This is a genomic window from Herbiconiux liukaitaii (assembly GCF_041927495.1).
In the GTDB taxonomy this organism is placed as follows: Bacteria; Actinomycetota; Actinomycetes; order Actinomycetales; family Microbacteriaceae; genus Herbiconiux; species Herbiconiux liukaitaii.
This window is the reverse complement of sequence record NZ_JBHFHG010000008.1, coordinates 1-57,671: the sequence shown is the minus strand read 5'-3', so window position 1 is coordinate 57,671 and position 57,671 is coordinate 1. Positions and strand designations below refer to the sequence as shown.

The following is a 57,671-nucleotide window of genomic DNA, read 5'->3' as shown; positions in this document are numbered from 1 at the left end:
GACACCTCGTCGTCTGGTGCGTAGTCGGGCGGTGTGCTCGAGCGGTTGTTGACGAAGCCGAGGCCGTTGACGCTCGGGTTGAACTCGTTCCAGCCGCGCTCGAGGCTCACGACGGTCGACCACCGGTGGGACGGGTCGGAGGCGCCCGTGCCGAGTGTGTACGAGTCGCCGTAGAAGGCCACCACGGGGGCGTCGGGATCGACCGCCGAGGTGCGCACGCCGTCGGCGGTGCTGCTCCGACCCGAGATCATCGAGACCATCATGAGGAACACGGTGACGACCGCCACGAACACGACGACGACGATCACAAGGGTACGAACACGGCTCTCCACATCCGAGTGTTCGGAGCCGCCCCGGGATCGGATTGGAATTACCTCCCCGCGATTACCTCCGCGATCTGGACCGCGTTGAGCGCTGCACCCTTCCGCAGGTTGTCGTTGCTGATGAAGAGCACGAGGCCGCGCTTTCCCTCGGCTGACTGGTCCTGGCGGATGCGGCCCACGTAGCTGGGGTCGTTGCCCGCCGCCTGCAGCGGGGTCGGCACGTCGGCGATCGCTACGCCGGGGGCGTCCTTCAGCAGCTCGTACGCGCGCTCTGGCGTGATGTCGTTGGCGAACTCGGCGTTGATCGAGAGCGAGTGGCCCGTGAACACAGGCACGCGCACGCACGTGCCCGCCACGCGGAGGCCGGGCAGCTCGAGGATCTTGCGGCTCTCGTTGCGGAGCTTCTTCTCCTCGTCGGTCTCGAGCTCGCCGTCGTCGACGATCGAGCCGGCGAGCGGGATGACGTCGAACGCGATGGGGGCCACGTACTTGTTCGGGGCCGGGAACTCCACGGACGAGCCGTCGTGCACGAGGTTCAGCAGCGCATCCCGGTCGGCGGTGGCGGCGATCGCCTGGTCGGCGAGCTCCTCGGCGCCTGCGAGGCCCGATCCGGAGACGGCCTGGTAGGTGCTCACGATGAGGCGCTCGAGGCCGGCCTCGGCGTGCAGCACCTTGAGCACGGGCATGGCCGCCATGGTGGTGCAGTTGGGGTTCGCGATGATCCCCTTCTTCGCCTCGGCGATGGCGTGCGGATTGACCTCGGAGACCACGAGCGGCACATCCGGATCCATGCGCCAGGCGCTCGAGTTGTCGATGACCGTGACGCCCGCGGCGGCGAAGCGCGGCGCCTGGGCGCGCGAACCGGTCGCACCGGCCGAGAAGAGGGCGATGTCGAGGCCCGTGGGGTCGGCGGTCTCGGTGTCCTCCACCACGATGTCCTGGCCCTTGAAGGGCAGCACGGTTCCTGCCGAGCGGGCCGTGGCGAAGAAGCGGATGCTCGCGATGGGGAACTCGCGCTCCTCCAGCAGCTTGCGCATGACCTTGCCGACCTGGCCGGTGGCGCCGACGACGCCGACGTGGAGTGCCTTGCTCACGGTGATTCCTCTGTCTCGGGTGGTGCTGTCTGGTGCTGGTGTCTGGTGCTGTCTGTGTGGTGCTGCTGCCTGGGTGCCGGCGTCAGCGGCCGGTGCCGGCGTGCACGACGGCTTCGTCGTCTCCGTCGAGACCGAACGCGGTGTGCACCACGCGCAGGGCGTCGTTGATGGTGTCGGCGCGGGTGACGACCGAGATGCGGATCTCGGAGGTCGAGATCATCTCGATGTTGATGCCCGCCTCGTAGAGCGCGGTGAAGAGCTTCGCCGAGACGCCGGCGTTCGTGCGCATGCCGGCACCCACGAGGGCGAGCTTGCCGATCTGGTCGTCGTACTGCAGCGCCTTGAAGCCGGAATCCTCCTGCTCGGCGCGCAGAGCGGTGAGCACGAGCTGGCCCTCGCTCTTGGGCAGCGTGAACGAGATGTCGGTGAGACCCGTGCTGGCGGCCGAGACGTTCTGCACGATCATGTCGATGTTGGCGCCGGTCTTGGCCACGATCGTGAAGATCTGCGCGGCCTTGCCCGGGATGTCGGGCACGCCGACGACGGTGATCTTGGCTTCGCTCAGGTCGGTGGCGACTCCGGCGATCAGGGGCTCTTCCACAGCGGTCTCGCTTTCGGTGGGGTTGTAGACGATCGTGCCCTCGTTGTTGTTGAACGACGAGCGCACGTGCAGGGTGACGCCGTGACGCCGCGCGTACTCCACGGCACGGATGTAGAGCACCTTCGCTCCGTTGGCCGCGAGCTCGAGCATCTCCTCGCTCGTGATGCGGTCGATCTTCTGCGCCTTGGGCACGAGCCGCGGGTCGGCCGAGAAGATGCCGTCGACGTCGGTGTAGATCTCGCAGATGTCGGCGTTCAGGGCGGCGGCGAGCGCGACGGCCGTGGTGTCGGAGCCGCCGCGGCCGAGGGTCGTGATGTCCTTCGTGTCGCGGTTGAAGCCCTGGAAGCCCGCCACGATCACGATCGCGCCCTCGTCGAGCGCTTCGCGCAGGCGCACCGGCGTGACGTCGACGATGCGGGCGGCGCCGTGGCGCGCATCCGTGATCATGCCGGCCTGGCTGCCGGTGAAGCTGCGGGCGTCGTGGCCGAGGCTCTCGATGGCCATGGCGAGCAGCGCCATCGAGATGCGCTCGCCCGCGGAGAGCAGCATGTCCATCTCGCGCGGTGCGGGGAGGGGGGCCACCTCGTGGGCGAGGTCGAGCAGCTCGTCGGTGGTGTCGCCCATGGCGCTCACCGCCACGACGACCTCGTTGCCCGCCTTGCGGGTCTCCACGATGCGCTTGGCGACGCGCTTGATGCTCTCGGCGTCGGCGACGGATGATCCGCCGAACTTCTGCACGATCAAGCTCACGGGAACTCCTGGGGGGTGCGGGTGGTGGGTGCCGGGTGTCGAAGCCCGACTTCCCACTATATCGCCGGGCGGTATGCCGGTCGCGGTATGCGGGGCTCGGGGCGCGGGGTGCCGCCTGGGTTCACTTGGCCTGGTCGTAGCGGTCGACGATCGCGACCGTCACGGGGAAGTCGACGGGGGCGTCGCCGAAGATGAGGCGGCCGGCCTCTGCGGCGGCCTCTCGGAGCTCGTGTGCAACCTGTTCGGCCAGGTGGGCGGGGGTGTGCACCATGAGCTCGTCGTGGAGGAAGAAGGAGAGGTGGGGGCGCTGGTCGATGGTGGGGGTTCGGGCGGCTGCGCCATCCGCTGCGCCAAGTGCTGCGTCATGTGCTGCACCATCCGCTGCGTCGAGCGACCAGAGGCGGCGGCGGATGGAGCCGATCCAGCACAGCGCCCACTCGGCGGCCGTGCCCTGCACCACGAAGTTGCGGGTGAAGCGGCCCCAGCTGCGCGAGCTCGACCGGGCGCGGGCGCGGAGCTGCTCGTCGGCGCCGTCGGCGGCGGCCGCCTCGTCGCGCAGGTCGAGCCAGTCGTCGCCCGGCAGCGGGCTCGTGCGACCGAGGCGGGTCGAGACCGTGGCGCCCGCCTCGCCGGCGCGGGCCGCATCCTCCACGAACGCGATCGCCGCGGGGTAGGCACGGGCGAGGCGCGGCAGCATGCGGCCGCTCTCGCCCGTGGTGGCGCCGTACATCGCGCCGAGCATGGCGACCTTCGCGTGTGCGCGGGTGTCGACGGCCCCCGAGGCCACGATGCCGTCGTAGAGGTCGCGGCCGCGGCCCGCCGCCGCCATGGCGCGGTCGCCCGCGAGGGCTGCGAGGATGCGGGGCTCGAGCTGGGCGGCGTCTGCCACCACGAGCACGCGGCCCGCATCCGCCACCACGGCGCTCCGCACGAGCTTGGGCAGCTGCAGGGCGCCTCCGCCCTCGGAGGCCCAGCGGCCCGTGACCACGCCGCCCGGCAGGTAGGTGGGGTGGAAGCGGCCGTCGCGCACCCACGTGTCGAGCCAGTTCCAGCCGTTGGCCGTGAGCAGCCTCGCGCGCTTCTTGTAGTCGAGGAGGGGTTCGATGACGGGGTGGCGGATGTTCTGCAGCTCCCAGGAGCGGGTGCTGCTCACCGCGATGCCCGCTCGGCGGAGCGACTTGAGCAGCTCGGCCGGGGAGTCGGGGTTGGCGGTGGGGTCGTCGAGGGCTGCGCGGATGAGCTCGAGCAGCTCGGCGAGGCGGGCGGGGCGCTCGTCGGGGCGGGCGGGGCGGGGGCCGAGGAGGTCTGTGAGCACGGCGTCGTGGCGGGCGGCGCTCCAGGGGAGGCCGACGTGCCGCATCTCGGCGGCGGCGAGGGCACCGGCCGATTCGGCGGCCAGCAGCAGGGCGATGCGGCCGGCCGCGGGGTCGGCGGCGGCGGCCTCCGCCACGGCGGTGCGCTGCGCCCGCAGCTCGTGCACCTCTGGTGTCGCGCCGGGGTCGCCTGGATCGCCGGGCCCCCCGGGGTCCCCGGATCCGCTCGCCCCGCCGCGCGCCGCGGCCGGGTCGGGATGGCGGCGGGCGGGGCCGCGGCGGTCTGCGGTGGGGAGGATGTCGTCGAAGAGTGTGGTGTGCGTGGGCGCTGTGCGGAGGGGATCGACGGGGCGGCCGGCGTCGGACCGTCCCTCCTGGGCGGCGCCCGATCCGAGGTTGACGGCCGGGCGCAGGGAATCCCACGGCGAGGCGGGGGCCTTGGCGTAGGCGGTACCAGCGGTCAGCGAGGAGGTGCGCAGGATCGCGTGCGACAGCCGCAGGTCGACGCACCTCTCCACGCGCACACCGGCGTCGAGCAGCTGCGGATACCACCGCGCGGTGTCATCCCACACCCACCGAGGCCGCCCAGCCTCGAGCCGCGCGGCCACAGCCCCGAGCTCCCCGGGCCCCACGACCACCCCGCCGTCACGCGCGGCGCGCGTGGGGTCGAGGGGGATCGGATCGGCTGCGTCGTCGAGACGGGTGAGTCGGATGCCGCCACCCGGCGCATCCGAGACCACGACGAACCCGCTCATCGGGAGCACCCCCGCATCCCGTGATGAATTGCTACCGATCTGAGCGACAGCGACCTCGCATCGCCCGTCGGTGTGCCGCAGATCTGTAGTGACTCATCAGCACCCCGAGCGAGCCGGGGTGGCTGCATCCCGATAACTACAGAAATGCGCGAGACCGAGGCGCTATACGAGGTCGGTGCCGCGGATTTCCGTACTTGTCGGGGCGAGGCGGGCCGCACGTCAGTTCTCGACGAGGCGGCGCCCCTCGAACGCGCGGCCGAGGGTGACCTCGTCGGCGTACTCGAGGTCGCCGCCGACGGGGAGGCCGGAGGCGAGGCGGGTGACGCGGATCTCGAGGGTCGTGAGCAGGCGGGAGAGGTAGGTGGCGGTTGCTTCGCCCTCGAGGTTGGGGTCGGTGGCGATGATGACCTCGGTCACGGTCGCGTCGGCGAGGCGCTGCATGAGCTCGCGGATGCGGAGGTTGTCGGGGCCGATGCCGTCGATCGGGCTGATCGCGCCGCCGAGCACGTGGTACAGGCCGCGGAACTCGCGGGTGCGTTCGATCGCCACCACGTCCTTCGCCTCCTCCACCACGCAGATGAGGTTCTGGGAGCGGCGCGGATCGCGGCAGATGCCGCACGTCTCCTGTTCGGAGACGTTGCCGCAGACCTGGCAGAAGTGCACCTTCTCGCGCACATCGGTGAGGATCTCGGCCAGCCGGCTCACGTCGAACGACTCGGTCTGCACGATGTGGAAGGCGATGCGCTGGGCCGACTTCGGCCCGATGCCGGGCAGGCGGCCGAGCTCGTCGATGAGCTCTTGGACGATTCCTTCGTACATGGGCGATGCCTCTCAGCGGATGGAGCGGTGGCAGGTGGAGACGGGAGGAAGGAGGTGCAGGTGCGACCACCGATCGGAGACGAGCACGCCGCCTTGATCGGACCCGATCAGTTCTCGCGACCGGGGAGCGGCTGCTCCTCGATGAAGTTGGCCTGGAGGATCTCGCGCACCACGGCCTCGCCGTACCGCGCGCGCCCTCCGGTGGATGACGCTGGCACTGCGGAGCCCTTGCTGTCGGAACCCGCGCGTGAACCGGGCCGGCTGCCTGGAGCGGCATCGGAGCCGGCCCGTGTGCCTGAGCCCGCGCCGGAACCGGGCCGAGTGCCGGGGCCGGATCGCGAATCTGCCGAGGCGCTGTCCTGCCCCTCCGCGGAGCCCTCGAAGCGGAGTGCGCCGGGCCGGGCCGCCGGGTCGTTGCCGGAGCGGGTGGCGGGCGCGGGCGTTCCCGCCGGGGCCTGGTCTGCCGGTGCGCCCTGCGCGGGGCGGCCGGTCGGGCTGGAGGTGGATGCCCCACCGGGCACCTGGCGAGCCGGTGCACTGAGGCTCTCGGCGCGGTCGGCGGGCAGGTCGGGCTCGTCGCTCGGCATGGGCTCGTCGAAGGGAGGAGGCTCTTCGTCGGTCGACGTGGGGATGGAGACGACATCCCACGACGTGGTGGCCGCAGGAGAGGAACGGTCCGCGGCAGACCGGCCCGAGGTGGCGGACGCCGACCCTCGCCCACCCGAACCACCCGCAGCGGCTCCGGCGGGCGAGGTGGCCGATCGGGCCGAGGTGGTGGGCGCCGCCGGGGTGGTGCGCGCCGCCTCGGACCCGGCGGGCCTCAACTCGGTGGCGGTAGGCGCAGGCTCGAGGGCGGTGGGCGCAGGCTCGGTGGTGGGCGCAGGCTCGGTGGCGGGGCGGCCCGAGACACCGGGAGTGGCCCAGCCGACCGGCTCGTCGTCGCGCTTCGGGGTGGCGGAGGGGGCGGCTCCGTCGGACTGACCCGAGGTGGGGGATGTGACGGGCGGAGCCGCGGCCGGGGTGGCCGTCGAGGCGGGAGCAGGGTGCTCTTCGGCCGGGCGGAGGGTTGTGTCGACTCGGGCGATGTACTTCACGCGGAGGCCGAGGACATCGAGGATCGCCTGGCGGAGGTACTCGCTCACGCCCTGGCCGGGGGCCGAGCGCTCCTTGAAGCTCGCCACGTCGTTCTCGCTCGGGAAGGCGAGGGTGAGCACATCGCCGTCGAGCGCCCGCACCTGGGCGGTGAAGACCACGAGCCACGCCGTCATCTTCGCCTTCTGAACGGCCTCGAGGATCTCGGGCCACGCATCCTTCAGCTGCTGCAGCGACACCTCGCCCGCCGAGGCCGCCACATCGGGCGCGACGGACGTCGGCACCGCCACGACGTCGGGCGTCGCGGCCCCGCTCGCCTCAAGACCCGAGGCCGCCACCGCTGCGGCCGGTGCCGACCCCGAATAAGCCGTGCCCGAGGGCGCCGACTCCCCCGCGCCGCCATCCGCGGCGGACGTGGCAGCAGCCGACCGGCCGCCGGCGGATCGGGTATCGGCGGGCTGAGTCGTGGCGGTCGAGTTGGGAGCACCAGGCGCAGCGGAGGGGGACCCCGAGCCCACCCCGGTGGCGCCGCCGGCCGAACCGCCACCACTCGCAGGGACGGTCGCGGATGCGACCTGGGTCGCCTCGGACGAGGCCGGAGCGGACGCAGCCGCGGGAGTAGAACCGCTCGCGGGAGCAGAACCACTCGCGGGAGCAGAACCACTCGCGGGAGCAGAACCACTCGCGGGAGCAGAACCACTCGCGGGAGCAGTCCCATTCGCGGGAGTGGACCCGGACGCGGGGGTGGACCCGGTCGCGGGGGTGGATGCAGGTGCCGGGGCGGGGGCCGACGCGGGCGTCCGGGCCGGTGCCGGAGCGGGGGCAGGCGCCGGGGCCGCCGCCGGGGCGGGAGCGGGGGCGGAGGGGCGGCCGTCGTCGACTCCGATGCGGCGTTCGAGGCGCTCGACGCGCGCTAGGGCGCCGCGCTGCGTGTCGTCGGCGGCGGGCACGAGCGCGCGCGCCACCATGAGCTCCAGGTGCAGCCGCGGCGACGTGGCGCCCGTCATCTCGGAGAGCGCCGAGTTCACGATGTCGGCCACCCGCGACAGCTCCGCATGACCGAAGAGCGCGGCCTGGCGGCGCATGACCTCGATCTCATCGGCAGGCACCCCGCGGAGCACCGATGACGCCTGCTCCCGCGTGGCCGCCACCACGATGATGTCGCGCAAGCGCTCGAGCAGATCCTCCACGAAGCGCCGCGGATCCTGCCCCGTCTGGATGACGCGGTCGACCGCATCGAACGCCGCCGCCCCGTCGTGCGCGCCGAGCGCGTCGATGGCCTCGGAGAGCAGGGCGCCGTGCGTGTACCCGAGCAGTGCGACGGCCCGCTCGTACTCCACCCGGTTGCTCTCAGAACCGGCGATGAGCTGGTCGAGCAGCGAGAGCGTGTCTCGCGCCGATCCGCCACCGGCCCGCACCACGAGCGGCAGCACACCGGGCGCGACCTCGACGCCCTCGGAGTCGCACAGCGACTGCACGTACTCGAGCAGCTGCGCGGGCGGGATGAGCCGGAACGGGTAGTGGTGGGTGCGCGACCGGATGGTGCCGATCACCTTGTCGGGCTCCGTGGTGGCGAAGATGAACTTGATGTGCTCCGGCGGCTCCTCCACGATCTTGAGCAGCGCGTTGAAGCCCTGCGGCGTGACCATGTGCGCCTCGTCGAGGATGAAGATCTTGAACCGGTCGCGCGCCGGCGCGAACACGGCGCGCTCACGCAAGTCGCGCGCGTCATCGACACCGTTGTGGCTCGCCGCGTCGATCTCGACCACGTCGAGCGAACCCGGGCCGTCGCGCCCCAGCTCGACGCAGCTCGGGCAGACACCGCATGGCGTGTCTGTAGGGCCCTCCGCGCAGTTGAGGCAGCGGGCCAGGATGCGGGCAGACGTGGTCTTGCCGCACCCTCGCGGCCCACTGAAGAGATAGGCGTGGTTGACCCGGTTGGTGCGCAGCGCCGTCATGAGCGGATCGGTCACCTGGGACTGGCCGATCATCTCGGCGAAGGTCTCTGGCCGGTAGCGGCGATACAGGGCGGTAACCACCCGCTAAGACTACCCGCGGCCACCGACAGTGCTGGTTGGCCGGGGCCGTCGCTTCGCGATGGTCCCGGCTCCGCGCCGGTCCCCGCCCGGCGCGGGTGGGCGCGGGGGCCGTCGCTGCGCGGCGGCGCACGCGCCCGCGCTCAGCTGAGGCGCTTGGTGAGCCGCACCGTGACGGTGTCGCCCACCTCCTTGCCGAGCTTCTTGCGCAGCTTGGCGCTCACGGAGAGCATGTGCCCGCCCGTCCCCGTGGGCATGAACGCGGAGGCGATGGGCTCGGAATCGATCGTGCCCACCACCTTCACCGAGCGCCCCGTGCCGAAGAACTCCGCCGACCCCGGCATCTCGACGCACGACCACACATCCCCCTTCACGTCGACGCCGATCGGCGCGCTGAAGGAATGGTCGAGGGGCTGCGGGAAGTCGCTCATGCCGCGAGCCTAGACCACTGATGTGGACGGCGTACACATCAGTGGTCGAAGACCCGACTCACAGCTCCCGCGCGTAGCAGACCGAGTTCGCCGACCCCACGTACGGCCCGAACGCCGGGATCGACGAGTACCCCTCCCGCTCGTAGAACCGCATGGCATCGGGCTGCTCGATCCCGGTCTCGAGCACGAGCCGATCGAGACCCATGCCCCTCGCCTCCTGCTCGAGCGCCCTCAGCAGCGCAGTGGCGACACCCGATCCGCGGAACGGCCGCGCCACGAACATCCGCTTCACCTCGGCGCCGCCGCCCACGAGGGGTCGCAGGCCGCCGCAGCCGATCGCTGCCCCACCGGCGTCGCGCGCCACGAGGAAGACGGGCACACTCTCGGCCGTCGGCTTCTCGCCCGGCTCGTGGTCGTCGCTGCCGTAGCGCGCGTCGAGCTCGTCGCGCTGGGCCTGACGGAGCGCCGCGGCGTCGACGGAGTCGAACGGCTCGCGGGCGATGGAGATCGGGGTGGAACCGGGCATGTGTCCTCGTTTCGTGCAGCGATTCACCGTAACGCTTGTTACGGTATGAGGGCAAGCCCACCGGATGGAGAACCCATGGCCCGCCGCCGCGACCTCGACGACCAGCAGCAGAGGCTCTCCGAGGCCACCTGGTCGGTGCTCACCGAGAGGGGTCTGCCGGGGCTCACCATCCGGGCGGTGGCCGAGCGGGCGGGGTGCACCACCGGGCTCGTGATGCACGCGTTCCCCACCAAGCAGGCCCTCCTGCTGCACGCCCGCGACCTCCTGCACGCGCGCACGGCGGCCACGGCGGATGCGGCCGAGCAAGCGGGCGCCAGGGCCGACAGCGCAGCCGGCAGCGCAGCGGGCAGCGCCGCCGGCGGAGGGCCGGAAGGCGCCCTGCTCGCGGTGCTGTGGAACTCGCTGGCCCTGGATGCGCAGGGTGTGGACGCGGCGCGAGTGTGGATCAGCTTCCTCGCGGCCTCGCTCGCCGACGCGACGCTCGCCGAGCGCCACCGCACCCAGAACCGCCGCTTCGTGGAGCGGATCACCCGGCTCGTGCGCGGGTGCCGCCCGGAGTGGCCGGAGGAGAGGGCGCGCGCGGAGGCGCTGGGACTGGTCTCGCTCTCGGAGGGCCTGGGCGCGCTGGCGGCGGCCGACGCGGAGACCTACACGGTGGAGGTGCAGCGCCGCAGCATGGCGGAGGCCGTGGCCCGCGCCGTAGGCACGCGTGACTGACGCAGGCGCCGAGTAACTATAGAAATGCGAAGGAGCGACCCCGTATACGGCGTCGCTCCCCCTCAGATCTGCACTTACCGGGCCGAGACCGCCGCGAGCGACTGCCGCGCGATCTCGAGCTCCTCGTTCGTGGGCACCACGAGCACCTTCACGCGCGACGACGCCGACGAGATGACCCGCGCATCCGAACCGGCCGCCTCATTCAGCGCCGGATCGACCGAGATGCCGAGCTCGTCGAGCCCCGATAGCGACCCGGCGCGCACGAGCGGGTTGTTCTCCCCCACCCCGGCCGTGAACACGATCGCGTCGAGGTGCCCGAGCTGCGCGTAGTACGACCCCACATAGCCCCGGATGCGGTGCAGATACACCTCGAGCGCCAGCTGCGCCGAAGCATCCCCCGCGGCCGCCGCCTTCTGCACGTCGCGCATGTCGCCCTTGCCCGAGAGCCCGAGCAGCCCCGACCTGCGGTTGAGCAGCTCGTCGAGCTCGGCGAAGCCCATGCCGGTCTTGCGGTGGAGGTGGAACAGCACGGCCGGATCGAGGTCACCGGATCGCGTGCCCATCACGAGCCCCTCGAGCGGCGTCATGCCCATGGACGTCTCGACCGAGCGGCCGCCGTCGATGGCGCACACCGAAGCGCCGTTGCCGAGGTGCAGCACGATGAGCTTGAGCTCCTCGACATCGCGCTCGAGGAACGAAGCCGCCGCCCCCGCCACGAACTTGTGCGAGGTGCCGTGGAACCCGTACCGCCGGATGCGCTGGCGCTCGGCCAGCGTGGCGTCGATGGCGTAGGTGTACGCCGCCGGCGCGAGCGTCTGGTGGAACGCCGTGTCGAACACCGCGACCTGCGCCACCGACGGGAAGGCCTTCTGCGCCGCGTCGATGCCCGCGAGATTCGCAGGGTTGTGCAGCGGCGCGAGCTCGCTCAGGTCCTCGATGTTGATCTTCACGAGGTCGGTGACGACCGTGGCCTCGTGGAACCGCTTTCCACCGTGGACCACGCGGTGCCCCACGGCGGCGAGCGGATGCTCGTCGAGCGACGGACCGTGCTCGTCGAATGCCCCGAGCATCGCGGCGAAGCCCGCGGTGTGGTCGGCGATCGGATCGTCGGACTCCCACGTGCCGCCCGGCGTCGTGTGCTTGGTGTGCCCGACCTCCTCGCCGATGCGCTCGACGAGCCCGGAGGCCAGCACCTCCTCGGTCTCCATCTCGATGAGCTGGTACTTGAACGACGACGATCCGCTGTTGACGACCAGGATCGCGCTCACGAGGTCGCCGCCTGGATGGCCGTGATGGCGATGGTGTTGACGATGTCGGGCACGAGCGCTCCTCGGGACAGGTCGTTGATGGGCTTGTTGAGACCCTGCAGCACGGGCCCGATGGCCACGGCCCCCGCCGACCGCTGCACGGCCTTGTAGGTGTTGTTGCCCGTGTTGAGGTCGGGGAAGATGAACACCGTCGCGCGCCCCGCCACCTTCGACCCGGGCATCTTGGCGGCGCCCACCACGGCATCCGTGGCCGCGTCGTACTGGATGGGGCCCTCCACGAGCAGCGACGGCCGCGCGGCGCGCACGAGCTCGGTGGCGGCACGCACCTTCTCGACGTCGGCACCCGATCCGGACGATCCCGTGGAGTACGACAGCATCGCCACCCGCGGGTCGATGCCGAACTGCGAGGCCGTCTCGGACGACGACACCGCGATGTCGGCCAGCTGCTCACTCGTGGGGTCGGGCACCACGGCGCAGTCCCCGTAGACGAGCACGCGGTCGGCGAGCGCCATGAGGAACACGCTCGACACCACAGAGACGTCCGGCCGCGTCTTGATGATCTCGAAGGCAGGCCGGATGGTGTGCGCCGTCGTGTGCGCCGCCCCCGAGACCATGCCGTCGGCGAGGCCGAGCTGCACCATCATCGTGCCGAAGTACGAGACGTCGGTGACGGTGTCGAAGGCCATGTCGAAGGTCGTGCCCTTGTGGGCGCGCAACCGCTGGTACTCCTCCGCGAAACGCTGCCGCAGCTCGGGATCGAACGTCGAGACGACCGCGGCCCCCTCGAGGTCGAGCCCGAGCTCGGCCGCACGGGCGCGCACCTGCTCCTCCTCGCCGAGGATGGTGAGGCGGGCGACCCCGCGCTTGAGCACGGTGTTGGCGGCACGCAGGATGCGATCGTCGCCTCCCTCGGGCAGCACGATGTGCCGGTCGGCGAGGCGCGCCCGCTCGAGCAGCCCGTACTCGAACATGAGGGGTGTCACCACGTCGGCCTTGCTCACGTCGAGCAGCCGCAGCAGCTGCGGACCGTCGACGTACTGCTCGAAGAGCGCGAGCGCGCTGTCGAACTTGACCTGCGAGTCGGCGGCGAGCCGCCCCCGGGTGGAGGTGATGCGCACCGCCGTCTCGTAGGTGCCGAGCTCGGTCGAGATGATGGGGATCTTCGGATCGAGGCCCTCGATGAGCCGCATCACGGGCGCAGGCACCTCGAATCCGCCGTTCAGGATGATGGCCGCGAGCGAGGGGAACGTGCCGGAGGCGTTGGCCATGAGCACGGCGAGCAGCAGCTCGGCCCTGTCGCCGGGCACCACCACCACGGCACCCTCGGTGAGGCGCGGCAGCACATTGCGCATCGACATGGCGGCCACGACGACGCCGAGCGCCTCGCGGGCGAGCAGCCGCTCGTCGCCGAGCACGAGGGTGCCGTCGATCGACTCCACGATGCTCGAGACGCTCGGCGCCACGAGCACCCTGTCCTCCGGGATCGCCCAGACGGGGATGCGGCGGGGCTGCACGGGGATCGACGCGGTGATGGGAGCGGGCTCACCGGAAGCGCCGGCAGCGCCGGCAGCAGCGCCCGCGGGCGCCGCGGCGGCCGCCTGCACGAGCTCCTCCACGGCGTCGCGCGCGGCGAGCGAGATGGCATCCCGGATCTTCTCGAGGTGCTCGGGATCCGACCGGTTCGACACGATGCCCACGAGCGTGGCGTGCGCGTTCCGCAGCTCCACGAGGGCGAGCTCGGTGATCTGCCGCATGTCGTCGGCCGTGCGGGCCTCGGAGCGGCCGAGCAGCTCCTCGGAGCCCTGCCCCTTGCGACCGCCGAGCACGAGCAGCACGGGCGCCCCGAGGTTGGCGGCGATGCGGGCGTTGAAGCTCAGCTCGCTGGGGCTGCCCACGTCGGTGTAGTCCGAGCCGAGGATCACGACCGCGTCGTGGTCGCGCTCGACCGCCTTGTAGCGCTCCACGATGCGCGAGAGCGCCGCCTCGGGGTCGGCGTGCACGTCGTCGTAGGTGGCGCCGATGGCGCTCTCGTAGCCGAGATCGCTGCTGTCGTGCTCGAGCAGCATCTCGAGCACGTAGTCGCGATCGGCCACGGAGCGCGCGATGGGCCGGAACACGGCCACTCGCTGCACCGAGCGGCGCAGCATCTCGAGCACACCGAGGGCGATCGTGGATTTGCCGGAATGACCCTCGGCGGAGGTGATGTAGATGCTCTTCACGCCGGGGCCGGAAGCGGGGACGTTCTCAACTGATGGCACAGGATCCTCTCCGACCCCGATTCTAGAGCCGTCGGATGCGACCCGCCCTGAGAGCGGGCCGAGCGGCTCGAGCAGCCCGAGCCCGACTCAGGCTCCGCAGTACTCGCTCGCCACGCCCACCGAGTCGGACACCGAGATGATCTGGATCACGCCCGTTCCCAGGTCCTCGAAGTTGATCGTGCGCCCGTCCGCCGCGAGCTGGTAGTAGGTCGATCCGCCCATGCCCTGCTCGGCCGTCAGCTCCTGGTAGGCGGACTGCAGGTCGGCCACGGTGTCGCCGATCCCGATGCCCGCCTCGGTGAGCGGCTGGGCCTCCGTCGGGTCGCCCTCGCCGGTGGTGAGCATGCGCACCACGGCGATGGGCGCGGCGGGATCGCTCTCGTCGATGCCGCTCACGGCGGTGAAGCCGAGCGCGCCGAACACGTAGGTGTCGACGCCGGCGCGGCAGGTCTCGGGCTCGATCTGCAGCGACTCCTGCACCTCGGCGAGGGTCGACCCCACCACGAGCGGCCCGATGCCGGCGTAGTCGATGACCCAGGTGCTCGGGTCGTCGGCGGAGTAGGCGGCCGGGTCCGGCTCCGGATCGGGCTCGCTCGTGGGCGACGCCGATGGGCTCGGAGTGGGCGCCTCTGCCGTGACGGTGACCGTCGCGGTGGGCTCGGGCGTCGAGCCCGCGCATCCGGACGCCGTGAGCAGTGCGGCGAGTGCCAGTGCGGCGAGCGCAGCGCGGTCGAGTGTCTTCATCGAGTCCCCCTCGTGTCGCGGCGCCACGGATGCGAGACCCCTCCGCGCCCTCGTCGACCGACCCCCGGTTAACGAATGAGGACTCCCCGCGCACCCGCCAGAGCCCGGTTACCCTTGCTGCGTTTCCGCCCTGGGGGAGTTGGCCTGGATGGCGCCACACGGGGAGCCGAGGAACAGTGTAGCAAGCCGGGCGGCGTGCTGAACGCTCGCGGTGACATCCTGGCGGCCCGCTCGTGCGGGGCGTTGACTGGAGGCATGAAGGTAGCCATCGCCGGCGGGCACGGAAAAATCGCACTCCTGACCACCACTCTCCTACGCGACTCCGGGCACGAGGTGTGGGGCATCACCCGCAACGCCGCCCACGGGGCCGACATCGCCGAGGCGGGAGGGCAGGCGCTCGTGCTCGACCTCGAGCAGTCCGACCCCGAGCAGCTGGCCGCCGAGCTCTCGAGCCGCGAGATCGACGCGGTGGTCTTCGCCGCCGGCGCCGGCCCCGACTCGACCGCGGAGCGCAAGCTCACCGTCGACCGCGACGGAGCCGTGCTGCTCGCCGACGCCGCGTTCCGCGCCGGGGTCACCCGCTACGTCATGGTCTCCGCCATGTCGGCCGACGACTTCGACCCCGAGAGCGAGGAGATCTTCCAGGTCTACCTGCGCGCCAAGAGCGAAGCGGATGCCGCGCTCCGCGAGACGAGCCTCGACTGGACGATCGTGCGCCCAGGTGCCCTCACCGACGACGACGCGATCGGAACCGTCACCCTCGCCCGCTCGACGGGCCGCGGCGAGATCCCCCGCGCCGACGTGGCCGCGATCCTCGCAGAGCTGCTCGTCTCGGGCGGCGCCGTGCACGAGCAGTTCGAGGCCATCTCGGGCAGCACGCCCATCGCCGAGGCACTCGGCCAGCTGTAGCCGCAGCTCACCCCACCCGCAGCTCACCCCACCCGCAGCTCACGCAGACAAGCGAGAAGGCCCCCGATCCGCGGATCGAGGGCCTTCTTCGTGAGCGGAAGTGACAGGATTCGAACCTGCGAGCGCTTGCACGCTACACGCTTTCCAAGCGTGCTCCTTAGGCCGCTCGGACACACTTCCGAGGGAGAGCTTACACGACGCCTAGCGCTCGCCGGCCTCGATCGCGGCCACCGCGGCGGGGTCGGCGCCCTCGAGGAACTCGGTCAGGCGCACGACCTCGTCGGTCTCGCCGATGCCCTCCGCGGCACGACGCAGCGTGTAGAGCGCGAGCAGCACACCCCGGTTGCCGCTGCACGACCACGGCACGGGGCCGTGCCCCTTCCAGCCGGCCTTGCGCAGCGCGTCGAGCCCGCGGTGGTAGCCCACCCGCGCGTAGGCGTAGGACTGCACGGGCTCGCGCCGCGACCACGCGCGGTCGGCCAGGGTCGCCCAGGCGAGCGAGGAGGTCGGGTGCGCGGTGACGGTCTGCTCGAGCACCTCGTCGACATCGAAGCCGATCGCGCGGTCGAGCGCCTCGCGCACCTCGGGCTCGTCGGGCAGCTGGGTCTCGGGCACACCGAGGAGGTTCTGGTTGCTCATCCCTCGATCGTAGTTCGTGCACCGGATTCCGGCCGCCCCGCGGGCAGAACGGGGAAGCCCACGACGTCGGGCATGTCCTCGCCGTGCTCGCGCGTGTAGGCGCGGTGGGCGGCGCGCTCGTCGTCCATCCGCTGCGAGAGGCCCGCGTAGGCGGTGGTGAGCCGGGGCACGCGGCGGATGACGTCCATGACCAGCCGGAACCGGTCGAGGTCGTTGAGCATGAGCATGTCGAAGGGCGTGGTGGTGGTGCCCTTCTCCTGGAAGCCCCGCACGTGGATGTTCGCGTGGTTGGCCCGCCGGTAGGTGAGGCGATGCACGAGCGACGGGTAGCCGTGGAAGGCGAAGACCACGGGCTTGTCCACCGTGAAGAGCGCGTCGAACGAGGCGGCGTCGAGGCCGTGCGGATGCTCGGTGCTCTCCTGCAGGCGCATCAGGTCGACGACGTTCACGAAGCGCACCGCGAGATCCGGGATCTCCGCGCGCAGGATCTGCACCGCGGCGATGGCCTCGACCGTGGGCACGTCGCCCGCCGACGCCACGACGACCTCGGGCTCCTCGCCCTCGCGCTCGGTGCCCGCCCACTCCCACACGCTCGCGCCGCGGGCACCGTGGGTGCGCGCCTCCTCGAGGCTCAGCAGAGCGCCGGTGGGATGCTTGCCCGCCACGATCACGTTCACCAGGTCCCGCGTGGCGAAGCAGTGCTCAGCGGTGACCAGCAGCGAGTTCGCGTCCGGCGGCAGGTACACCCGCACGATGCTCGCCTGCTTGTTGACGACGTGGTCGAGGAAGCCGGGATCCTGGTGCGAGAAGCCGTTGTGGTCCTGCCGCCAGACGTGCGACGAGAGCAGGTAGGTGAACGACGAGATGGGCCGACGCCACTCCACGTGCGCCGCGGACTCGAGCCACTTGGCGTGCTGGTTGAACATCGAGTCGACCACGTGGATGAACGCCTCGTAGGAGGTGAACAGACCGTGCCGCCCGGTGAGCAGGTAGCCCTCGAGCAGACCGTGCAGCAGGTTCTCGCTCAGCACCTCGATGACCCTGCCCTCGTGACCGAGATGCAGATCGGTGGGGAGCACCTCGCCCTGCCACTGCTTGCCGGTGACCTCGTAGACGTCGCCGAGGCGGTTCGACTCGACCTCGTCGGGCCCGAACAGGCGGAAGTCGAGCGGGTTGGCCGCCATCACGTCGCGCAGCCACCGGCCGAGCACCCGCGTGGGCTCGACCTCCTCGGCTCCGCGGCGCTCGCCGATCCGCACCGCGCGGGGGTCGAGGGGCGGCAGGTCGAGGTCCTGGCGCAGCAGTCCGCCGTTGGCGTGCGGGTTGTCGCTCATGCGCAGCGTGCCCTCGGGGTGCACTGCGTCGAGCAGATCGACCGGGCGGCCGTCGGCGTCGAAGAGCTCCTCGGGGCGGTAGCTCCGCAGCCACTCCTCGAGCAGCGCGAGGTGCTCCGGGTTGTCGCGCACACCCGAGAGCGGCACCTGGTGCGAGCGCCAGGTGTTCTCGACAGGCAGGCCGTCGACCTCCTTGGGGCCCGTCCAGCCCTTGGGGGTCTTGAGGATGATCATGGGCCAGGCCGGGCGGGCGTCGTCGGAACCCTCCGCGCGGGCGGCGGACTGGATGGCGGTGATGTCGTCGAAGCATGCCGCGAGCGCCTCGGCGAACCGCTCGTGCACGGCCGCCGCATCCTCGCCGTCGAAGCCGCCGCTCACGATCCGCGGGGCGTAGCCGTAGCCCGTGAAGAGCGCGATCAGCTCGCTCTCGGGGATGCGCGCGAGCAGCGTGGGGTTCGCGATCTTGTAGCCGTTGAGGTTGATGATCGGCAGCACGGCGCCGTCGGTGGCCGGGTTGAGGAACTTGTTGAGGTGCCAGCTGGCGGCGAGCGTGGCCGTCTCGGCCTCGCCGTCTCCCACCACGCACGCCGTCACGAGCTCGGGGTTGTCGAGCACGGCGCCGTAGGCGTGCACGAGCGAGTAGCCGAGCTCACCGCCCTCGTTGATGGAGCCGGGGGTCTCCGGCGCCGCGTGCGACGGGATGCCGCCCGGGAACGAGAACTGGCGGAACAGCCGCTGCATGCCCTCGCCGTCGCGCGTGATGCGGGGGAAGAGCTCGGAGTAGGTGCCGTCGAGCCAGGCGCTCGCCACCACTCCTGGGCCGCCGTGGCCGGGGCCGGCGATGTAGACCACGTCGGCGGAGCGCTCGACGATCAGCTTGTTGAGGTGCGCCCAGATGAAGTTGAGGGCGGGGGTGGTGCCCCAGTGGCCGAGCAGCCGCGGTTTGATGTCGTCGCGGGTGAGGGGCCGCTCGAGCAGCGGATCGTCGAGCAGGTAGATCTGCCCCACGGAGAGGTAGTTGGCGGCACGCCACCACAGGTCGACGGAGGAGAGGGGGACAGTGCGGGGTTCTGTCATGGGGCCAGCCTAGGAAGCGTGGGGCACCGTGAGAAGGGACTTTGGACCTCGGTTCGAGGGGAGTAGAGGGGTAGCTGAGCGCTGGCTGGGCATGGGTGCCGCGATGTCCCCCACTCGACCGCCCCCGGCGGGCCGGATGCCGCCCGTATCCTCGACACGTGGATGCGGGGAACAGCCGGGCGGGCGTCGTGATGCGGCCGCGCGTGCAGATCATCCGGCAGGTGCGCCTGGCCGCCGCCGCCCTCATCCTGCCCGTGTTCACGGCCATGCTGTGGTTCGCCATCCCCCGCGGCACGTGGCTGAGGGTCGTCGTCGCGTTCGCGTTCGTGACCGCGCTCTACCTCGTGGGCGCCGCGCTGCTGCGCAGGGTCAGCATCCGTCTGACCGACGACGGTGTCGTCGAGCGCGGGTTCTTCCGACGCGAGACGCGTGTTCCGGCCAAGCGGATCGCGGCCGCCGTGGTGCTCGACGTCTACCGCGGGGTGACCGCCGAGACCGACCGCCAGCTGTTCCTCGTCGACTCGGCGGGCGAGCTCCTGGTGCGCCTGCGCGGCGAGTACTGGACCAACGAGGCCATCGAGACCGTCGCCTCCACGTTCGGCGTGCCCGTGCGCCGGTCGCCCGACCCCGTCACCACCGCTCAGCTCCGGCGGGACGTGCCCGAGCTGCTGTTCTGGTTCGAGCGCTGGCCGTGGGCGGGGCGCCTCACGATCGTGGGGATCATCGCGCTGCTCGCGCTCATCCTCATCGCGCTCCTGTCGCCGGAGATCCTCGTGCTGGGAGCTCCGTCGTCGGAGCAGTCGGCCGCTCGGGGCTGAGCGCGAACACGACCCCGTCGGGGCCGGTGCGCACGCGCTCGAAGCCCACCCGGGGGTAGAACGACAGCGCACCGGGGTTGCCGGGGTCGACCACCACGTGCACTCCCGTGTGAGCCGGGAGGGTGTCGACGAAGTGCTGCACGAGGCGCCTGCCGAGGCCTCCGCCGCGCCCCTGCTCGAGGATGTCGATGTGCAGGTGGGCCGGGAACGCGTCGCATTCCGGGATGAGCATATGTCGCGCGTGGTCGGATCGCTCCGTGTGATCGAGGGCGCTTCCCGCTGGCCCGATCCACTCGCCGGCCTCGAAGCGCGCGGCGAAGCGACGGGTGTCGGCCGTGCCGAGCACGTAGCCCACAACCGCGCCGTCGCGCTCGGCGACCACGGCGTGCGTGGGCTCGAGATTGAGGTACGGCGTGGCCCAGCGGTCGGTCAGCTCGCGCGGATCGTCATGCTGCCCTGTCGCATCCCGCCCGGCGTCGCCTGTCTGCACGCAGATGCGCTGCACCGCCTCGAGGTCGTCGGGGCGGTACGGCCGGATGAGGTCGGTCACGACACGGCGAGCTCGACGGGCGCCCGCAGCGCCCAGTCGGTGAGCAGCTCCTCGCGCACGGTCACGCCGGAGCCCGGGCCCGTCGGCACCGCGAGGCGGCCGTCGACGAGCACGAACGACTCGGTGAGATCCTCGGCGAAGTAGCGATCCGACGCCGAGGTGTCGCCGGGCAGCGTGAAGCCGGGCAGCGCGGCGAGCGCCACGTTCGCCGCGCGCCCCACCCCGGTCTCGAGCATGCCGCCGCACCACACGGGCACGTCGCGCTCGAGGCAGGCGTCGTGGATGCGGATCGCCTCGAGGTAGCCGCCCACCCGGCCCGGCTTGACGTTCACGATCGAGGTCGCATCGCGCTCGATCGCGTCGATGGCGACCTCCACGCCCGTGATCGACTCGTCGAGGCACACCGGGGTGTCGATGGCGCGGGCCAGCAGCACGTGCGCCCGGATGTCCTCCTCCACGAACGGTTGCTCGATGAGCAGCAGACGGAACGCATCGAGCTCGCGCAGGTGGTCGATGTCGGCGGTCGTGTACGCCGTGTTGGCATCGACCTGCAGGAGCGCTTCCGGGCCGAGCAGCTCGCACACGGCGGCGACGGGCTCGAGATCCCAGCCGGGCTTGATCTTGAGCTTGATGCGCCGGTACCCGGCCTGCACGTACTCGGAGACCTCGGCGAGCAGCTCGTCGATCGAGGGGGCGATCCCCACCGACACGCCGCAGTCCACCTCCGGTCGCACGGCGCCGAAGTACTCGCCGAAGCTCATGCCCGCCGCACGCGTCTCGGCGTCGAGCACCGCGGTCTCGAGGGCGGCCTTCGCCATCCGATGCCCCACCACGAAGCGCAGCAGGCCCGCCACGTCGTCGGCCCTCATGGTGCGGGCCGCGAGCAGGGCGGGGGCGAGGTAGGAGCGGATGACGGCCTCGGCGCCGTCGATGTACTCGTTCGAGTAGAACGGATCGGCCATCGCCACGCACTCGCCCCAGCCGTCGCCCTCCGCCGTGCGCACGCGCACCAGCAGCACCTCACGAGCGGTCTGGCGACCGAAGCTCGTCTCGAAGGGGCGCACGAGCGGCATGCCGATGCGGTGCAGCTCGATGGCTTCGACGGTGACAGGGAGCGCGCTCATGGGTCGACGTTACCGGCTGGCGGGCAGCTTCTTCCAGATCGGGGTGTGCGGAGCCTGGCGTTCCCGGTGCAGCCGGGCCGCGAACGGGGCCCACATCAGCACGGCCACGCCGGCGCCGAGCAGCAGCCCGCCGACGGTGTCGCTCAGCCAGTGCGCACCGAGGTAGGTGCGGCTCGCCATCATGAGCACGGTGTAGGCGGATCCGACGACCCAGACCCACACCCGCGCGAACACGATGCCGAGCGCCACCGCGAGGGTGGCGGCGTTCGCGGCGTGGCCGGAGGGGAAGGATCCGAAGTCGGAGACCACGAGCATGTCCTCGGGCCTCGGCCGCCCCACGACCGACTTGAGGATCTGCACGAGTGCGGCGCTCAGAATGGTGGCGAGCACGTAGAAGAGCGCCGACCACGGCCGGCGGAACACGAGCAGCAGGGCGATCACGAGGAGCGGGACCACGAAGACCGCTATGGCGCCGCCGCCGAGGTAGTTCATGAGGAGCGAGGGCGCCTCCCAGAACGCGTTGCGGTTCTCGAGCACCTCGTCCATCCACTCGGAGTCGATCTCGAAGGGCAGGGCGGTCTGGCCTCTGAGCACGAGCACGAGTGTGAGCAGGCCCACCACGAGCAGGGCCACCGCTGCGGAGACGACCGGCCAGCGGCGGGCGACCTTGTAGGGGGTGGGGGTCGGCGTTGACGGCATCTGGAGATGGTACCCCGCGTGATCAGCTCAGCGTCGGGGTGGTGGGGCCTGCTGCGCTCGAGGCGATGTCGATGACGGCCACCGAGAGGTTGAAGACCATGTGGGTGAGGATGGAGGGGCCGAGGCGCCGGGTGAGCACGGCGAGGCTGCCGAGCACGAGACCGACCACGAAGAGCGTCACGAGTCGGGAGACGGCGGCGGCGGTCTCGGGTGCACCGTCGAGGTGGAACAGCACGAACAGCAGCGACGACCCCACCACGGCCACGGCTGCGGCGAATCCCGAGCGCCCGCCCACCGCGTTCTCGATCGAGCGCAGCACGAGGCCGCGGAAGTAGAGCTCCTCCACCACGGGCGTCACGATCGAGGCCGCGACGATGGCGGTGAGCACGAACCAGAACGGATCGGGTCCGACGCCGCCGTCGTAGGGGGTGCTCGGAGTGCCGCTCGCGAGGCGGGCGAGCTCGGCGATGCCCACGGCGGCGGCGCGCAGCACGAGGCCGGCGAGCAGGCCGATGGCGAGGTCGATGAGGGAGAAGCGCAGCCCGAAGTCGGCCGCCAGACTGCGCCGGCCGCGCCAGAAGCACGCCACGAGCACCACGACCACGAGCGGCAGCCATCCCGCGACCACCTGCTCGAGCGCCCACCGCACCTGCGGCTGATCGGCGAGCTGCGGCAGCCGCACGAGCGCCTGCACGAGCGCCGACAGCAGCACGAACAGCAGCACCCCCGCCACCACGTCCACGAGCCCCCACCGCGCCGAGCGCCCGGCCGAGCCGTCCGCACCGCGCCCAGCAGCGTCGTCCGTCCCGCGCCGCGCACCGCGCCCCGCAGCCTCGTCCGCCGTCTCCCCCGCCCCCACGCTCACCCTCCCACGCTATCGCCTCCGCCCTCCCGCCCTCCCCACCTGCGGGGCGGGCGCTCAGGAGGGGGCGAGGAGGGGGGCGGCGTCGGCGAGGGAGGCGCCGCTCGGGAGGGAGCCCGTGATGCGGCCCTCGGCCATCGTGAGCACGCGGTCGCAGTTCTGCAGCAGGAGCTCGGTGTCGGAGGCGACGAGCACCGCGCCCTTGCCGCCCGCGAGGGCGGGGGCGAGAGCGGTGAGGATGGCGTCACGCTCGGCGGCGGAGGCTCCGTCGAAGGGCTCGATGAGGAAGAGCACCTGACGGTCGGAGGCGGGGAAGGCTTCGAGGAGTCCGAGCACGCGCGCGCCCTGGTCTCCCTCGCGGCTGAGGGAGCGCACCCGGCCGAGGAGCTTGGCGCCGGCGCTGCGGTCGCCCTCGTCGGGGGCGTCGGTGGCTTCGCTCAGCAGACCGAGGGAGGCGAGGCCGCGCACCCGGGTCTGCGAGACCGGCACCGTGAGTCCGCCGAGCAGGTGCATGCGGTAGCGCTGCTGCGAGGTGCCGGCGAAGAAGAGCCCTGCGGCGATGGCGTGCTCGATGGTGTCGGTCTGCACCACGGCGCCGCGCACGCTGACCTCACCGGTGGCGTCGACGCCGGCGGATCGGCCGTAGACGCTCAGCAGCAGGTCCTCCGCGCCCGACCGCCGCAGCCCGGCGATCCCGAGCAGCTCCCCCTCCCCGAGCTCGAACGAGGCGTCGTCCACCACGAGCCGCTCGCTCCGCAGCACATCCCGAGCACTCCACCCCCGCACCGCGAGCAGCACCCCTCCACGCCTCCCACCCGCGGCCCCGAGCGTCCCGGCGGGCGCGGATGCGGGAACCGGCGGAGAGGGTGGGGTGGGGGCGGCCGGGACGGCGGGCGCGGATGCGGGAACCGGCAGGGAGGCGGGGGCGGGCGGGGTGAGGAAAGCTGGGTCGGCCGCAGTGGGTGGGGAGGGATTGCCCGGGGCGGCGAACAGCTCGTGGAGGAGGGTGGCGTGGGTGGGGGCGGTGCCTGCTGCCCACTCCGTGCGGGGGTGGCGGGCCACGAGGCGGTGGCGGTTCAGCACGACGACCTCGTCGGCGTAGTCGAGGGCCTGCCGCGGCTTCTGCGTGAGGATCACGAACGCGGTGCCTCGGTCGCGAAGGGTGGCGAGGAGCGCGAAGAACGTCTCGCTGTCGGCGTCGTCGAGCACGGCGCTCGGCTCGTCGATCACGAGGAGGGAGGCACCTCCGACCAGTGCCCTGGCGAGTTCGACGCGCAGGCGGTCGAGCTCCCCGAGCTGATCCCCCTTCGTGGAGAGCGGCAGCGCCACGCCCAGGTCGCCGAGCACGCGTGTGGCCTCGGTGCGCATCCGCGTGCTGTCGACGCCGATCGGGATGGGACCGAGGCGGCGCATCGGCACGGATCCGAGGAACACGTTCTCGATGAGGTCGAACCCCCCGGCCACCCCCGAGCGGGCGGAGAGCACGGCCACGCGCGCCGGATCGTTCTTGTGCTGCCGGCCGACGCGGTCGGTCACGGTGGCGAGCACGGTGCCGAGCCCGGAGCCGTTGCCGCCGCACACCGCGACGATCGTGGCGGGCGCCACCCGGATGGCCGGCCCGGGTTCGAGCGCGATCTCGAAGTCCGGTCGTCCCGCGCTCTCGCTCACGCCCCCACGCTACCCGAGCGTCAGTGGCCGCCCGGGGCTGCGGTGCGGCGGGGGAGGGCGAAGACGAGGAGGAAGGCGACCACCGCGAACGCCACGCTCACGCCCATCGCCGCGGCCGAGCTGTTCACGAAGCCCGTGGCCACCGCATCCGCCGACGACCCGGCCACCACGAGCGTTCCGAAAAACACGCTGCCGATGACCGCGATGCCCACGGCGCTGCCGATGCGCTGCATCGCGCTGATGACACCGGAGGCCGCCCCGGCGTCTGCCCGGTCGACCGTCGCCACGATGAACTGCGCGTTCGGCGCGATGAAGAGACCGTTGCCGACACCGGCGATGAACAGCGGCGCGAGCAGCAGCCAGTTGGTGAGGTCGGCCGGGTTGGTGAAGAGCAGCACGAGCCACACCCACGCGAGACCGAGCGCCACCGCGGCGGTGCCGATGACGAGCACGGTGCGTCCGAGGCGCTGGGAGAGCCGGTTGCTCTGGCTCGACCCGAGGATGGAACCGATGGCGAACGGGATCGACACCGCCCCCGCCTCGAGGGCGGTGTGGCCGAGACCGCTCTGCCACAGCAGCGAGATGGTGAAGAAGATGCTCGTGAACGCCGCGAAGTAGACGAGGGCGAGCACCACTCCTCCCGTGAACGCCGGGTGCCTGAACAGCTTGGGCGGCACGAGCGGCAGGTTGCCCCGCTTGGTGTACGCGACCTCCCAGGCGCCGAACGCCACGAGCAGGAGCACGCCGGCGGCGAGGGTGAGGTAGGTCCAGAGCGGCCAGCCCTCGTCTTCGCCCTGGATGAGCGGCACCAGCAGCGCGATGAGCCCCCCGGACACGAGCACGAGCCCGACCCAGTCGATCCCGCCCTTCACCGAGCCGCCGGCCTCCCCGCCCCCGCGACCCGCAGGCGCACCGAGCGTGGTGGGAGTACCGGGAGCGGCGGATGCGCCGGAAGGGGCTGATCCGCGGGCGCCGGCAGTGGGGGCGGCGGCGCCCGCTGCTACCTCGGCGGTTTCGCGGCGGCCCGGGAGGAGGATGGCGGCCGCCACGAGGGTGGCGAGGCCGATGGGGAGGTTGACGCCGAAGACGAGCCGCCACCCCTCCTCGGCCCCGAACGCCTGGATGATGAGACCGCCGATGATGGGCCCGAGCGCCGTGGAGACACCGATGACAGCCCCCATGATGGCGAACGCCTTGCCCCGCATCTGCGCCGGGAACAGCAGCTGGATGTACGCGGTGACGGCCGGCACGAAGATGCCGCCCGCGAGCCCCTGCACCACCCGCGACGCCACGAGCTGGAAGTCGTTCTGCGACAACCCGCAGGCCACGCTCGCGAGAGTGAACAGCCCCACGCCGGTGAAGAACACCCACTTGTGCCCGATGCGGTCGCCCACCCGCCCCGCCGGGATGAGCGCGAGCCCGAAGGCGAGGGCGTAGCCCGAGATGATCCAGCTGAGGGTGGCCTCGCTGGCGTCGATGCTCGTGCGGATGGAGGGGAGCGCCACGTTGACGATCGTGGTGTCGAGCAGGGCGATGCACATGCCGGCGAGCAGGACGACGAGCGACTGCCAGGCACGCTTGGAAGCGGTCATCCCCTCACTCTGGCACCCTTCGGTCACCTCGGTGCGGCGCGATCGGGATCTGGGGAGAACCCGACCCGATCCACAGGATCAGGGGGTGAAGGCGCGTGCCAGTGCGGCACCGGCGGCCACGAGATGGGGTCGCGGATCGGCCATGGCGGCCTCGGCGGATCCCGCGAGCTCCGTGAGCGACACGGCCTCGTCGAACGACTCCGTCGGACCGCTGATCGACCCCGCCACGAGAGCGACCCGCGGCCCGGCTTGCGCCGTCGCACCCACCGCCGCGCGAGCGAGGTCGCGCACGGCGCCGGGCACCTTGCCCGACTCGGACTGGTCGTCGAAGCGCCCCTCCCCCGTGACCACCACATCGGCCCCCACGAGCCGCTGCGGCAGCTGAAGCAGCTCCGCCACGGCGGCGGCCCCCGGCGTGAGCCGCGCGCCCCACGCGAGCAGCCCGAATCCGGTGCCGCCCGCAGCCCCCGCGCCCGGCGTCTCGGGGTCGATGCCCGCCGCCCCCGAGAGCACTCGCGCGAAGACCGCGAGATTGGCCTCGGCCTGAGCTTCGAGCGCCTCGCCGATCCCCTTCTGGAGCCCGAAGACCCCCACAGCCCCGCGCCGCCCGAGCAGCGGGTTGTCGACGTCGCTCAGCACCGTGACGCCTTCGGGTGGCAGATCCCGCAGCCCGGCGAGATCGGCGCGACGGATCGACGCGAGCCCCCCGTTCCCCGGTGCCACGTGGCGCCCGTCGTCTCCCGTGAAGCTCGCGCCGAGCACCTCGAGGGCCCCGGCGCCGCCATCCGTGGAGGAGCTGCCGCCGATGGCGAGCACGACCGCATCGACACCTGCGTCGAGGGCGGCACGGATGGCCTGGCCGAACCCGATGGTGTGCGCCTCGAGCGGCCGCAGCCGGTCGAGCAGGGTGATCCCGCTCGTGCACGCGAGCTCCACGACAGCGGTCCCTCCGAGCCGCCCGCCGGCGCCGACATCCGCGCCCGCCTCCGCACCGCCGCCCACGGTGACGGACTCGACGCCGGCACCAGCAGCGGCGACAGGCGGGAGCCACAGCCACGTCGCCGAGATCACGCGATCGTCGGGCCCCGTGACGGTGACCGGCATGCGCTGCGCATCGGGGCGGGCGATCTCGAAAGCGTCGAGTGCGCCCTCACCGCCATCCGCCATCGGTATGCGCTCGACCACATCGTGCGGCCGTTCCGACAACCACCCCTCGGCCAGCCACTCCGCGGCCTCGACCGCGGTGGCGGTGCCCTTGAACGAATCCGGCGCGATCACGACACGAGAAGACACCCGCTCATCCCCTCACGCCGCCCCTCCCCCTGTCAACCGGGCCCAGGCATCCGAGGCCACGCACCCCACGGCGTCGACCCGAGATGCCAGAGTGGAGTCATGAGCGATGCGACGACGCCCTCCGTTCCCCCCAGGGGCAGCACCCCCGCCGAACAGCCCGCGCCCGGCACCCCCGCCGATCCCACCGCCACCGGCACCGCCACCACCCTCGACGCGGGCACGCCCCCGCACGACGCCGCCGTCGCGCGCCGCCCCCGCGCCCACCTCACGTTCGAGCTGCCCCCCAACGCCGCCGCCCGCCTCGCGGGCTCCCCCGTCGACGTCACCACGAGCACCGCCGACCGCGACGCCCTGCTCGCCGCCGTGCCAGGCGCCGCCGCCATCGCGAGCCTCGTGACCCACCGCATCGACGCCGAGGTCATGGACGCCGCGGGCCCCTCCCTGCGTCTCGTCGCCAACCTCGGCGTCGGCTACGACAACATCGACGTGCCCGCCGCCACGGCCCGCGGCATCGTGGTGACCAACACCCCCGGCGTGCTCGACGAGGCCACCGCCGACCTCGCCTTCGCCCTGCTGCTCGCCACGGCCCGCCGCGTGGTGGAGGCAGACCGCTTCGTGCGCACCGGGGCCGAGTGGCGCTGGCAGCCCGACTTCTTCGTGGGTCTCGACGTGAGCGCGGGTGCCACGCTCGGGATCGTGGGTCTCGGTCGCATCGGCATGGCGGTGGCCCGTCGCGCCGCCGCGTTCGGCATGCGGATCGTCGCCACCGGCTCCCGCGCCGAGAGCGAGGAGGCCGACGCCCTCGGCATCCGCCCCGTCGAGCTCGACGAGCTGCTCGCCGAGAGCGACGTCGTCTCGCTGCACTGCCCGCTCACCCCCGACACGCGGCACCTCATCGGCGCCGAGAAGTTCGCCGCCATGAAGACCTCGGCCATCCTCATCAACACCGCCCGCGGACCGATCGTCGACGAGCTCGCCCTCATCGAGGCCCTCCGCCACGGGGAGATCGGCGCGGCCGGCCTCGACGTCTTCGAGTGGGAGCCCGCCATCAGCCGCGGCCTGCTCGAGCTGCCGAACGTGGTGGCGGTGCCCCACATCGGCAGCGCTGGCGTGGCCACACGCGAACGGATGGGCGAGCTCGTGGTGCAGAACATCGTGGCGGTGCTCACCGGCAACCCGCCGATCTCGCCGGTCTGACTCCGAGCCCCCAGCGAGAACGCACGCACGAGCACTCAGTACCGGATCGCGTCAATCACCTTCACACGCACCGCCACGAGCGCCGGCAGCAGCCCCGCGAGCGCCCCCACGGCAGTCGCCGCCACGAGCCCGAGCACAGCGGCCTCCACGGGGAACGGCGGGAAGTCGGTGATCATCCCCTGCCCCACCAGATCCCGCACCATCGGGCTCTGCACCACGAGCACCGCCACCACGACCCCCGCCACACCGGCGGCGACCGTCGCCACGACGCTCTCCATCATGACCGCGAAGAACACCCGACCCGCCGTGGCCCCGAAGCTGCGCCTGATGCCGATCTCCCGCACCCTCTGCTTCACGGTCACGAGCGCGATGTTCACGAGCCCGAGAGCACCGAGCAGCAGCACGAGCACCGCGATCCCACCCACCACGAGCTTCGTGACGAGGAACGGATCGTCGCCGAACTGCGCGTAGTCCTGCCGGTAGACATCGACCTGCACCCCCTCGCCGAGGGCGGCGGCGAAGTCGCGCTGCAGCAGCGGCATGAGCGTCTCGGCGATGTCGGGCGGCACCCACATCTCGTACTGCGTCTGCCCGCCGAACGGGTTGAACCCGGCGTCCGCACCGCCCGCCGCCGATCCGCCGTTCGTGGGATCGGCCGCCTGCACGGCCGCGAACTGGTCGACGAGCATGAACATCGACGGCTCGGTCTCGTAGCTCGCCACCGGGGTCACCCCCGTGATGACCGCGATCGTGCTGGGCTGCGCCCCCTGGCCGCCGAGCTCGACCGTGGGATGCGTCTCGAGCGCCGGCGATCCGAGGCGCTCCCAGAAGATCTCGTTCACGATCACCCGCGGTGCGAGCTGCGTCTCGTCGGCGTCGGTGAACCAGGCGCCCTCGCTCACGCGCACGCGGTGCATCTCCCCGTAGGGCTGGTCGACCGCCTGCACACCCACGGGCACGATGCCATCGACGAACCCCACGTTCTGGGTGCCCGAGAGCAGTCGGCTGCCGTAGGTCACGTCGTAGCGCTCGAGGGTGTCGGCCCAGGTGGCGTCCATGAGCTCGCCGTCGATCTCGCCCGAGCCGGATCCCGAGGCCGCGCCCGCGCCCGTGCCGTCGCTGTACGCCGTCAGGTACAGGGTGGCGGGCCGCCCGCTCGAGCGCTCGCTGAGCTCCTCGTTGGCCTGCTGCACGATGCCGCCGAGCGCCACGACCGTGGTGAGCGAGCACACCGCCACCGCCACACCGATGAGCGAGAGCAGCACCCGGGTGCGATGGATGCGCAGCTCCTGCCACGCCTCGAGCACGGCCCCCACGAAGCCCGTGAGCACGCGCCTCATGCCGCAGCCCCCGCATCCGCATCCGCATCCGCCGGAGCCCCCACGCCCGCATCCGACCGCGTCAGCACACCCCGGTCGAGCCGGTAGTGGTCCCTGGCCCGCGTGGCGATGGCCGGATCGTGCGTGATGATCACGAGTGCCGCCCCCGTCTCCGTCGCCACCTCGTCGATGAGCTCCATGACGGTCTGCCCGGTGTCGAGGTCGAGGGCGCCGGTGGGCTCGTCGGCGAGGATGAGGCTCGGCCCGCGCACGAGCGAGCGCGCGATGGCCACACGCTGCTGCTCGCCGCCGGAGAGCCTGTCCGGCAGGCTCGTGAGACGATGGCCGAGCCCCACCTGCTCGAGCATCGAGGCGGCGATGGCCTTGCGCTTCCAGAACTGCTGGCCGGTGGCGTAGAGCAGCGGCATGGTCACGTTCTCGAGCGCGGTGCGCCCGGGCAGCAGGTTGAACTGCTGGAAGATGAAGCCGATCCGCGCCCCGCGCACCCGGTCGCGCTCGGCGCTCGAGTACGACTTGACGGGTCGGTCGTCGAAGGTCAGCACTCCGCTCGTGGGCTGGTCGAGCAGGCCCATGAGGTTGAGCAGGGTCGACTTCCCGGATCCGGATCGCCCCACGATCGACACCCGGTCGCCCGGTTCGACCGCGAGATCCACCCCGTTCAGGATGGTGAGCGCCGGCTGATCGGGCGGGAGCACCGTGCGGGTGACCTCGCGGAGTTCGAGCAGCGTCATCAGCCCGCGCAGCTCATGCTGCCGTCGGGCAGGCTCACGCAGCCCTCCATGCCGGGCTCGCCGCCCCCTGGCACGGCGAGCGCGCCGGGAGCGAACTCGAGGATCTCCTCGCCCTCGGCGAGACCCCCGGTGATCTCCACCACGGTGCCGTCGCTCAGGCCGAGCCCGACCGCGCGCTCCTCGGTGCCGCCGTCGGCGGTCGGCACCCAGACGGTGCCGGTCTGGGCGGCGCCGCGCACGGCGGTCATCGGCACCACGAGCACGTTGTCGACCTGGCCTCCCGCGATGGTCATCTCGGCGGTGAGCCCCGAGAACACCACCTGTCCGTCCGGCACGGGGCAGGTCACGGTGGTCCCGGATCCGGCCCCGCCGCCTGCGCCTCCGCCCGAGCCGCCTCCCCCGGTCACCCCTCCCGAGCCGCCGGCGTCGTCACCGGTGCTGCCCGGTAGCGGGGTGGTGATCCTGAGCCCCGTGCACGTGAACGGTGCCGGGCCTCCGCTGATGGCGATCGATGCCTCGGTGGGCTGGTTGACGAGCCGGTACTGCTGGGCGGGCTCGAGCGTGCCGGTCACCGAGAACGTGGGCGGGGCCACCTGGCCCGTGGTCTCGCCGATCGTGACGGACTGGCCCGGGATCACACCGAGCGAGCTCAGCGTGCCGGAGGTGGGGGCGGTCACCTCCACGTAGCGGAAGATCGCGGGCAGCGGCTTGCCCTCGGCGTCGATGGTCTCGGCGGGGTCGCGCTCGATCTCGACCTTCACGTCGTAGATCACGTCGCCCGCGTTCACGGCCGAACCCTGGGCGTAGAAGACCTCGTCGACCGCACCGGCGGCGGTGGCCTTCACGGGTACCGCGGCGTCGGCCGCGATGGTGGCCTGCACGATCACGTCGTTGGTGATGCTGCCGAGGCCCACGGTCGTGCGGGGCTCCACGATCTCACCCGTCGGCACGGCCGGATCCGCCTCCTCCGTGGTGTCGGGGAAGAAGGCCAGCTTGCCCAGCGCAACGGCGATCACGAGGATCAGGACGATTCTGAGGATCGGGAAGACCCACTTTCTAACGACGCCCACAGCACTCCTCATTCGCCGGACAGAACCACCAGCCTAGGGGGCCCCACCCCCCACCACCCATCCCCCACTTGAACACTCCGCGACGGCTCACGACAGACGCCCCGCCCACCTGGAGAGGCGGACGGGGCGTCGTGGTGCGGGGAGGAGGGGCTAGAAGTCCCAGTCCTCGTCTTCGGTGTTCACGGCCTTGCCGATGACGTAGGAGGAGCCCGACCCCGAGAAGAAGTCGTGGTTCTCGTCGGCGTTCGGCGAGAGCGCCGAGAGGATGGCCGGGTTCACGTCGGTGACCTGCTTCGGGAACATCGGCTCGTAGCCGAGGTTCATGAGCGCCTTGTTGGCGTTGTAGTGCAGGAACTTCTTGACGTCTTCGGTGAGACCGACCTCGTCGTAGAGATCCTGCGTGTACTGGGTCTCGTTCTCGTAGAGGTCGTAGAGCAGCGAGAAGGTGTAGTCCTTCAGCTCGTCGCGCTTGGCCTGGTCGACGAGCTCGAGCCCACGCTGGAACTTGTACCCGATGTAGTAGCCGTGCACGGCCTCGTCCTTGATGATCAAGCGGATGAGGTCGGCCGTGTTGGTGAGCTTGGCGTGCGACGACCAGTACATCGGCAGGTAGAAGCCCGAGTAGAAGAGGAACGACTCGAGCAGCGTCGAGGCGACCTTCCTCTTGAGCGGGTCGTCGCCGTGGTAGTAGTCGAGGACGATCGACGCCTTCTTCTGCAGGTTCGGGTTCTCGGTCGACCAGCGGAACGCCTCGTCGATGTCCTTCGTGTTCGACAGGGTCGAGAAGATCGACGAGTACGACTTGGCGTGCACCGACTCCATGAACGCGATGTTCGTGTAGACGGCCTCCTCGTGCGGCGTGATCGCATCGGGGATGAGCGACACCGCGCCCACCGTGCCCTGGATGGTGTCGAGCAGGGTGAGACCCGTGAACACGCGCATGGTGAGCTGCTGCTCGGCCGGCGTGAGCGTGGCCCACGACTGCACGTCGTTCGACAGCGGCACCTTCTCGGGCAGCCAGAAGTTGTTGACCAGGCGGTTCCACACCTCGACGTCCTTCTCGTCCTGGATGCGGTTCCAGTTGATCGCCTGCACCTTGTTCAGCAGCTTGAGCGGCTCGGAGGGAGGAGGGGTCATGAGAGTGTCTTTCGGATTGTAGGGTGGGCGATCACAGCATGCACGAGACGCAGCCATCGACCTCCGTGCCCTCCAGCGCGAGCTGGCGGAGACGGATGTAGTAGATGGTCTTGATCCCCTTGCGCCAGGCGTAGATCTGCGCCCGGTTGATGTCGCGAGTGGTGGCGGTGTCCTTGAAGAACAGCGTGAGCGAGAGGCCCTGGTCGACGTGCTGCGTGGCCGCGGCGTAGGTGTCGATGATCTTCTCGGCGCCGATCTCGTAGGCGTCGGCGTAGTACTCCAGGTTGTCGTTCGTGAGGAACGGAGCCGGGTAGTAGACGCGGCCGATCTTGCCTTCCTTGCGGATCTCGATCTTCGAGGCCACGGGGTGGATCGACGAGGTCGAGTTGTTGATGTACGAGATCGAGCCGGTGGGCGGCACGGCCTGCAGGTTCTGGTTGTAGATGCCGTGGGCCTGGATGGAGGCCTTGAGCTCGAGCCAGTCGCTCTGCGTGGGGATGGCGATCTCCGACGAGGCGAACAGCTCGGCGACGCGCGCCGTGGCCGGCACCCACGGAGCATCCGTGTACTTGTCGAAGAACTCGCCCGAGGCGTAGGTCGAGTCCTCGAAGCCGTCGAACTTCTCGTTGCGCTCGATGGCGATGGAGTTCGAGGCGCGCAGCGCGTGGAACAGCACGGTGTAGAAGTAGATGTTCGTGAAGTCGACACCCTCCTCCGAGCCGTAGTGCACGCGCTCACGGGCGAGGTAGCCGTGCAGGTTCATCTGGCCGAGGCCGATGGCGTGCGACTTGTCGTTGCCGTCCTCGATCGAGCGCACCGAGGTGATGTGCGACTGGTTCGACACCGAGGTGAGGCCGCGGATGGCCGTCTCGACGGTGAGGCCGAAGTCGGGCGAGTCCATCGACAGGGCGATGTTCATCGACCCGAGGTTGCACGAGATGTCCTTGCCGATGTGGTCGTACGACAGGTCTTCGTTGTAGGTCGTGGGCGTGTTGACCTGCAGGATCTCCGAGCACAGGTTCGACATGTTGATGCGGCCCTTGATGGGGTTCGCCTTGTTGACGGTGTCTTCGTACATGATGTACGGGTAGCCGGATTCGAACTGGATCTCGGCGAGGGTCTGGAAGAACTCGCGGGCCTTGATCTTGGTCTTGCGGATGCGCGGGTCGTCGACCATCTCGCGGTACTTCTCGGTCACCGAGATGTCGCCGAAGGGCAGGCCGTAGACCTTCTCGACGTCGTACGGCGAGAAGAGGTACATGTCCTCGTCGTTCTTGGCGAGCTCGAACGTGATGTCGGGCACGACGACGCCGAGTGAGAGCGTCTTGATGCGGATCTTCTCGTCGGCGTTCTCGCGCTTGGTGTCGAGGAACTTCATGATGTCGGGGTGGTGGGCGCTCAGGTAGACGGCGCCGGCCCCCTGACGCGCACCGAGCTGGTTGGCGTAGCTGAAGCTGTCTTCGAGGAGCTTCATGACGGGGATGATGCCCGAGGACTGGTTCTCGATCTGCTTGATCGGGGCGCCGGCCTCGCGGATGTTCGAGAGCAGCAGGGCCACGCCGCCGCCGCGCTTCGAGAGCTGCAGGGCGGAGTTGATGCCGCGGGCGATCGACTCCATGTTGTCTTCGATGCGCAGCAGGAAGCACGAGACGAGCTCGCCGCGCTGGGCCTTGCCGGTGTTGAGGAAGGTGGGGGTGGCGGGCTGGAAGCGGCCGCCGATGATCTCCTCCACGAGGTTGACGGCGAGCTTCTCGTCGCCCTGGGCGAGACCGAGGGCCGTCATGACCACGCGGTCCTCGAAGCGCTCGAGGTAGCGCTTTCCATCGAAGGTCTTGAGCGTGTAGCTCGTGTAGTACTTGAACGCGCCGAGGAAGGTCTCGAAGCGGAACTTCTTCGAGTAGGCGAGGTCGTTGAGCTGCTGGATGAACTCGAACGAGTACGACTCGATGAGCTCGCGCTCGTAGTACTCCTTCTCGATGAGGTAGTCGAGGCGCTCACGCAGGTTGTGGAAGAAGACCGTGTTCTGGTTGACGTGCTGCAGGAAGTACTGCTTGGCGGCCTCTTTGTCTTTGTCGAACTGGATCAGTCCGTTGTCGTCGTAGAGGTTCAGCATCGCGTTGAGCGAGTGGTAGTCGAGTGCCGGCGCCGCCTGAGGTGCGTCGATCAGAGTTGCTTCCACAGTGTGTCCAATCCAATCTGGACGGCCTCGCGGTCATCCGGGGTTCCGAATACTTCGAATCGGTAGAGCAGCGGCACCTGCGTCTTGCGCGCGACGATGTCGCCCGCAAGGCAGTAGGCCTCGCCGAAGTTGGTGTTGCCGGCGGCGATGACGCCCCGGATGAGTGATCGGTTGCCCTCCTCGTTGAGGAAGTGGATCACCTGCTTGGGAACCGCACCCGCTCCGTTGCCCCCTCCATAGGTGGGGAGCACGAGCACGTAGGGTGCGGTGGCCTTGAGCTTCTCGTCGCGAGCGCGGATCGGGATGCGCGACGCGGGCCGGCCGAGCGACTCCACGAAGCGATGCGTGTTGCCGGAGACGCTCGAGAAGTAGACGAGGTCTTCGGTCACACCGCTGCGCGGCTGGCGAGCTCCGCGATCTTGTCGGGGCGGAAGCCGGACCAGTGGTCGCCCTCGCTCGTCATGACCACGGGGGCCTGCAGGTAGCCGAGCTCCTTGACGGTCTCGAGTGCCTTCTCGTCGACCGAGAGGTCGAAGATCTCGAACTCGAGACCCTTGTTCTCGAGGGCGCGGTAGGTTGCAGTGCACTGCACGCAGGAAGGCTTGGTGTAGACCGTGATCGCCATGGGGTGAGCACCTTTCTCGAGTGTCGAAAAGAAGACGGAAGTGAGTGGTTTCCGACCTCGCGAGCCCTGTCAGGGGGCTCTCAGCGCCGGGAGTTCAATACTACATCTAGTTACCGGCGATATCGAGCACCACTAGATGAAGTGTTACACCGGTGTAATTATCCACAGGTCACCCCTCTTTGTGCACAGGGTTTCGACCCCTCACTCCACAGGCTGAAGGGCGGATTTCCGCCCATTCGAGGTCGCCTGTGGAGAGATTCGATCCCATGGCCTGAGGATAAGTCCGACCACCGACATCCGGGCCGCTCGGCGTGTCGCGATCAGGGCGATTCGTGGCGGGCGAGCCACCGGGTGAGGATGCGCTCGAGGTCGGCCCGATCGGCCGGATCGAGCTCGGCCACAAGCCGCGCCTCGTTGGCCATGTGGTCGGCGAACGCGGCGTCGATGAGCTCGAGGCCGGCGGGGGTGAGCGCCACCAGGCGTCGTCGCCCGTCGATGACTCCCTCTTCTGTGGGGTCCGCCTGGCGACGACTCACGAGCCCCTCGGCCTCGAGTCTGTCGATGCGCTTCGACATCGCCCCCGTGGTGACCATCGTGTGGGCGGCGAGATCACCGGGCGCCCGCTCGTAGGGTGCGCCGCTCCTCCGCAGCGTGGCGAGCACGTCGAACTCCCCCTCGCCGAGACCGTGCTGCCGGTAGACGGCCACGAGCTCGTGGGTGAGCGCTCCCGCCAGCCGGTGCAGCCTGCCGATGACCCCCTGCGGCGACACGTCGATGTCGGGGCGTTCCCGACGCCACTCCGACTGGATGCGCGCGACCCTGTCGCCGGTCTCCTCTGCCATCCCTCGACTCTATCTTCCCTCTATCTTCCCGGGAAGCTATAGTGTCTTCCATGGAAGTAAAATGGCGCTGGCTGCTCGTCACGGCGATCGCGCCGATCGCCTGGGGGTCGAACTACTTCGTGACCCGCCAGTTCCTCCCCGAGGACGCACCCCTGTGGGGAGCGGTCATCCGGGCGCTCCCCGCGGGCCTCCTGCTGCTCGCGCTCGCCCGCGAGCGGCCGCGCGGCTCCTGGTGGTGGAAGTCGATCGTGCTCGGCACGCTCAACGTGGGCGCCTTCTTCGTGCTCATCTACCTCGCGTCGCAGCTGCTGCCCACGAGCGTGGCCTCGACCGTGATGGCCTCCTCGGCCGCGGTGCTCCTGCTGCTGGCCTGGCCGCTGCTCTCGGAGCGGCCGGCGCTCGTCTCGGTGATCGGCGCGGCCATCGGATTCGCGGGGGTGTGCCTCATGCTCCTCAGCGGTGACGACACCGGCACCGGGAGCTCCCCCATCGACCCTCTCGGCATCGCCGTCTCCCTCGGCGCCATGCTCATGTCGTCGCTCGGCTTCGTGCTCACCAAGAAGTGGGGAGCAGGTGTGCGCCTGCTGCCGCTCACCGCGTGGCAGCTCATCGCGGGCGCCCTCGTGGTGCTTCCGCTCGCGGCGCTCGTGGAGGGCCCGCCTCCCGCGGTCGACGCACCGGCGGCGCTCGCCTTCGCCTACGTCACCCTCGTGGCCACGGCGCTCGCCTTCGTGGCCTGGTTCGCGGGCCTCCGCCACCTGCCGGCCGGCTCGGTCGGGCTCGTGGGGCTGCTCAACCCCGTGACCGGGGTGCTACTCGGCACGCTCCTGGCCCACGAGGCCTTCGGAGTGCAGCAGGCGGTGGGCACGGCGCTCGTGCTCGCCGGAGTGCTGACAGGTCAGCTGCGGACGAGGAGAATACACTCGCTCTGAGCTCGGCATCGCCGCAGGGCCGACGGGGGTGAACAGCATCACGATTCCGGGTCTGATGGGCGCGTGGGTGACGACCCTCACCGCCCGTCGTTGGCGCACGCAGTGGGCGCTGTTCACTCTCGTGCTGGCCGTGGCCGTCATCGCCGGATCGGTGCTGGCGGCCTCCCTGCTGCTCGTGCGGTCGGCCGAGCAGGCGGGCATCAGCGGAGCCCTCACATCCATGACGGCCGACCGGGTCGATGTCACCGTGCGCGTCGTGAACCCGGCGTCCCCTCTCTCCGCCACCCGCACGGAGATCGACGACGCGACGGAGCAGGCGTACGGCCCCGGCGTCGACTGGGCCAGCCGAGCGTGGGCGACCTCGGACTGGGCGGTCACACCCGACGAGGTGTTCTTCTCCCTCGTCGAGCTCGACGACCCGGATGCCGCTGCCACCCTCACCGAGGGCAGCTGGCCCGTCTCGCCGCCGGGGGTGGCCGTTCCCGCAGCTGCCGCGCGCTCCCTCGGGCTGACGCTCGGCGACAGCATCACCTCGAACGGCGAGACCCCGACCGTCTTGAGGGTCGACGGCATCTACGAGGCGGAGCCCCGGTCGGGGTACTTCTGGGAGAACGATCCGCTGGCGGCCGCCGGTGACGCCGTCGACTTCCCCGAGCCGGACCGCGGCTTCTTCAACCCGGTGCACGCGATCGGACCGCTCATCGCCGCTCCGGGCGGGATCGACGCGTCGGAGTTCGGAGCCGCGCAGCTCGAGGCGGTCGAGCATCCCACCTTCACGCGACTCGACCTCGGGGGGCTCACGTCGCTCCGGGACCGGGCAGCGGATGCCGAGTCCCCCCTCACGCGAGCGGGCTCGAACCAGGGCAGTTCGGTCTACGTCGACAGCGAGATCGAGGGCGCCGTGGGCGACGTGGAGGCCGGACTCGGTGCCACTCGGGGGATGGCGCTGGTGATCGCCCTCCTGCTCCTCGTCGTCGCGATCCTGGCCGTGGCAGCCGTGACGCGACTGATCGTGCAGGCCCGCTCGACCGAGCTCGACCTCCTGAACGACCGCGGAGCATCCCGCCGGCAGCGCGCCATCGTGATCGGGATGGATGCGGTGATGGTGGGTGCGGTCGTCGCGCTCGTCAGCCCGTGGGGTGGTGTGCTCCTGCATGCCACGATCTCGCGGCTCCCCGCGCTGGCCGACGCCGGCATCCCGGCCTGGATCGCACCCGACGGGGCGACCTGGGCGGGTGCCGCCTCGGTCGCGATCGTGGTGGCCGTTCTCCTCGGCCTCCCCTCATCGAGCACACGATCGCACTCCCCCTCGCCGAGAGGAGCGCTGTCGGTGGCCGGGACGACCGCGATCGTCGTCGTCGCCGGCCTGGTGACCTGGCGCGTGACGACGACGGAGCTGTCGAGCAGCGACCCCTTCCTCGCAGCGGCCCCCTCGGTCCTCCTCACCGCGGCAGCGGTGCTCGGCAGCAGAGCGGCACTCCTGCTGACCCGCCCGGTCGCGGCGCTGGCCGCGCGGGGGCGCGGTGTCGTCGCTCCGCTGGCAGGCTGGTTCGCGTCGCGCAGCCGGGGGCGCGCCGCCGGAATCGCCCTCGTCGCGCTGGCCGTCGGCGCATCGGTGGTCGTCATCGGTGTGGATGCGACGTGGCAGCGGTCTGTGCGCGACGAGGCCGCCGTGGCTGTCGGGCCGCCCGCGCGGATCCCCGCCGGAGAGGCGGGGGCGCTGCAAGCCGAGCTGCCCCCGGGAGCCGAACCGGTCATCCGCAGACAGGTGCTCGTGTCGAAGCCCGTCACCCCCGGCCTCGACGAGGTGGTGCCCGGTGCCTCCGCCCAGCTGCTCGGTCTCGACGCGGCCGCCCGCAGCATGCTCGGATCGGGGCTCGTGGGGGCGGCGGGCGGGTCGGCCATCGTCGACGAGTTTCCCGCAGACGGCGACGGCGACACCGGTCCGGCGGTACCCGAGGGCAGCCGCACGGTCGAGGTGCGCGCCGCCCTGTCGGCACCCGACGGCGTGACGGCCGACATCTCGATGGTGGTCGAGAACGACTCGGGCGCCATCGCGGTGATCCCGGCCGGTGGGGTCGCCGCGGGGGGCGGACCCGTCACCCTCACCGGTGAGGTGGACTATCGCGGCATCACGCAGCTGATCGGGGTGCTGATGCTCGTGCAGCAGACCGGCGAGTCTCTCCCGTCCGTTCCGATCGTGCTGACCCTCGATTCCTTCGCCACGACCACGGCGGAGGCTGCCCCGGCGACTCCCCTGCCGCTCGGTGAAGCCGCCGGATGGCGGGGTTCGGTGGACGACGAGACCATCGACGCCCCCGTGCTGACGGTCGCGGATTCGTCGATCGACGTGACGGTCACGGCGCCGCTCGGTTCGACACCGATCACCGTCGGGGCCGTCGGGTGGGATCCGACGGCCCCGATCGGTGCTGTGCTTCCCGAGACGCTCGCCGACGACCTCGACGTGACCTCCGGCGCCGGCTTCACGGCGATCGTCGCCGCGACCCCGGTGACGTTCCGCCTCGTCGGCACGACCACGGGGGTGCCGGGTGCCGCCACCGCCGACGACCTGCGGGCGCTCGAGGCCGGCATCCCCTCGACCTCGCGCAGCCGGTCGACGATCGTGGTCGACGGCCGGGCCCTCGTGCACCGGCTCGTGCAGGCCTCGGCCGAGGGTCCCTTCGTCGACGAGTTCTGGGCGACCGGCATACCGGCCCCCCAGAATGCGGCGAGCGCGGTCATCACTCCATCTCTCCTCGGTGACCGGATGCTGCAGGCTCCTCTCCGGGCGGAGATCCCCGCCGCCGCCGCCCTCGCGGTCCTGGCGATCGTGCTGCTGGCGCTGACGGGGTTCGGTGCCCGCGCGGCATCGGTGAGCCGCTCGAGGCAGCTCGAGGCCGCGCAGCTCCGGGCGTTGGGTCTGTCGCGCCGCGACATGATCGTGATCAGTGCGGTCGACACCGTCGCCACAGCTCTCGCGGGGATCGCGGTCGGCCTCGGCGGCGGTGTGCTGACGCTCCTCGTCATGGGCACCATCGTCGTGCCCGGCACGAACCCCTCCGGCGGCGGTCTGGTCGTGCCCTGGCAGGCGCTCGTGCTGCTGCCGGGAACGCTGCTCGCGGGTCTGGCCGCCGTCTCCGTGGGCATCGCGGTCGGCCAGCGCCGCCTCGCCCTCCCCGACCTGCTTCGAGCGGGGGCCGAAGGATGAGCGGGCGCCGGGGTGATCCGGTGCGGCGTGATCCTGTGCCGCGTGATCCTGTGCGGGGTGCCGTGGCCATCGGTGCGACACTCCACCTCGTGGCCCGCCGCGCCCGAGGCGACCTGATGGGCCTGCTCGGCACGGTCATCCTGGTCGCCCTCACCACCGGTCTCGCCGTGGCGGTGCCCGCCCGCATCGGCGACACGCTCGACAGCGGTGCGCGCGAGGCCGTGCAGGTCGGGGGCAGCGACACCGATCTTCTGCTGCGCTCCGCGATAGCAGGCACGAACGAGAGCGGCACCACCGTTGCCCGCTTCCTGGAGTACGCCACCGAGGTACCCGGTCGTCTGCCCGCCGATCTGGCGCGCTCGGCAGCGCAGTCCAGCACGAGCATCCTCGGCCCCGAGCTCGAGGCGACTCGACCCGTCGGCGAGGATCAGGTGCGGATCGGAGTCGCCGACCCGTCGGCCGGCTCGGCCGTGCGCCTCGTCTCCGGCAGCCTCCCTGCCGCCGACACGTCGGAGACCTCGGCGGATTCGCCCGTGGACGTCGTCATCTCGACGGCCACCGCCGAGACCGCCGGCGTGGCGGTCGGCGATTCGCTGGTCGCCGGGACCGGCCAGGTCGGCACGACCATCACCCTGCGGGTCGTCGGCGTGGCCGAGGCCGTCGACGAGGGTGCAGAGACCTGGTCCGACCTCCCCGGCCTCTGGGATCCGCGACTGCTCTCGGCGAGAGGGCGCGAGACCGGAGCGGCCTACACGGTGCTGAGCGATGCGACGGCCTTCGATCGGATCGCCGGTCGCCTTCCCGACGTCTCGGCGGGCACTGTGCGCACGGCATTCGACCCCGCCCTGTTCGATCTGCGCCTCGTCGATCGGGTGGGTGAGGCGCTCGACGAGCTGGAGACGTCGCCCTGGTTGATGACGCAGGGAGCGCCTCTCGAGGTCTCCGCGAGCTCCGGCTGGGAGGAGGCCCTCTCGTCGTTCCCGGCCGCGGCCGGAGCGACGACGGCGCAGCTGTCGACCCTGGCGGCAGGCCTGCTCGGCGTCTCGCTGCTCGTCACGGCGCTCATCGGGAGCGCACTCGCCCGTCGCCGAGGTGTCGAGATCGCCCTGCTGCGCTCGCGCGGGGCGTCGATCGGGCTGATCGGGCTGCATGCCGCCGTGGAGGCCGTGGCCGTGGCTCTGCTCGGAGCGTGCATAGGAATCGGCGCAGCGACCGCCCTCGGTCATCAGAGCGATTCGCTGCTGCTCCCGATCGGAGTCTCCCTCGTCGCCGCGGCGGTCCCGGTCGTCGCCACGCTCCGCCAAGTCGCATCACCGAGGGCGTCCCGATCGAGACCTCTGCGCATCATCGCCGCCGCCGCACTCGGCGCGGTCACCATCACGGCCATCGCGGCGCTGCAGGTGCCGACCGGCACAGCGACGGGCGCACAGACCGGCACAGCGGCCGGCGCCCTCGATCCGCTCGCTCTTGCCGCTCCGCTGCTCATCTCGGCAGTGGTGGCGCTCGGCCTCTCGTCGGTGCCCGCGGTGTGGTTGCGGCCGCTGTCGGCACTGGCACTCCGCGCGCGTGGCCCGAGGGCGCTGCTGGCGAGGTCGAGCGCCCACGAAGGTCGGTCGCCGGCGACCCTCTTCGCGCTGACTCTCGCGTGCTCCGTCGCCATCACCTCGCTGGTGCTCCTGCAGACCGTCGCCACCGGGCAGGAGGCCGCCTCGTGGCGCGTCGTCGGGGCCGACGTGCGCATCGACGGGGCGCCCGACCCTGCGGCACTGGTGACCGAGCTCACGGACGAGGGTGCGATCGCGGCGGCGATCGCCGAGCTCGACGACGTGCCCATGCAGGGAGTCGGCAGTTCGATCGACGCGACCGTTCTGGCCGTCGACGCCGACTACCCCGCCCTGCTGGCGGCCCTGCCCGCCGGCCTGGGCGGCTCCGCGAGCGCGGCTGTCACCTCGCTGCTCGAGCAGCAGCCGGCCGACGGCGACGAGGCCGTCCCCGCCCTGTTCGATCCGCGACTGACCGGAGTGGCGGGCGGCGAGACCGTCACGCTCGACATCGGAGGCACGATCGTTCCGGTGAGGATCATCGGGGCACCGATCGCTCTGCCCGGCTCATCCGGTGCACCCTTGGCCGTGGTCGACCGCAGCCGACTGGACTCCTACCTCGCGACGGCCCTCCCCGACGCGTCAGGCGCACCGGATACGGACATCCCGGATGCGGACATCCCGGATCCGGACCTCCTGGATCCTGGCGTCGTGCTCGCGGTCGGTGCGCCCGCCCTCACTGTGGCAGCGACGGAGGCCGCGAGCGCTGCCGACGCCGACCGTGTGCTCATCCGCGACGAGGTGCTCGCCGCAGCGCGCGACCGGGCCCTCGTCTCCGGCGTCACCTCGGCCACGGCCCTGTCACTCGGTGCGACCGGAGGGCTGGCGGCGCTCGCACTGCTCGTGACCACCGCGATCGGCTTCCGGCGGAGGGGCCGCATCCTGGCGCTGCTGGGAGCACTCGGGGTGCCTCCTCGGGCCGGCATCTGGCTCGCCCTCGGCGAACTCGGCCCGCTGGTGGTCGGCGGCGTCATCGGTGGGGCGATCGCCGCCGCCGTCGTGCTCGCGGCGGCCGCCCCCACCTTCGGTGCCGAGACCCTGGTGGGAGGCGCAGCGCCCATCGGGGTGCCGTGGTGGATGCCGCCGACCATCCTCGGGGCGGCCGCCGCCGCTCTCATCCTCGCCGTGTGCGTCGATCTCTCGAACACCCGCCGCGTGCGGACCAGCGACATCCTTCGAACGGGAGAAGACTCATGACCGTGACCAGCTCACTCGCGTCTGGCCGAACCACCGAGTTCGGAGACGATGCCCTGATCGCCTGCGACAGTGTCGTGCGCGTGTTCCGGGGTGGCGGCGTCGAAGTGCAAGCACTCCAGGGCCTCGATCTGCTCGTTCGGGCCGGCGAGGTGCTCGCGATCGTCGGCGCGTCCGGATCCGGCAAATCCACTCTTCTCGGCATACTCTCCGGGCTCGATGCCCCGACGGCGGGCCGGGCGAGGGTGGCCGGGCACGACCTCACGTCGCTCAGGGGCGCGCACCTGGTGGAGTACCGTCGGTCCACGGTGGGCTTCGTGCGCCAGCAGTCCTCGCGCAACCTGCTCCCCGCTCTCTCGGCGGCCGAGAACGTCGCTCTTCCGCTCGCGCTGGCGGGGGTCGGTCGCCGCCGACGCTCGGCACGGGCGGCCGAGCTGCTCGGGGCCCTCGGTCTCGCCGATCGGGCGCACCGACGGCCGGCGCAGCTCTCCGGCGGTGAGCAGCAGCGGGTGTCGATCGCGGTCGCACTCGCGAATTCGCCCCGCGTGCTGCTGGCGGACGAGCCGACGGGCCAGCTCGACGCCAGGACCGGGGACGAGGTCTTCGCCACCCTCAGAACCGCGAACGACGAGTTCGGCTGCACCGTCGTGATCGTCACGCACGACGGCGCCGTGGCCGGGCAGGTGCGTCGCACGGTGGCCATCAGGGACGGCCGGATCTCGTCGGAGACCCTCCGGCACGACGAACGGGATGCGCACGGCCAGAGCGACGCTCGCGGTCAGCTGACGGAGGAGGAGTTCGCGGTGCTCGACCGGGTCGGCAGGCTGCAGCTGCCGAGCGAGTACCGCACCGCCCTCGACCTGAACGACCGGGTGCGGCTGACACTCGAGGAGGATCACGTGGGCATCTGGCCACAGCACGCCCGCACGCAACCGGCGTCAGCCCCCGAGGCGGCCACGGAGGACGAAAAATGAGCGACGTGCTCGTGGTCGAGCACCTCACCCGCACCTTCCGCACCTCGGCCGGCGAGGTCACGGCGTTGGAGGACGTGTCGTTCACGGTCCCCCGCGGAGCGATCATCGCCCTGTCGGGTCGCTCCGGCTCCGGCAAGACCACTCTCCTCAACTGCGTCAGCGGCCTCGACGTCCCCGACGCGGGAACCGTCCTGCTCGACGGCCAGTCGGTCACCGGCCTCGACGAGGCGAGCCGCACGCGGTTGCGCCGCGACTCGATGGCGTTCGTCTTCCAGACCTTCGGGCTGCTGCCGCACCTCTCGATCACCGAGAACGTCGGCCTGCCGCTCCGGCTGAAGCGCGAGGACCCCGCCGTGCGGGAGGAGCGTGTGGCCCACCTGCTCGACCTCGTGGGGCTCGCCGGTCGCGGCCGATCCCACCCCTCCGAGCTCTCGGGCGGCCAGCAGCAGCGCGTGGCCATCGCCCGCGCCCTGGCGAACTCACCACGCCTGCTCATCGCCGATGAGCCCACGGGTCAGCTCGATGCCGCCACGGGGGCGGCCATCATGGAGCTGATCCGTTCGGTCGTGCACGCCGAGTCGGCGACGGCACTGATCGCCACGCACGACGAAGCGGTGCAGGCCTCCTGCGACCGCGTGCTGCGCATCGCCGACGGCCGGCTGGTGCACGGCCGTCACGCGGCCTAGGGAGCGGAGGAGGAGCGGACGGCCGCGTGCGGTCGGCTAGGCCGACGCCGTCGGGTTCCGGTAGTGTTCCCCCACCGAGACGGATAGGGGCCCACCATGAACGACTGCCTGCTGGCGGCGACCGGATCCGGCGACTGGCCCTGGCTGCTCGCGCTCGGCCTCGTGATCGCGGGGCTCGGCACGGCCGCCCTGCTGCTGCGCCGAGGGCGCCGCGCTCCCGCGGTCTTCGCGGCCGCTCCCCTGCTCGTGCTCGCACTCGTGGTCTCCGGCGGAGCCGCCCCCACCCCGAGCTACGCGCACGACATGAACTGCAGCACTCCGACGCCCACCCCCACTCCTCCGGCACCGACCCCCACCCCCACGCCGACCCCCACGCCCGACCCCACTGTCTACCAGCCGGGTTCCGACGGCATCGGCGACCCGTACTTCCCGCTCGACGGCAACGGCGGCTACGACGTGGAGCACTACGCCCTCGACCTCGCCTACGACCCTGCCACCGACGTGATGTCGGGCACGGCCACCATCACGGCGGTGGCCACCCAGAACCTCTCGGCGTTCAACCTCGACTTCGACACCCGCGACGTCGACGGCACCGACTCGATCGCGATCGGCGCCATCACGGTCGCCGACGCCGGCGTGCAGGGCGCCCCGGCCACCGCCGCCGACTGGAGCCTCGCGACCACGCAGATCAGCGCCGCGACCGGCCAGCCGCAGGCGCCGGGCAGCACGGACGACGACGCGACGCCGCCTCGCACCGAGCTCACCGTCATCCCCGTGGCCGGGCTCCCGGCGGGCACGACCTTCACCACCACGGTGGCCTACAGCGGTGTGCCCATCACGATCGACGACGCCTTCGGCCCGGCCGGGGTCTTCCGCTCGACCGACGGTGCCGTGGTGGTGGGCCAGCCTCGTGTCGCCGCCACCTGGTTCCCCGCCAACGACCACCCCTCCGACAAGGCCACCTTCACGCTGCGCATGGCGGCACCCACGGGCCTCGAGGTCATCGGCAACGGCGCCCTCGCCGCCACCGAGGTCGACGGCGCGAACACGGTCTGGACGTGGGAGACCACCCAGCCCATGGCCACCTACCTCGCCACGGCCACGATCGGCGACTACGAGGTGACCACGGAGGTCGACGAGACCACGGGCATCACCTACTACGACGCCATCGACCCCGAGCTCTACGACCGCACGCCCGAGGGCGGCAGCACCTCGGTGGGCGACGTGGCGGAGCAGATCTTCGCCTCCGAGCCCGAGGTGATCGCGTTCCTCGAGACGACGTTCGGCCCGTATCCGTTCACCGAGGCGGGCGGCATCGCCATCGGCGAGATCGCCCCGGGTGAGGATCTGCCCTACGCCCTCGAGAACCAGACCCGCCCGATCTACCCGGCCTGGGCCTTCCCGGCCGACGCGGATCCCGCCGTGGTCGTGCACGAGCTCGCCCACCAGTGGTACGGCGACTCGGTGGCCATGGAGCGCTGGAGCGACATCTGGCTCAATGAGGGCTTCGCCACCTACGCCGAGTGGCTGTGGAGCGGCGGCCACGGAGGCCCGACCCCCGAGGAGTACTTCGACGAGTACTACGCCAATCCCCCCGGCAACGACGACGCGTTCTGGTCGACCGTGGTGGCCGACCCCGGGGCAGCGGGCATCTTCGACACGGCGGTCTACTACCGCGGTGCGATGACGCTGCAGGCCCTCCGCACGGAGGTGGGCGAGGAGGACTTCGCCACCATCCTGCGCGAGTGGGCCACCTCGAACGCGGGCGGCTCCGTGACGACCGAGCAGTTCATCGAGTTCGCGTCGTCGGTCTCCGGCGAGGATCTGACGGACTTCTTCGACACCTGGGTCTACAGCCCCACGAAGCCCGTTCTCTGAGACGCTGCTCGGCCGGCCGGCTCGCTCAGAGCGGCAGGCCGAGCACCCGTTCGAGGTAGGCGTTGCGGAAGCGTCGACGCGGGTCGAACCGGTCGGCGAGCGCCACGAAGTCGTCGAACCGCTCGTACTGCGGCACGATCTGAGCGGCCTCGAGCGTGAACCACTTGCCCCAGTGCGGTCGCGGCGCGAACGGCGCGAGAGCCTCCTCGATGAGGGGCAGCAGCGCTCGCACGGCCTCGGGCCGGTTGAGCCAGGTGAAGTGGATGGCGAGGCTGTCCCGGTGGTAGGCGGGGCTCAGCCACAGCTCGTCGGCGGCGATCGCGCGCAGCTCGGTCACGAGCAGGTGGGGCGCGATCCGCTCGGCGAGCTCGCGCACCGCGATGAGCGCCGCCGCGGCATCCGCTCGGCCCACGAAGTACTCGCTCTGGATCTCGTCTCCCGCGCTGGGCGTGGCGTCGAGCCGGAAGTGCGGCAGCCGCTCGGCCCAGGGCCCGGGCACACCGCCCTGCACGGTCGTGTTGTCGACGTCGTCTCCTGCGGGCGTCATGGCCTTGGCCGTGGCCGCTCGCGCCCCGAAGAAATCGCCCCCGGAGAGGTCGGCGTCGGAGAGGTGCCCCTCGGCGGTGCCGTCGGCTGCGAGCCGCGACTTCACCCACGCCTGCTTGAGCGTCTCGCCCGTCCAGTCCGCGAAGAGGCTCACGCTGTAGGCCGACGAGAGGATGGCCTCCGGATCGGCGAGCACCGACTCCCACGGGAGGTCGACGAAGATGTCCTGCCGCATGCGGTAGGTGGCCTGCACATCGAGCACCACACGCGTGACGATGCCGAGCGCACCGAGGTGAACCACCATGCCCTCGAAGCCGTCGTCGCCGCGCGAGACGCGCACGAGCTCGCCTCGACCGTCGACGAGCTCGAGCGCGGCGACGGCCGTGGAGAGGTTGCCGTTGCCCACGCCGGAACCATGGGTGCCGGTGGCCGTGGCGCCCGCCACCGAGATGTGCGGCAGCGAGCCGAGGTTGTGCAGCGCCAGCCCCGCGGCCTCGAGGTGCTGCGCGAGCACGCCGTAGCGCATGCCGGCCGGCACCTCGACGGTGCGGCGGGAGGCGTCGACGACGGGCAGCTCGGTGGGCTCCACGAGCGTCACGAGGGTGCCCGTGCTGTCGGCGATGTCGTTGAAGGAGTGCCGGGTGCCGAGCGCGCGCACGCGATCCGCCCCCGTCACGACTCGCTGGATCTCGGCGACGGAGTCGGGGCGCACGAGTGACGGCGCCTCGAAGACGTGTGTGGCGGCCCAGGTGGCCCCGACCTCGTTCATGGCGGCGTCGCTCATGGAACGGCCCGCCCTACCGGCGCGGCAGTGCGCGGTCGATGTCGGCGATGAGGTCGTCGACTCCCTCGATGCCCACGGAGAGACGGATGACGTTGTCCGGCACCTCGAGGGGCGTTCCCTTCACCGAGGCGTGCGTCATCTCGGTGGGGTAGCCGATGAGCGACTCGACGCCGCCGAGCGACTCCGCGAGCTGGAACACCTGGGTCGACTCCGCGAACCGGCGGGCCGCCTTGGGGCCGCCCTTGAGGGCGAGCGAGATCATGCCGCCGAAGGAGCGCATCTGCCGCTTGGCGAGCTCGTGGCCGGGGTGCGTGGCCAGACCGGGGTAGTACACGGCGTCGAGCGCGGGGTGGCCCACGAGGTGCTCGGCGATGGCCTGGGCGTTCTCGGAGTGCCTGTCCATGCGCACGGCGAGGGTCTTGATGCCACGCGTGGTGAGCCAGGCGTCCATGGGGCCGGAGACCCCGCCCGACGCGAACTGCAGGAAGCGGATCTTCTCCTCGAGCGCGTCGTCGTCGAGCAGCACCGCGCCGCCGAGCACGTCGGAGTGGCCGCCGAGGTACTTGGTGGTGGAGTGCACCACGATGTCGGCACCGAGCGCGAGCGGCTGCTGCAGGTAGGGCGAGGCGAAGGTGTTGTCGACCACCACGAGGGCGCCGGCCGCGTGACCGATCTCGGCCAGCTCGGAGACGTCGCTGATCTTCATGAGCGGGTTCGACGGCGTTTCGAGCCACAGCAGCTTGGTGGTGCCTGCCTTGACGGCCCTGGCCACGGCCGAGAGGTCGCTCATCTCGACGACCTCGTTCTGCACACCCCACTTGCCGTGGATGCGCTCGATCAGGCGGTGCGTGCCGCCGTAGACGTCGTTGCCCATCACGATGCGGTCACCCGGCTCGAGCACCGCACGCAGCAGCGCATCCTCGGCGGCGAGGCCGGAGGCGAAGCTCAGGCCGTGCTTGGCGCCCTCGAGGGAGGCGAGCTGGGATTCGAGGGAGTCGCGCGTGGGGTTGCCGCCCCTCGTGTACTCGTAACCGCCACGGAACCCGCCGATGCCGTCCTGCACGAAGGTGCTCGTGAAGTAGACGGGAGGGATGATGGCGCCGGTCGTGGGGTCGAACTCCTGACCGGCGTGGATGGCGCGGGTCTCGAACTGCTGGGTCTTCTTGGAGGCCATGAGGGGTGCCTTTCGGATCAGGCTTCGCTGAGGAAGGTGAGGAGGTCCTGCCTGGTGATCACGGAGACGGGCTTGCCGCCGTCCGACACCAGCAGGGCCGGGGAGTCGGTGAGTGCCTGGCGGGCGGCCGCCACGGACTCGTTCGCGCCGATGAGGGGAAGGGGAGAGCCCACGAAGTCGCCCACCTTGTCGGTCATGGCGGCCCTGCCGCCGAAGACCTGGTCGAGCAGGGTCTGCTCGTCGAGTGATCCGATGACCTCGCCCATCACCACGGGCGGCTCGGCCGAGAGCACGGGGAGCTGCGAGACGCCGTAAGTGGTCATGATCTCGATGGCGTCGTGCACGGTGTCGCTCGGGTGCGCGTGCACGAGAGCGGGCAGGCCCGCGCTCTTGACCGCCAGCATGTCGCGCACGGTGGAGCCCTCGGAGACGTTGGCGAAACCGTAGGAGCGCATCCACTTCTCGTTGAAGATCTTGCCGAGGTAGCCGCGCCCGCCGTCGGGCAGGAGCACCACCACGACGGCGTCGGCCGGCAGGTCGCGAGCGGCCTTGAGCGCCACCGAGACGGCCAGTCCACTGGATCCGCCCACGAGCAGACCCTCTTCGCGGGCGAGACGACGGGTCATCTCGAACGACTCCGCGTCGCTCGAGGCGATGATCTGGTCGACGACCGTGCCGTCGTAGGCGGTGGGCCAGAAGTCCTCGCCCACGCCCTCCACGAGGTAGGGGCGACCGGTGCCGCCGGAGTACACCGAGCCCTCGGGGTCGGCGCCGATGATCTGCACCCGGCCGTCCGAGACCTCCTTGAGGTACCGGCCGACACCGCTGATGGTGCCGCCCGTGCCCACGCCGGCCACGAAGTGCGTGACGAGGCCGTCGGTGTCGCGCCAGACCTCGGGACCGGTGGTCTGGTAGTGGCTGAGCGGACCGTTCTGGTTCGCGTACTGGTTGGGCTTGAAGGCGCCGGGGATCTCCTGCACGAGACGGTCGGAGACGGAGTAGTAGGAGTCGGGATCCTCCGGAGCCACGGCCGTGGGCGTCACCACGATCTCGGCGCCGTAGGCCGTGAGCACGTTGCGCTTGTCGTCGCCCACCTTGTCCGGCAGCACGAACACGCAGCGGTAGCCGCGCTGCTGGGCCACGAGGGCGAGGCCGATGCCCGTGTTGCCCGACGTGGGCTCCACGATGGTGCCACCCGGCTTGAGCAGGCCCTCGCGCTCGGCGGCGTCGATGATGTTGGTGGCGATGCGATCCTTCGACGAACCGCCGGGGTTGAGGTACTCGACCTTGGCCAGCACGGTGGCGGCGATGCCCTCGGTCACCCGGTTGAGCTTGACGAGAGGGGTGTTGCCGACGAGGTCGATGATCGTGTCGGCGTACTTCATGCGGGAGTGGTCCATGGGATCGTGTCCTCGGATGGGCCTCGCGACCGCTTCATGCACGAGCGTGCACGGCGCGCAGCGAGAGCGGCGGCTGGGGGCGGTGACGAATCCGGGCGTGGTGAGGGGAGTCGTCGCTCAGCGACGACAACAACGGGGATTCACGAACACGGCTCCAGCTTAGCCCACCTGCACGTCGCCCGGTCAGGCCGCCGGCGTCTCGCCGATCGCGATGACCCCCGCGGCATCCCGCGCCCTCGACACCGCATCGACGGCGAGGATCCGCCGGTTGTCGAGCTGCTCGCCGATGCGCCGCGCGAGCTTCGGGTTGCGGTGCACCGAGGCGTCCACGATGTCGCGGGGAACCCGGAGCACGGTCACGGGTCGCGCGGCGGTGGCGAAGTAGGCGGTCGGCTGCCTCGTGAGCGCGGTGAGGCCGATCGATTCCCCGTGGCCGATCTCGGCGAACTGCAGGCGGCCCGTCTCGTACGGAGTCGTGAGCTGCAGCGATCCATCGAGCACGATGCGGAGCGCCTCGGGCACCCGGCCCATCCACTGCACGGTCTCGCCCGCCCCCCACTGCTCGATGCGGCAGAGGGGTGCGATCTCGTCGAGGTAGTCGCCGTCGAGACCGAACAAGGGGCCCACCGAGGCGAGCGCCGCCCGCACCCCCTCCGGGGTGTTCACGGGGTCGCTCGCGTCGTTGTCGAGGGCCAGCCCGCGCCGCCGCGCGGCGTACCACAGCCAGCTCAGGTACACCGTGAGGGCCTCGCCCTCGAGCGCCGGACTCGTGACGGGCAGGCTCACGGAGTAGGCGCCGTTGCCCGAGTAGGCGACGGCGGGCTTGTCGGCCGGGTCGAGCATGGGGAGCGCGGAGGCGAGCTGCACCAGCATGGCCGAGACCTCGTGCGGGGGGTCGTCGGTGGCGAACTTCACATCGGCGGTGGCCACGTAGGCGCCCGCCGGCTGACTGAGGTTGGTGAACGAGGCTCCGGCGAGCGAGGAGTTCGGCACGATCTGGATGCCGTTGCCCGTGTCGATGTGCACGGCCCTCCAGTTGACCTCCACCACCCGGCCGCGGCCCGCGGGGGTGTCGAGGAAGTCGCCGAGCTTGAACGGCTGCTCGAAGAGCAGCAGGAGCCCCGAGATCACGGATCCCACCGCGTTCTGCAGGGCGAGGCCGATCACGATCGAGGTGACGCCGAGGGCGGCGAACAACCCGCCCACGTCGGCCCCCCAGACCCAGGAGAAGAGGATGGCGAGACCCACGAGGATGAGGATCAGCCTGGCCAGATCGATGAAGATCGAGGGCAGCCGCTTCTGCCAGCTGCCCTCGGTGGCACGGCTGAAGAGCGCCACGTTGAACGCCGAGAGCACGAGCAGGATGAGCAGGAAGCCGAGCACGGTGCCCACCACGCGCACCCAGTTGAGGTCGAACTGCTGGTCGGAGGCGAGCGTGAGCAGGAGGAACAGGGCGAGCACCGGCACCACGAGGTTGCGCAGCAGCCGCACAGGCTTCGCCGCGGCGCTCCCCCGCCGCACGAGGGCGCCGAGCACCTCGGTGAGCACCACGAGCAGGATCGGCAGGCCGATCGCGAGCCCCACGGCCCAGGGGAACCACGGCTCGGTCCAGATCGCGGACATCAGGCGACCTGCCACACCGTCTGGGTGGCGCCCTGGATCTCGATCGTGCCCACCTCGGTGAGCCCTGAGGTGTCGGGCAGCTGGTCGCGCACGCGCTGGGTGAGGAAGATACCGGGGCGGCCCGCGAGCGACTGCACCCGGTTGGCGACGTTCACGGCGTCGCCCCACATGTCGTAGGCGATGCTCGCCTGCCCCACGATGCCGCTCGTGACGGTGCCGGAGTCGATGCCCACGCGGATCGACACGGCGGCCTCGTACTGGGCGTTGAAGCGGGCCACGATCTCGGCGAGCTGCACGGCGAAGTCCACGGTGCGCCTCGCGCTGTCGACGCGGGGCACGATGAGCCCGCAGCTCGCGAGGTACCCTGCGCGCAGCGTGCGCACCTTCTCCACGCCCGCGGCCGCGGCCGCGTCGTCGAACTGGCGCATGAGCTCGTTGAGCAGGGTGAGCTCGCGCTCGGCCCCGAAGGCGCTGCCGAACTCGTCGAAGCCCACGAGGTCGGCGTAGACCACCGCCACGTCCTGGTGGTTCTCGGCGATCGTCTCCTCTCCCTCGCGGTAGCGGCGGGCCACCTTCTCGGGCATCACGCTGAGCAGCAGGCGATCCGTCTCCGCACGCTGCTCGTCGATGAGCTGCTGCTTGACCTGCAGGCTCCTGCTCATGTCGTTGAACGCGGCCGAGAGGTCGCCGAACTCGTCGCGGGAGTTCGAGGTGACCTCCACCCCGAGGTCGCCGCCCGCGACCTTGCGCACCGCTCCCACGAGCGTGCGCACCGGGCGGGCGAACACCTGGGCGAGCAGCAGCGAGAGCAGCGAGACCACCACGATGATGGCCAGGATGGCGAGGGCGATGTTGCGGGTGAAGTCGTCGACGGGCGCGAACGCCTCCGCCGAGGTGATGCTCGAGACGAGCACCCACTGCACTCCCGCGATGTCGACGGGGGTGTAGGCGGCGAGGGTCTCCTGGCCCAGGTAGTTCGCGGCGATCGTGGTGCCGGCCTTGCCCGTGAGGGCCAGGTCGACGGGTGCGGTGTCGACCCGCTGCAGCTCGACCGAGCCACCCACGTCGACCATGCGCTGAGCGGTCTCGGGCGACGATCCGCCCTCGATCGAGAGCTCGCGGAACTCCTCCGGGTCCTCGATCAGCAGTCGCGACACCGATCGCATGGTGCGGTCGGGGCCCACGAGGTACGACTCCCCCGTCTCCCCGAGTCCGTCGGTCGCCCATTCGCCGTCGCCCGTCATGACGCGGTTGATGGCCTCGATCGGCAGCTGCACCGCGATGGCGCCGTTGACCACGCCGTTCTCACCGATGGGCGACACTCCCCACGCGGTGGGCACCCCGAGGGAGGGCTGGTAGCGCTCGAAGTCGGTGATCTCGGTGTAGTCGACCACGTTGGAGTTGAGGGCGGCGTCGTAGGCCTCGGCGAGCACCGTGCCCTTGTAGGGCCCCGTGTAGAGGTTGGTGCCGAGGTCGACGCCCTTGTAGACCGAGTACACGACGTTGCCCTCGGTGTCGAGCAGCAGCACGTCCTCGTACTGGTAGCTCGTGGCGAGCTCGCGGAAGTAGGGGTTGTACTTGGCGTTCACGGCCGACCACGCGCTGCCGTCGCCTGCGTCGTCGACGAGGGAGGCCGCCTCGAAGTCCTCCGGTGGAACGGTGTACTCCGCCTGCAGCGTGATCTCGCCGTTCGTGGTGGGCAGGAACACGTCCGGATCGGAGTTCTCGCCCGTGCGCTCCTCGAGGGCCGGGATGAACTCCGTGTCGTAGTACGCGTCGAGCACGGCCTCCTGAGCGGGGTCGACGGGCTGGGCGTTGAGCTCGGCGAAGGCGGCGGCGAACTCCACGGTGGCCTGGTTGCCCGTGGCGCCGCTCGAATCGACGCGCAAGCCGGCCTCGATGGTGGAGAAGAGCGTCTGGATGGCGTCGGCCTTCGCCTCCCGCACGTTCGTGAGCTGGTCGAAGGCGGCGTCGCGCAGGCTGTCCCGCCCGCTGCTGTAGCCCACCCAGCCCACCACGAGCGTCGATCCGATGCTCACCGAGAGCAGCATGATGAGAAGCTTCGACTGGATGCCCAGCCCACGCCGTGTTCGATTCCGCGCCATCGTGCCCCCGCACCATCCCCGGCCGCCCCGCTCGGTGCCGATAGCCGACACTCTAGCGGCACCGATTATCGAGGCGACACTGATGATCGGGGCGGTACCTGTTAGCCGGTGAAAGCCTTGCCGGGGTTCAGCAGGCCGGCCGGGTCGAGGGCGTGCTTGATCGAGGTGTGCAGGGCGCGCACGCGGGGCGAGAGCTCCTCGGCGGCGCCCGGGAGCTTGAGCAGTCCCACGCCGTGCTCGCCCGTCACGGTGCCGCCGAGCGCGAGGCAGTCGGCCACGATGCTGTCGAAGGCGGTCTTGGCCCTCGCCTTGGCGGCCTCGTCGCCCTCGGGCGCGATGATGAGCGGATGCAGGTTGCCGTCGCCGGCGTGCGCGATGTTCGCGATCGTCACGCCGTGGGTCGCCGCAGCGGCCTCGATGCGCTCGAGCATCTCGGGCACGGCGCCGCGGGGCACGCAGATGTCCTCGGTGAGCACGGGGCCGAGGCGCTCGAGCGCGGGATAGGCGAGGCGGCGGGCCAGGAAGAGCCTCGCCACCTCCTCGGGGTCTGTGGCACGCTCCACGCCGAGGGCGCCCGCGTCACGCATGCGCTCGGCGATGGCACGGGCCGAGGTCTCTCCGGCGTCGCCCGGCTCATCGACCTTCGCGAGCAGCAGGGTGTCGACGCCGTGCGGCAGGCCGAGGTGCTGCCACTCGTCGACGGCGCGCAGGCACGTGCCGTCGACGATCTCGAGAGCTGAGGGGATGATGCCTGCGGCGCTGATGGCGGCCACGGCCACCCCCGCCTCGCGCACCGAGCCGAAGGAGCCCACGATGGCGCGCTCCTCGCGGCCGGCGAGCGGAAGCAGCCTCACGGTGACGTCGACGATCACACCGAGCGTGCCCTCCGAGCCCACCAGGAGGTGGGTGAGGTCGTAGCCCACAACTCCCTTGGCGGTGCGACGGCCGAGGCGCACCACCTCGCCATCCGCGAGCACCACGGTGAGGCCGAGCACGTAGTCGCGGGTCACGCCGTACTTCACGCAGCAGATGCCGCCGGCATTGGTGGCCGCGTTGCCGCCGATCGTGGAGATGGCGGAGCTGGCCGGGTCGGGCGGATACCAGAGGCCGTGCTCGGCGACTGCCGCGCGCAGGGCGTCGTTGAGCACGCCGGCCTCCGCCACGGCGAAGCGCTCGGCGCGGTCGATCTCGAGCACACGCGTCATGCGCTCGAGCGAGAGCACGATCGAGTCGGCGGTGGCGTTGGCGCCGCCGGAGAGCCCGGTGCCCGCTCCCCGCGGCACGATGCTCACACCGTGGGCGGCGGCGATGCGCACCACGGCGGAGACCTCCTCCACCGACTCCGCGAGCACGACGGCCACGGGCGGGGCGAACGCGGCCCACTCGGCGTCGTCGTGGCTGTACGCCTCGCGCTCGGCGTCGCTCACGAGCACCCGATCCGAGGCCACCACCCCCCTCAGCGCCTCGTGCACGGACTCGCGAACGGATGCTGACCTGGTGCGCGTGCTCATCCCTCCAACTTATCGCCAGGGCGGGAGGGCCTGAGAATCACGGCGGCGAGCACGCCCGCGAGTGCCACGAGAGCGATGATGAGCGCGGCGAGGGCGTTCCAGCCCGCCGCGGCGAGCACGACGCCGCCGAACCAGCCGAAGAGGCTCGAGCCCGCGTAGTAGGCGAGGTTGTAGAGGGAGGCGGCCTGGGCGGGGCCGACCACGGCCTCACGTCCCGTCCAGCCCGAGGCGAGGGCGTGCGCCGCGAAGAAGCCCGCCGTGGCCACCACGAGCCCGATGAGCACCACGGCGAGCGAGTCGACGGTGGTGAGCGCGACACCCGCGATCATCACGATGCCGGCACCCACGAGCACGCGCTGCGATCCGAAGCGCGCCGCCACGCCGCCGGCCCACGAGGCCGAGACCGTGCCGGAGAGGTACGCCACGAAGATGAGGCTCACGAGCAGCTGCGGCAGCGCGAACGGCTCGCCGAGCAGCCGGAACCCCAGGTAGTTGTAGAGCGCCACGAACGCCCCCATGAGCAGGAAGCCCTGCGCGTAGAGCACGAGCAGCCGCGGCGACCTGAGGTTGACCGCGAGCCGGTGGGCGAGCCCGTGCCCTGCAGCCCCATGCCCCCGCGCGGCCGCCGAGGCGAACCCCCTGGGATGGGGCACGAGCACGATGAAGGCGACGGACGCGATGACGCACACCACTCCCACGGCGAGGATGCCGATGCGCCACGACACGAGCTCGCCCACGGGGCCTGCGATGAGCCGCCCCGAGAGTCCGCCGATCGAGGTGCCCGCCACGTAGATGCCCGCGGCCCGCACGATGTCGCGCTTCGAGATCTCCTCGCCGAGGAACGCGATGGCCGCGGCCGGCACTCCCGCCACGAAAAGGCCCTCCACGAAGCGCCCCGCGAGCAGCACGGGGATGCTCGGTGAGAAGGGCACGAGCAGTGCCACGAGCGACGCCCCCGCGAGCGCGATCGTCATGGCGCGCACCCGGCCCACGCGGTCGGCGAGCACAGACCACGGGATCACTCCGACCGCGAGCCCGATCGCCGCCACCGAGAGCGTGAGCGCCGCGGTGGCCGGTGCGATGCGCAGCTCGTCGGCGATCTCGGGCAGCAGCGCCTGCGTGGAGTACAGCTGAGCGAAGGTGGCCACACCGGCGAAGAAGAGCCCGGCGAGGATGCGCCGGTACTCGCGGCTCCCCCGCTCATGCCCGCGCCACTCCGTCACCCCGCGAGCCTAGCCATCGCGTGGGTGCCGGCACGCCAGGCGGCCGTCCGGCCCGACACGAAGTGCCCCTCTCCGCGAGGAGGAGGGGCACTCGGTGTGTGGGGCCGTGCGGTGGCGCTACGGGGTGCAGGCCACCAGGTCCTCGACGGACTGGCTCAGGGTGGCCGTGCCGCCCAGGAGGGTGACCTTCGTGGCCCCGAGCTCCTCGATCTGCGCGAGGGTCTCGGCCGGGATGCAGTCACCCTTGACCGTGAACAGCGGCGCGTCGATCGTCGGCGCGTATGCGGAACCTGCGAGAGCGTCGGAGAACTTCAGCCCCGTCGCGAGCAGCACATGATCGGCGGTGTCGAAGAACGCCGCGTTGATCGTCCGCGACGCCTCGTACCTGTCGGCACCACCCAGGCGGGTGGTGTCGGCGA

At 71.2% G+C, this 57,671-nt stretch carries 46 protein-coding genes, 1 tRNA gene and 1 other RNA gene (1 of these 48 running past the window's edge); 10 read left to right on the top strand and 38 right to left on the bottom strand.

The window, feature by feature from the left end; all coding sequences use genetic code 11:
- The 8 genes from ACEXQC_RS16780 to ACEXQC_RS16745 all read right to left on the bottom strand — a co-directional run.
- Positions 1-308 carry the 5' end (the start) of an SGNH/GDSL hydrolase family protein gene (locus ACEXQC_RS16780; protein WP_374825035.1) on the bottom strand. The gene continues 382 nt to the left of window position 1, outside the view, so only the first 308 of its 690 coding nucleotides appear in the window; it begins with the start codon at positions 306-308; the stop codon falls past the left edge of the window.
- Between the two features lie 62 nt (positions 309-370).
- Positions 371-1,417 (bottom strand): aspartate-semialdehyde dehydrogenase, encoded by a 1,047-nt coding sequence (locus ACEXQC_RS16775; RefSeq protein WP_374825032.1) that lies wholly within the window; start codon positions 1,415-1,417, stop codon positions 371-373.
- A gap of 82 nt (positions 1,418-1,499) precedes the next feature.
- Positions 1,500-2,768, bottom strand: coding sequence for an aspartate kinase (locus ACEXQC_RS16770; protein WP_374825029.1), 1,269 nt, complete (start codon positions 2,766-2,768; stop codon positions 1,500-1,502).
- Between the two features lie 121 nt (positions 2,769-2,889).
- On the bottom strand, positions 2,890-4,836 hold the full coding sequence (locus ACEXQC_RS16765; RefSeq protein WP_374825026.1) for a bifunctional 3'-5' exonuclease/DNA polymerase: 1,947 nt from the start codon (positions 4,834-4,836) through the stop codon (positions 2,890-2,892).
- 219 nt (positions 4,837-5,055) lie between these two features.
- Positions 5,056-5,655 (bottom strand): recombination mediator RecR, encoded by a 600-nt coding sequence (gene recR / locus ACEXQC_RS16760; RefSeq protein WP_374825022.1) that lies wholly within the window; start codon positions 5,653-5,655, stop codon positions 5,056-5,058.
- Between the two features lie 107 nt (positions 5,656-5,762).
- Positions 5,763-8,786, bottom strand: coding sequence for a DNA polymerase III subunit gamma and tau (locus ACEXQC_RS16755; RefSeq protein WP_374825019.1), 3,024 nt, complete (start codon positions 8,784-8,786; stop codon positions 5,763-5,765).
- 140 nt (positions 8,787-8,926) lie between these two features.
- Positions 8,927-9,214 carry a DUF1905 domain-containing protein gene (locus ACEXQC_RS16750; protein ID WP_374825016.1) on the bottom strand — a complete coding sequence of 96 codons (288 nt, stop codon included), beginning with the start codon at positions 9,212-9,214 and terminating at the stop codon, positions 8,927-8,929.
- 58 nt (positions 9,215-9,272) lie between these two features.
- A complete protein-coding gene (locus ACEXQC_RS16745) occupies positions 9,273-9,740 on the bottom strand; it encodes a GNAT family N-acetyltransferase (RefSeq protein ID WP_374825013.1) in 468 nt (155 codons plus the stop codon).
- Positions 9,741-9,815: 75 nt separating this feature from the next.
- Between ACEXQC_RS16745 and ACEXQC_RS16740 the strand changes: the two genes are divergently transcribed.
- Positions 9,816-10,457 carry a TetR family transcriptional regulator C-terminal domain-containing protein gene (locus ACEXQC_RS16740; protein ID WP_374825010.1) on the top strand — a complete coding sequence of 214 codons (642 nt, stop codon included), beginning with the start codon at positions 9,816-9,818 and terminating at the stop codon, positions 10,455-10,457.
- A gap of 74 nt (positions 10,458-10,531) precedes the next feature.
- Here the strand turns inward: ACEXQC_RS16740 and ACEXQC_RS16735 are convergent, their stop codons facing one another.
- The 4 genes from ACEXQC_RS16735 to ffs form a co-directional block, all read right to left on the bottom strand.
- A complete protein-coding gene (locus tag ACEXQC_RS16735; protein ID WP_374825007.1) occupies positions 10,532-11,725 on the bottom strand; it encodes an acetate/propionate family kinase in 1,194 nt (397 codons plus the stop codon).
- Positions 11,722-13,983 (bottom strand): phosphate acetyltransferase, encoded by a 2,262-nt coding sequence (pta, locus tag ACEXQC_RS16730; RefSeq protein ID WP_374825004.1) that lies wholly within the window; start codon positions 13,981-13,983, stop codon positions 11,722-11,724. Before pta ends, ACEXQC_RS16735 begins: the two co-directional genes overlap by 4 nt.
- Before the next feature lie 87 nt (positions 13,984-14,070).
- A complete protein-coding gene (locus tag ACEXQC_RS16725) occupies positions 14,071-14,727 on the bottom strand; it encodes a hypothetical protein (RefSeq protein ID WP_374825001.1) in 657 nt (218 codons plus the stop codon).
- Positions 14,728-14,801: 74 nt separating this feature from the next.
- Positions 14,802-14,898, bottom strand: an RNA gene (ffs, locus tag ACEXQC_RS16720) — signal recognition particle sRNA small type.
- A gap of 84 nt (positions 14,899-14,982) precedes the next feature.
- On the opposite strand from ffs, the gene ACEXQC_RS16715 reads away from it, so the two are divergent.
- Positions 14,983-15,636, top strand: coding sequence for an SDR family oxidoreductase (locus tag ACEXQC_RS16715; RefSeq protein WP_374824998.1), 654 nt, complete (start codon positions 14,983-14,985; stop codon positions 15,634-15,636).
- A 95-nt stretch (positions 15,637-15,731) separates the two neighbouring features.
- Here ACEXQC_RS16715 and ACEXQC_RS16710 read toward each other — a convergent pair.
- The 3 genes from ACEXQC_RS16710 to ACEXQC_RS16700 all read right to left on the bottom strand — a co-directional run bounded on the left by ACEXQC_RS16710 (position 15,732) and on the right by ACEXQC_RS16700 (position 18,686).
- A tRNA-Ser gene (locus ACEXQC_RS16710) sits at positions 15,732-15,816 on the bottom strand.
- Positions 15,817-15,837: 21 nt separating this feature from the next.
- Positions 15,838-16,275: a DUF3151 domain-containing protein gene (locus ACEXQC_RS16705; protein ID WP_374824995.1), complete on the bottom strand. Its 438-nt coding sequence runs from the start codon at positions 16,273-16,275 to the stop codon at positions 15,838-15,840.
- A complete protein-coding gene (locus ACEXQC_RS16700) occupies positions 16,272-18,686 on the bottom strand; it encodes a phosphoketolase family protein (RefSeq protein WP_374824992.1) in 2,415 nt (804 codons plus the stop codon). The genes ACEXQC_RS16705 and ACEXQC_RS16700 overlap by 4 nt, the downstream gene beginning before the upstream one ends.
- A gap of 158 nt (positions 18,687-18,844) precedes the next feature.
- Here ACEXQC_RS16700 and ACEXQC_RS16695 point away from each other — a divergent pair, with 158 nt between their 5' ends.
- Complete coding sequence (locus ACEXQC_RS16695; protein ID WP_374824989.1) at positions 18,845-19,504, top strand: hypothetical protein; 660 nt, start codon at positions 18,845-18,847, stop codon at positions 19,502-19,504.
- On the opposite strand, the gene ACEXQC_RS16690 is transcribed toward ACEXQC_RS16695, so the two are convergent.
- The 7 genes from ACEXQC_RS16690 to ACEXQC_RS16660 form a co-directional block, all read right to left on the bottom strand.
- The gene (locus ACEXQC_RS16690; RefSeq protein WP_374824986.1) at positions 19,431-20,054 is read right to left on the bottom strand and encodes a GNAT family N-acetyltransferase; all 624 of its coding nucleotides are present in this window, start codon (positions 20,052-20,054) and stop codon (positions 19,431-19,433) included. The two genes, ACEXQC_RS16695 and ACEXQC_RS16690, sit on opposite strands and share 74 nt — an antisense overlap.
- Entirely contained in the window at positions 20,051-21,178 is a 1,128-nt protein-coding gene (menC, locus tag ACEXQC_RS16685) for an o-succinylbenzoate synthase (protein ID WP_374824984.1), read from the bottom strand. The genes ACEXQC_RS16690 and menC overlap by 4 nt, the downstream gene beginning before the upstream one ends.
- 9 nt (positions 21,179-21,187) lie before the next feature.
- Complete coding sequence (locus ACEXQC_RS16680) at positions 21,188-21,877, bottom strand: phosphatase PAP2 family protein (protein WP_374824981.1); 690 nt, start codon at positions 21,875-21,877, stop codon at positions 21,188-21,190.
- Between the two features lie 22 nt (positions 21,878-21,899).
- Entirely contained in the window at positions 21,900-22,742 is an 843-nt protein-coding gene (locus ACEXQC_RS16675) for a CPBP family intramembrane glutamic endopeptidase (RefSeq protein WP_374824979.1), read from the bottom strand.
- Positions 22,743-22,796: 54 nt separating this feature from the next.
- On the bottom strand, positions 22,797-24,407 hold the full coding sequence (locus ACEXQC_RS16670; RefSeq protein ID WP_374824977.1) for a sugar ABC transporter ATP-binding protein: 1,611 nt from the start codon (positions 24,405-24,407) through the stop codon (positions 22,797-22,799).
- 20 nt (positions 24,408-24,427) lie between these two features.
- Positions 24,428-25,999, bottom strand: a complete 1,572-nt coding sequence (locus ACEXQC_RS16665) for an MFS transporter (protein ID WP_374824974.1) — start codon at positions 25,997-25,999, stop codon at positions 24,428-24,430.
- Between the two features lie 78 nt (positions 26,000-26,077).
- Positions 26,078-27,292, bottom strand: a complete 1,215-nt coding sequence (locus ACEXQC_RS16660) for a glycerate kinase (RefSeq protein ID WP_374824971.1) — start codon at positions 27,290-27,292, stop codon at positions 26,078-26,080.
- Positions 27,293-27,391: 99 nt separating this feature from the next.
- Between ACEXQC_RS16660 and ACEXQC_RS16655 the strand changes: the two genes are divergently transcribed.
- Positions 27,392-28,489: an NAD(P)-dependent oxidoreductase gene (locus ACEXQC_RS16655; protein WP_374824968.1), complete on the top strand. Its 1,098-nt coding sequence runs from the start codon at positions 27,392-27,394 to the stop codon at positions 28,487-28,489.
- A gap of 35 nt (positions 28,490-28,524) precedes the next feature.
- Here the strand turns inward: ACEXQC_RS16655 and ACEXQC_RS16650 are convergent, their stop codons facing one another.
- From ACEXQC_RS16650 to ACEXQC_RS16615, 8 genes are all read right to left on the bottom strand, one after another.
- Positions 28,525-29,829, bottom strand: a complete 1,305-nt coding sequence (locus ACEXQC_RS16650) for an ABC transporter permease (RefSeq protein WP_374824965.1) — start codon at positions 29,827-29,829, stop codon at positions 28,525-28,527.
- The gene (locus ACEXQC_RS16645; RefSeq protein WP_374824962.1) at positions 29,826-30,560 is read right to left on the bottom strand and encodes an ABC transporter ATP-binding protein; all 735 of its coding nucleotides are present in this window, start codon (positions 30,558-30,560) and stop codon (positions 29,826-29,828) included. Before ACEXQC_RS16645 ends, ACEXQC_RS16650 begins: the two co-directional genes overlap by 4 nt.
- On the bottom strand, positions 30,560-31,630 hold the full coding sequence (locus ACEXQC_RS16640; RefSeq protein ID WP_374824959.1) for a permuted SH3 domain-containing protein: 1,071 nt from the start codon (positions 31,628-31,630) through the stop codon (positions 30,560-30,562). The genes ACEXQC_RS16645 and ACEXQC_RS16640 overlap by 1 nt, the downstream gene beginning before the upstream one ends.
- 150 nt (positions 31,631-31,780) lie before the next feature.
- Positions 31,781-32,767: a class 1b ribonucleoside-diphosphate reductase subunit beta gene (gene nrdF / locus ACEXQC_RS16635; protein WP_374824956.1), complete on the bottom strand. Its 987-nt coding sequence runs from the start codon at positions 32,765-32,767 to the stop codon at positions 31,781-31,783.
- A 31-nt stretch (positions 32,768-32,798) separates the two neighbouring features.
- A complete protein-coding gene (gene nrdE, locus ACEXQC_RS16630; protein ID WP_374824954.1) occupies positions 32,799-34,946 on the bottom strand; it encodes a class 1b ribonucleoside-diphosphate reductase subunit alpha in 2,148 nt (715 codons plus the stop codon).
- The gene (gene nrdI, locus ACEXQC_RS16625; RefSeq protein ID WP_374824952.1) at positions 34,931-35,335 is read right to left on the bottom strand and encodes a class Ib ribonucleoside-diphosphate reductase assembly flavoprotein NrdI; all 405 of its coding nucleotides are present in this window, start codon (positions 35,333-35,335) and stop codon (positions 34,931-34,933) included. Before nrdI ends, nrdE begins: the two co-directional genes overlap by 16 nt.
- Positions 35,332-35,571, bottom strand: coding sequence for a glutaredoxin-like protein NrdH (nrdH, locus tag ACEXQC_RS16620; protein WP_374824949.1), 240 nt, complete (start codon positions 35,569-35,571; stop codon positions 35,332-35,334). Before nrdH ends, nrdI begins: the two co-directional genes overlap by 4 nt.
- A gap of 320 nt (positions 35,572-35,891) precedes the next feature.
- On the bottom strand, positions 35,892-36,413 hold the full coding sequence (locus ACEXQC_RS16615) for a MarR family winged helix-turn-helix transcriptional regulator (RefSeq protein ID WP_374824946.1): 522 nt from the start codon (positions 36,411-36,413) through the stop codon (positions 35,892-35,894).
- A gap of 50 nt (positions 36,414-36,463) precedes the next feature.
- On the opposite strand from ACEXQC_RS16615, the gene ACEXQC_RS16610 reads away from it, so the two are divergent.
- The 6 genes from ACEXQC_RS16610 (at position 36,464) to ACEXQC_RS16585 (ending at position 46,886) form a co-directional block, all read left to right on the top strand.
- A complete protein-coding gene (locus ACEXQC_RS16610; RefSeq protein WP_374824943.1) occupies positions 36,464-37,345 on the top strand; it encodes a DMT family transporter in 882 nt (293 codons plus the stop codon).
- Between the two features lie 67 nt (positions 37,346-37,412).
- Positions 37,413-40,553, top strand: a complete 3,141-nt coding sequence (locus tag ACEXQC_RS16605; RefSeq protein ID WP_374824941.1) for an FtsX-like permease family protein — start codon at positions 37,413-37,415, stop codon at positions 40,551-40,553.
- Between the two features lie 35 nt (positions 40,554-40,588).
- On the top strand, positions 40,589-43,351 hold the full coding sequence (locus ACEXQC_RS16600; protein ID WP_374824939.1) for an ABC transporter permease family protein: 2,763 nt from the start codon (positions 40,589-40,591) through the stop codon (positions 43,349-43,351).
- The gene (locus tag ACEXQC_RS16595; RefSeq protein ID WP_374824936.1) at positions 43,348-44,322 is read left to right on the top strand and encodes an ABC transporter ATP-binding protein; all 975 of its coding nucleotides are present in this window, start codon (positions 43,348-43,350) and stop codon (positions 44,320-44,322) included. The genes ACEXQC_RS16600 and ACEXQC_RS16595 overlap by 4 nt, the downstream gene beginning before the upstream one ends.
- Positions 44,319-45,008 carry an ABC transporter ATP-binding protein gene (locus ACEXQC_RS16590; protein WP_374824933.1) on the top strand — a complete coding sequence of 230 codons (690 nt, stop codon included), beginning with the start codon at positions 44,319-44,321 and terminating at the stop codon, positions 45,006-45,008. Before ACEXQC_RS16595 ends, ACEXQC_RS16590 begins: the two co-directional genes overlap by 4 nt.
- Positions 45,009-45,104: 96 nt before the next feature.
- Positions 45,105-46,886, top strand: a complete 1,782-nt coding sequence (locus tag ACEXQC_RS16585) for a M1 family metallopeptidase (protein ID WP_374824930.1) — start codon at positions 45,105-45,107, stop codon at positions 46,884-46,886.
- Between the two features lie 25 nt (positions 46,887-46,911).
- Here ACEXQC_RS16585 and ACEXQC_RS16580 read toward each other — a convergent pair whose 3' ends face one another.
- The 8 genes from ACEXQC_RS16580 to ACEXQC_RS16545 all read right to left on the bottom strand — a co-directional run.
- Positions 46,912-48,216 (bottom strand): D-arabinono-1,4-lactone oxidase, encoded by a 1,305-nt coding sequence (locus ACEXQC_RS16580; RefSeq protein ID WP_374824927.1) that lies wholly within the window; start codon positions 48,214-48,216, stop codon positions 46,912-46,914.
- 13 nt (positions 48,217-48,229) lie between these two features.
- Complete coding sequence (locus ACEXQC_RS16575; RefSeq protein ID WP_374824924.1) at positions 48,230-49,390, bottom strand: cystathionine gamma-synthase; 1,161 nt, start codon at positions 49,388-49,390, stop codon at positions 48,230-48,232.
- A 17-nt stretch (positions 49,391-49,407) separates the two neighbouring features.
- Positions 49,408-50,775, bottom strand: coding sequence for a cystathionine beta-synthase (locus ACEXQC_RS16570; protein WP_374825721.1), 1,368 nt, complete (start codon positions 50,773-50,775; stop codon positions 49,408-49,410).
- A gap of 198 nt (positions 50,776-50,973) precedes the next feature.
- On the bottom strand, positions 50,974-52,413 hold the full coding sequence (locus ACEXQC_RS16565) for a mechanosensitive ion channel domain-containing protein (RefSeq protein WP_374824921.1): 1,440 nt from the start codon (positions 52,411-52,413) through the stop codon (positions 50,974-50,976).
- Positions 52,413-54,464, bottom strand: a complete 2,052-nt coding sequence (locus ACEXQC_RS16560) for an adenylate/guanylate cyclase domain-containing protein (RefSeq protein ID WP_374824918.1) — start codon at positions 54,462-54,464, stop codon at positions 52,413-52,415. Before ACEXQC_RS16560 ends, ACEXQC_RS16565 begins: the two co-directional genes overlap by 1 nt.
- A 155-nt stretch (positions 54,465-54,619) precedes the next feature.
- The gene (locus ACEXQC_RS16555) at positions 54,620-56,029 is read right to left on the bottom strand and encodes an FAD-binding oxidoreductase (protein WP_374824915.1); all 1,410 of its coding nucleotides are present in this window, start codon (positions 56,027-56,029) and stop codon (positions 54,620-54,622) included.
- Complete coding sequence (locus tag ACEXQC_RS16550) at positions 56,026-57,252, bottom strand: MFS transporter (protein WP_374824912.1); 1,227 nt, start codon at positions 57,250-57,252, stop codon at positions 56,026-56,028. The genes ACEXQC_RS16555 and ACEXQC_RS16550 overlap by 4 nt, the downstream gene beginning before the upstream one ends.
- 117 nt (positions 57,253-57,369) lie before the next feature.
- A partial coding sequence (locus tag ACEXQC_RS16545) for a cell wall-binding repeat-containing protein (protein ID WP_374824909.1) occupies positions 57,370-57,671 on the bottom strand: 302 nt, incomplete at its 5' end.

Bases quoted from the DNA above. Each gene is read 5' to 3' on its own strand.
- ACEXQC_RS16765 (WP_374825026.1), bottom strand. From the start codon at position 4,836: ATGAGCGGGTTCGTCGTGGTCTCGGATGCGCCGGGTGGCGGCATCCGA.
- recR (WP_374825022.1), bottom strand. From the start codon at position 5,655: ATGTACGAAGGAATCGTCCAAGAGCTCATCGACGAGCTCGGCCGCCTG.
- ACEXQC_RS16750 (WP_374825016.1), bottom strand. From the start codon at position 9,214: ATGAGCGACTTCCCGCAGCCCCTCGACCATTCCTTCAGCGCGCCGATC.
- ACEXQC_RS16745 (WP_374825013.1), bottom strand. From the start codon at position 9,740: ATGCCCGGTTCCACCCCGATCTCCATCGCCCGCGAGCCGTTCGACTCC.
- ACEXQC_RS16740 (WP_374825010.1), top strand. From the start codon at position 9,816: ATGGCCCGCCGCCGCGACCTCGACGACCAGCAGCAGAGGCTCTCCGAG.
- ACEXQC_RS16725 (WP_374825001.1), bottom strand. From the start codon at position 14,727: ATGAAGACACTCGACCGCGCTGCGCTCGCCGCACTGGCACTCGCCGCA.
- ACEXQC_RS16715 (WP_374824998.1), top strand. From the start codon at position 14,983: ATGAAGGTAGCCATCGCCGGCGGGCACGGAAAAATCGCACTCCTGACC.
- ACEXQC_RS16705 (WP_374824995.1), bottom strand. From the start codon at position 16,275: ATGAGCAACCAGAACCTCCTCGGTGTGCCCGAGACCCAGCTGCCCGAC.
- ACEXQC_RS16700 (WP_374824992.1), bottom strand. From the start codon at position 18,686: ATGACAGAACCCCGCACTGTCCCCCTCTCCTCCGTCGACCTGTGGTGG.
- menC (WP_374824984.1), bottom strand. From the start codon at position 21,178: ATGAGCGCGCTCCCTGTCACCGTCGAAGCCATCGAGCTGCACCGCATC.
- ACEXQC_RS16680 (WP_374824981.1), bottom strand. From the start codon at position 21,877: ATGCCGTCAACGCCGACCCCCACCCCCTACAAGGTCGCCCGCCGCTGG.
- ACEXQC_RS16665 (WP_374824974.1), bottom strand. From the start codon at position 25,999: ATGACCGCTTCCAAGCGTGCCTGGCAGTCGCTCGTCGTCCTGCTCGCC.
- ACEXQC_RS16655 (WP_374824968.1), top strand. From the start codon at position 27,392: ATGAGCGATGCGACGACGCCCTCCGTTCCCCCCAGGGGCAGCACCCCC.
- ACEXQC_RS16650 (WP_374824965.1), bottom strand. From the start codon at position 29,829: ATGAGGCGCGTGCTCACGGGCTTCGTGGGGGCCGTGCTCGAGGCGTGG.
- ACEXQC_RS16645 (WP_374824962.1), bottom strand. From the start codon at position 30,560: ATGACGCTGCTCGAACTCCGCGAGGTCACCCGCACGGTGCTCCCGCCC.
- nrdF (WP_374824956.1), bottom strand. From the start codon at position 32,767: ATGACCCCTCCTCCCTCCGAGCCGCTCAAGCTGCTGAACAAGGTGCAG.
- nrdH (WP_374824949.1), bottom strand. From the start codon at position 35,571: ATGGCGATCACGGTCTACACCAAGCCTTCCTGCGTGCAGTGCACTGCA.
- ACEXQC_RS16615 (WP_374824946.1), bottom strand. From the start codon at position 36,413: ATGGCAGAGGAGACCGGCGACAGGGTCGCGCGCATCCAGTCGGAGTGG.
- ACEXQC_RS16610 (WP_374824943.1), top strand. From the start codon at position 36,464: ATGGAAGTAAAATGGCGCTGGCTGCTCGTCACGGCGATCGCGCCGATC.
- ACEXQC_RS16595 (WP_374824936.1), top strand. From the start codon at position 43,348: ATGACCGTGACCAGCTCACTCGCGTCTGGCCGAACCACCGAGTTCGGA.
- ACEXQC_RS16590 (WP_374824933.1), top strand. From the start codon at position 44,319: ATGAGCGACGTGCTCGTGGTCGAGCACCTCACCCGCACCTTCCGCACC.
- ACEXQC_RS16585 (WP_374824930.1), top strand. From the start codon at position 45,105: ATGAACGACTGCCTGCTGGCGGCGACCGGATCCGGCGACTGGCCCTGG.
- ACEXQC_RS16580 (WP_374824927.1), bottom strand. From the start codon at position 48,216: ATGAGCGACGCCGCCATGAACGAGGTCGGGGCCACCTGGGCCGCCACA.
- ACEXQC_RS16575 (WP_374824924.1), bottom strand. From the start codon at position 49,390: ATGGCCTCCAAGAAGACCCAGCAGTTCGAGACCCGCGCCATCCACGCC.
- ACEXQC_RS16570 (WP_374825721.1), bottom strand. From the start codon at position 50,775: ATGAAGTACGCCGACACGATCATCGACCTCGTCGGCAACACCCCTCTC.
- ACEXQC_RS16565 (WP_374824921.1), bottom strand. From the start codon at position 52,413: ATGTCCGCGATCTGGACCGAGCCGTGGTTCCCCTGGGCCGTGGGGCTC.
- ACEXQC_RS16560 (WP_374824918.1), bottom strand. From the start codon at position 54,464: ATGCTGCTCTCGGTGAGCATCGGATCGACGCTCGTGGTGGGCTGGGTG.
- ACEXQC_RS16555 (WP_374824915.1), bottom strand. From the start codon at position 56,029: ATGAGCACGCGCACCAGGTCAGCATCCGTTCGCGAGTCCGTGCACGAG.